The organism is Pantoea sp. JV6 (assembly GCF_025910055.1).
Lineage (GTDB): Bacteria > Pseudomonadota > Gammaproteobacteria > Enterobacterales > Enterobacteriaceae > Pantoea > Pantoea agglomerans.
Genome location: NZ_JAPCIM010000002.1, coordinates 287,678 through 345,348, shown reverse-complemented (window position 1 = coordinate 345,348; position 57,671 = coordinate 287,678). Strand labels below are relative to the sequence as shown.

The 57,671-nt window shown below is 54.5% G+C and carries 41 protein-coding genes (2 of these 41 running past the window's edge); 19 read left to right on the top strand and 22 right to left on the bottom strand.

Features of this window, described 5'->3' with window-relative positions; all coding sequences use genetic code 11:
* The 3 genes in view from OK412_RS02165 to OK412_RS02155 are tightly spaced (at most 2 nt apart) and all read right to left on the bottom strand, a layout consistent with a single transcriptional unit that may run on beyond the window.
* Window positions 1-1,295: the 5' portion of a glycosyltransferase family 4 protein gene (locus tag OK412_RS02165; protein ID WP_033758396.1), read on the bottom strand. It extends 349 nt beyond the left edge of the window; 1,295 of the gene's 1,644 nt are visible here — the first part of the coding sequence; it begins with the start codon at window positions 1,293-1,295; its stop codon lies off the left edge, out of view.
* Between the two features lie 2 nt (window positions 1,296-1,297).
* Window positions 1,298-2,053, bottom strand: coding sequence for a glycosyltransferase family 2 protein (locus tag OK412_RS02160; protein ID WP_264352629.1), 756 nt, complete (start codon window positions 2,051-2,053; stop codon window positions 1,298-1,300).
* 1 nt (window position 2,054) lies between these two features.
* Entirely contained in the window at window positions 2,055-2,381 is a 327-nt protein-coding gene (locus OK412_RS02155; RefSeq protein ID WP_033758738.1) for a hypothetical protein, read from the bottom strand.
* A 546-nt stretch (window positions 2,382-2,927) separates the two neighbouring features.
* Between OK412_RS02155 and rfbB the strand changes: the two genes are divergently transcribed.
* From rfbB to OK412_RS02140, 3 genes are read left to right on the top strand one after another with little or no spacing between them, the layout of a single operon-like run.
* Complete coding sequence (gene rfbB, locus OK412_RS02150; RefSeq protein WP_033758739.1) at window positions 2,928-4,010, top strand: dTDP-glucose 4,6-dehydratase; 1,083 nt, start codon at window positions 2,928-2,930, stop codon at window positions 4,008-4,010.
* On the top strand, window positions 4,010-4,873 hold the full coding sequence (gene rfbA, locus OK412_RS02145) for a glucose-1-phosphate thymidylyltransferase RfbA (RefSeq protein WP_264352628.1): 864 nt from the start codon (window positions 4,010-4,012) through the stop codon (window positions 4,871-4,873). The genes rfbB and rfbA overlap by 1 nt, the downstream gene beginning before the upstream one ends.
* A gap of 42 nt (window positions 4,874-4,915) precedes the next feature.
* Complete coding sequence (locus OK412_RS02140; protein WP_264352627.1) at window positions 4,916-6,073, top strand: acyltransferase family protein; 1,158 nt, start codon at window positions 4,916-4,918, stop codon at window positions 6,071-6,073.
* A gap of 83 nt (window positions 6,074-6,156) precedes the next feature.
* Here OK412_RS02140 and galE read toward each other — a convergent pair whose 3' ends face one another.
* The 14 genes from galE to wbaP form a co-directional block, all read right to left on the bottom strand.
* Window positions 6,157-7,170, bottom strand: coding sequence for a UDP-glucose 4-epimerase GalE (galE, locus tag OK412_RS02135; RefSeq protein ID WP_010670976.1), 1,014 nt, complete (start codon window positions 7,168-7,170; stop codon window positions 6,157-6,159).
* A gap of 42 nt (window positions 7,171-7,212) precedes the next feature.
* Window positions 7,213-8,115 (bottom strand): UTP--glucose-1-phosphate uridylyltransferase GalF, encoded by a 903-nt coding sequence (gene galF / locus OK412_RS02130; protein WP_010248118.1) that lies wholly within the window; start codon window positions 8,113-8,115, stop codon window positions 7,213-7,215.
* A 278-nt stretch (window positions 8,116-8,393) separates the two neighbouring features.
* Window positions 8,394-9,734 carry a lipopolysaccharide biosynthesis protein gene (locus tag OK412_RS02125; RefSeq protein ID WP_010248120.1) on the bottom strand — a complete coding sequence of 447 codons (1,341 nt, stop codon included), beginning with the start codon at window positions 9,732-9,734 and terminating at the stop codon, window positions 8,394-8,396.
* Entirely contained in the window at window positions 9,731-10,954 is a 1,224-nt protein-coding gene (locus tag OK412_RS02120; protein ID WP_010248122.1) for a glycosyltransferase, read from the bottom strand. Before OK412_RS02120 ends, OK412_RS02125 begins: the two co-directional genes overlap by 4 nt.
* A gap of 4 nt (window positions 10,955-10,958) precedes the next feature.
* A complete protein-coding gene (gene wcaK / locus OK412_RS02115) occupies window positions 10,959-12,221 on the bottom strand; it encodes a colanic acid biosynthesis pyruvyl transferase WcaK (RefSeq protein ID WP_264352626.1) in 1,263 nt (420 codons plus the stop codon).
* 159 nt (window positions 12,222-12,380) lie between these two features.
* The gene (locus OK412_RS02110) at window positions 12,381-14,597 is read right to left on the bottom strand and encodes a phage tailspike protein (protein ID WP_010248126.1); all 2,217 of its coding nucleotides are present in this window, start codon (window positions 14,595-14,597) and stop codon (window positions 12,381-12,383) included.
* An 82-nt stretch (window positions 14,598-14,679) separates the two neighbouring features.
* The gene (locus OK412_RS02105; protein WP_264352625.1) at window positions 14,680-15,714 is read right to left on the bottom strand and encodes a glycosyltransferase; all 1,035 of its coding nucleotides are present in this window, start codon (window positions 15,712-15,714) and stop codon (window positions 14,680-14,682) included.
* A 46-nt stretch (window positions 15,715-15,760) separates the two neighbouring features.
* Window positions 15,761-16,513 (bottom strand): glycosyltransferase family 2 protein, encoded by a 753-nt coding sequence (locus OK412_RS02100; RefSeq protein ID WP_010670978.1) that lies wholly within the window; start codon window positions 16,511-16,513, stop codon window positions 15,761-15,763.
* 69 nt (window positions 16,514-16,582) lie between these two features.
* Window positions 16,583-17,500: a glycosyltransferase family 2 protein gene (locus tag OK412_RS02095; RefSeq protein ID WP_031591361.1), complete on the bottom strand. Its 918-nt coding sequence runs from the start codon at window positions 17,498-17,500 to the stop codon at window positions 16,583-16,585.
* A 128-nt stretch (window positions 17,501-17,628) separates the two neighbouring features.
* Window positions 17,629-18,765 (bottom strand): EpsG family protein, encoded by a 1,137-nt coding sequence (locus tag OK412_RS02090; RefSeq protein WP_010248137.1) that lies wholly within the window; start codon window positions 18,763-18,765, stop codon window positions 17,629-17,631.
* A 277-nt stretch (window positions 18,766-19,042) separates the two neighbouring features.
* A complete protein-coding gene (gene wzc / locus OK412_RS02085; protein ID WP_010248139.1) occupies window positions 19,043-21,220 on the bottom strand; it encodes a tyrosine-protein kinase Wzc in 2,178 nt (725 codons plus the stop codon).
* A gap of 12 nt (window positions 21,221-21,232) precedes the next feature.
* Complete coding sequence (locus OK412_RS02080) at window positions 21,233-21,667, bottom strand: protein-tyrosine-phosphatase (RefSeq protein WP_010248142.1); 435 nt, start codon at window positions 21,665-21,667, stop codon at window positions 21,233-21,235.
* Between the two features lie 9 nt (window positions 21,668-21,676).
* On the bottom strand, window positions 21,677-22,816 hold the full coding sequence (locus OK412_RS02075; RefSeq protein ID WP_010248145.1) for a polysaccharide export protein: 1,140 nt from the start codon (window positions 22,814-22,816) through the stop codon (window positions 21,677-21,679).
* A gap of 287 nt (window positions 22,817-23,103) precedes the next feature.
* The gene (wbaP, locus tag OK412_RS02070) at window positions 23,104-24,537 is read right to left on the bottom strand and encodes an undecaprenyl-phosphate galactose phosphotransferase WbaP (protein ID WP_010248148.1); all 1,434 of its coding nucleotides are present in this window, start codon (window positions 24,535-24,537) and stop codon (window positions 23,104-23,106) included.
* Window positions 24,538-25,332: 795 nt separating this feature from the next.
* On the opposite strand from wbaP, the gene OK412_RS02065 reads away from it, so the two are divergent.
* Complete coding sequence (locus OK412_RS02065; protein WP_033767812.1) at window positions 25,333-26,904, top strand: TerC family protein; 1,572 nt, start codon at window positions 25,333-25,335, stop codon at window positions 26,902-26,904.
* 30 nt (window positions 26,905-26,934) lie between these two features.
* On the opposite strand, the gene asmA is transcribed toward OK412_RS02065, so the two are convergent.
* The 3 genes from asmA to udk form a co-directional block, all read right to left on the bottom strand.
* A complete protein-coding gene (gene asmA, locus OK412_RS02060) occupies window positions 26,935-28,758 on the bottom strand; it encodes an outer membrane assembly protein AsmA (RefSeq protein ID WP_264352624.1) in 1,824 nt (607 codons plus the stop codon).
* 12 nt (window positions 28,759-28,770) lie between these two features.
* Window positions 28,771-29,352, bottom strand: coding sequence for a dCTP deaminase (dcd, locus tag OK412_RS02055; protein WP_004571280.1), 582 nt, complete (start codon window positions 29,350-29,352; stop codon window positions 28,771-28,773).
* Window positions 29,353-29,433: 81 nt separating this feature from the next.
* Window positions 29,434-30,075, bottom strand: coding sequence for a uridine kinase (udk, locus tag OK412_RS02050; protein WP_010670982.1), 642 nt, complete (start codon window positions 30,073-30,075; stop codon window positions 29,434-29,436).
* 283 nt (window positions 30,076-30,358) lie between these two features.
* Between udk and OK412_RS02045 the strand changes: the two genes are divergently transcribed.
* The 3 genes from OK412_RS02045 (at window position 30,359) to yegD (ending at window position 35,900) form a co-directional block, all read left to right on the top strand.
* Window positions 30,359-30,973 carry a phosphatase PAP2 family protein gene (locus OK412_RS02045; RefSeq protein WP_010248160.1) on the top strand — a complete coding sequence of 205 codons (615 nt, stop codon included), beginning with the start codon at window positions 30,359-30,361 and terminating at the stop codon, window positions 30,971-30,973.
* Between the two features lie 163 nt (window positions 30,974-31,136).
* On the top strand, window positions 31,137-34,472 hold the full coding sequence (locus OK412_RS02040) for a diguanylate cyclase (protein ID WP_264352623.1): 3,336 nt from the start codon (window positions 31,137-31,139) through the stop codon (window positions 34,470-34,472).
* 75 nt (window positions 34,473-34,547) lie between these two features.
* Window positions 34,548-35,900, top strand: coding sequence for a molecular chaperone (gene yegD, locus OK412_RS02035; protein ID WP_010248167.1), 1,353 nt, complete (start codon window positions 34,548-34,550; stop codon window positions 35,898-35,900).
* 402 nt (window positions 35,901-36,302) lie between these two features.
* Here the strand turns inward: yegD and OK412_RS02030 are convergent, their stop codons facing one another.
* Together OK412_RS02030 and OK412_RS02025 are read right to left on the bottom strand one after the other, a co-directional pair.
* The gene (locus OK412_RS02030; protein WP_033778772.1) at window positions 36,303-37,646 is read right to left on the bottom strand and encodes a carbohydrate porin; all 1,344 of its coding nucleotides are present in this window, start codon (window positions 37,644-37,646) and stop codon (window positions 36,303-36,305) included.
* A gap of 209 nt (window positions 37,647-37,855) precedes the next feature.
* Window positions 37,856-38,815, bottom strand: coding sequence for an aldo/keto reductase (locus OK412_RS02025; protein WP_033778771.1), 960 nt, complete (start codon window positions 38,813-38,815; stop codon window positions 37,856-37,858).
* A 240-nt stretch (window positions 38,816-39,055) separates the two neighbouring features.
* On the opposite strand from OK412_RS02025, the gene OK412_RS02020 reads away from it, so the two are divergent.
* The 12 genes from OK412_RS02020 to OK412_RS01965 all read left to right on the top strand — a co-directional run.
* On the top strand, window positions 39,056-40,294 hold the full coding sequence (locus OK412_RS02020; protein ID WP_033772217.1) for an MdtA/MuxA family multidrug efflux RND transporter periplasmic adaptor subunit: 1,239 nt from the start codon (window positions 39,056-39,058) through the stop codon (window positions 40,292-40,294).
* Window positions 40,294-43,416 carry an MdtB/MuxB family multidrug efflux RND transporter permease subunit gene (locus OK412_RS02015; protein WP_033788263.1) on the top strand — a complete coding sequence of 1,041 codons (3,123 nt, stop codon included), beginning with the start codon at window positions 40,294-40,296 and terminating at the stop codon, window positions 43,414-43,416. Before OK412_RS02020 ends, OK412_RS02015 begins: the two co-directional genes overlap by 1 nt.
* Window positions 43,413-46,487 carry a multidrug efflux RND transporter permease subunit MdtC gene (gene mdtC, locus OK412_RS02010; protein ID WP_264352622.1) on the top strand — a complete coding sequence of 1,025 codons (3,075 nt, stop codon included), beginning with the start codon at window positions 43,413-43,415 and terminating at the stop codon, window positions 46,485-46,487. The genes OK412_RS02015 and mdtC overlap by 4 nt, the downstream gene beginning before the upstream one ends.
* Window positions 46,488-46,539: 52 nt before the next feature.
* Window positions 46,540-47,946 carry an MFS transporter gene (locus OK412_RS02005; protein WP_264352621.1) on the top strand — a complete coding sequence of 469 codons (1,407 nt, stop codon included), beginning with the start codon at window positions 46,540-46,542 and terminating at the stop codon, window positions 47,944-47,946.
* Window positions 47,943-49,331, top strand: a complete 1,389-nt coding sequence (baeS, locus tag OK412_RS02000) for a two-component system sensor histidine kinase BaeS (protein WP_010670989.1) — start codon at window positions 47,943-47,945, stop codon at window positions 49,329-49,331. The genes OK412_RS02005 and baeS overlap by 4 nt, the downstream gene beginning before the upstream one ends.
* A gap of 6 nt (window positions 49,332-49,337) precedes the next feature.
* Window positions 49,338-50,045, top strand: coding sequence for a two-component system response regulator BaeR (baeR, locus tag OK412_RS01995; protein ID WP_010248188.1), 708 nt, complete (start codon window positions 49,338-49,340; stop codon window positions 50,043-50,045).
* 120 nt (window positions 50,046-50,165) lie between these two features.
* Window positions 50,166-51,548, top strand: coding sequence for a tRNA 5-hydroxyuridine modification protein YegQ (yegQ, locus tag OK412_RS01990; RefSeq protein ID WP_264352713.1), 1,383 nt, complete (start codon window positions 50,166-50,168; stop codon window positions 51,546-51,548).
* 220 nt (window positions 51,549-51,768) lie between these two features.
* Entirely contained in the window at window positions 51,769-52,668 is a 900-nt protein-coding gene (gene yegS, locus OK412_RS01985; RefSeq protein WP_264352620.1) for a lipid kinase YegS, read from the top strand.
* Window positions 52,669-52,888: 220 nt separating this feature from the next.
* On the top strand, window positions 52,889-54,103 hold the full coding sequence (gene manD / locus OK412_RS01980) for a D-mannonate dehydratase ManD (protein WP_010670990.1): 1,215 nt from the start codon (window positions 52,889-52,891) through the stop codon (window positions 54,101-54,103).
* Window positions 54,104-54,113: 10 nt separating this feature from the next.
* Entirely contained in the window at window positions 54,114-55,124 is a 1,011-nt protein-coding gene (locus tag OK412_RS01975) for a Zn-dependent oxidoreductase (protein ID WP_264352619.1), read from the top strand.
* 82 nt (window positions 55,125-55,206) lie between these two features.
* The gene (locus OK412_RS01970; protein WP_010248200.1) at window positions 55,207-56,490 is read left to right on the top strand and encodes an MFS transporter; all 1,284 of its coding nucleotides are present in this window, start codon (window positions 55,207-55,209) and stop codon (window positions 56,488-56,490) included.
* Window positions 56,491-56,557: 67 nt separating this feature from the next.
* Window positions 56,558-57,671: the 5' portion of a mannitol dehydrogenase family protein gene (locus tag OK412_RS01965; RefSeq protein ID WP_033758422.1), read on the top strand. 347 nt of this gene lie beyond the right edge of the window; the window shows 1,114 of its 1,461 coding nt (coding positions 1-1,114); the start codon lies at window positions 56,558-56,560; the stop codon falls past the right edge of the window.

Below are 57,671 nucleotides of genomic sequence, written 5' to 3'. Positions count from 1 at the left end.
ATCAATTGATAAGCCTCATTACTATCAATATGAATCTTCTTATCACCCAACAACAGATATTCAAGACGTGCATCATCTCTCATAGTAACGAAAAGACATTTTTCACGGAGAGGACGGACAAGAGTAGATTTCATTTCAATACTTTCGTACTGATTCACTCTGTTGACAATAGCACTCTCAAAGCTGACCAGCGTTTTGAGTGATTCACGCTGAACTTTTCTGATCTCTTCTTTTTCGTCACGACTCATACTGCTAAAACCCGTCAACACCTTCTTGATAGAATCAACGGAGTTTTTCTCGAAACAGAGTTTTTCGGCTGCGGATCCGCTCATATCAGCTATCCCACTGGTTTTACTGCCGGCCACAATCAGGCCATAGTTGATGGCTTCTAACGCAGTATTAGGGAAGTTCTCATAAGGAGATGGAATGACGAACAGATCATAGTTTTTATATTGCTTTTGTAATTCCTTATAGGGAATAAAGTCATAAAAACTAAATTTATTTTTTAGTTCCAGCGGAATAAGCCCATAGCATGTATCCATATAATCACGGCGATCATAAAAATCATCTCCGCTGTTTCCAATTAATGTTACATGCAGGTCATAACCTTCGACCATTAATTCGCAGGCAGCCAGTATCAGCAGTTCCTGTTTTTTTCTGAGTTCAAACCGACCCAGCGAAAGAATCTCAATAGTTCCGCTGTTATCTCTGACTGGCGGGATAGCTTGTTCAGCAAGAGGATAATAAGATGGACAGGTATGAACTTTAGTATCGTGTAAAGTGCTGAGGTAATTTGCAAGAAAGTTGGAAGTCGAGAAATTAGCATCGCTCAGAATTGATTGTGCTCTCTCATACTGATACATCTCGATCATCCACGGCGGAGCACACTCCATAAAATCAAGTGCTGTTCCCCACTCCCACACCTCACGAATGCCCGTATGATTGTTAGTGATAAAACGACAGGAATAATCCAGCCCCTCGAGCGCACGCTTTGCAAGCGTATAACTCGCAAGACCGATAAAGTCGGTAACTTCAACAAAGTCTGGTTTTATTTGCGACAGTACTTCGTCAATAGCTTTTGAATTTTTGAAAATGCTGTAGTTATCTTTTATTTTCCAGCATGTTATTTCTGGATCATCCAGATCGCTGCCGTGCAAAAAAATCGTATGGACTTCATATCCTAACTTACTAAATCCTTTTGCTGTATGTTCTATATAGGTGGCAATACCACCTTGTCCTTTATAATAGCCGCACTCATGACCAATGAGGCATATTTTTTTCTTGGCATTTGTCATACTTAAAAGTCCAGTGCCTTCTTTGCAACGTCGAGTGATAAAAATAATTTCAAATCAGAAGGGATGCCTAAACCATACATTCCGTTGGCTTCAGCACCAATGTTATAAACACCAATGTTTGCGTTATCATCTTGGTACATCCATGTATAAACAGGTGCCACATAAAACTCGCCATTGGTGCGTTCGTCAAGATCAATCATTTTTTGAGCGTTGCGACAAAAATCAGCTCCATGTTTGAAATTATAGATACCTACAGTTGCTTCTTCCGATACAACTTCTTTTTCTACAACACGAATAACTTTTCCATCTTCATTTAATTCAGCATATGACCATTTGGGATCATTTGCAGACATAGTCATTATTAAACCTGAAAGTTTTTCATGATCCATATAATTTAAATAATCGTTTATATCAATATCAATCCACTGATCAGAATTTGCTATCATTAATGGCTGATCGTTATCTATTAAATGCTGTGCGCACAAGACAGTGCAAGCGGCGCCATCTGTGACGCCATTAATACCAACAATTTCGCACCCTGGCGCCCATTCATTGAGCTTTGTTGATAAATCATATTTTTCAATATGTTCTTGCTGGCAAATAAAGATAAACTTATGCGGCTGATTAGGTTTTAAATTATTTATTACAACTTCAATCATGCGTTTATCATTAATTGGAATTAAAGGTTTTGGATCAGTGTAACCTTCTTTCGCGAACCGACTGCCTCGACCTGCCATAGGGACAACGATATTTAACATTTTACTCTGCCTTAAGATATTTATCATTTAATGCGCCGGGAACTTTTACCACTGTTGTTACAGTGTCTTCGATTGCTTCAAAATCTGTGTACTCACCGGGAGAGATTTTGACTACCTCTCCTGCGTTGATGAGTTTACCGTTCATTAATGCTTTACCACTGACGATTACAGTGATTTCTGTAGCGATTTTGTGGCAATGGCTGGCCTCTTTATCACCTGCTTTGAAGTGCTGTACAGCGACTTCCACATCGGTTGTTTTATAAAGAGTAGGCTCAAAACCGCCAACAAACCAACCACGCACGAACTGGTCTACCTTGTTAATTTCCATAAGATTAACCCTAAAAATACCTATCCACATAGCAGTTATTTCTTAACGAGGATAAGTCGAGTACACAGGAAAATATGATGAAAATGACCACGCTACCGCCCTTAGCTGTAGCGACTAAAATGCTCATTAACTCTTCATCAATGTAGATCAAAAAACTTAAGTTTCTGATATGTTTACTTTTTCCAACTTTTCCCGGTAAAAAAAAGACGATCCAGGCGCTGTCAGTCCTTGGAAAAAACCTCTCAATTCTAACACGGTAGCACCTTTCTTCGAAATATGGCGGAGGGATTGTGAAGTGATCTTCTGCATAAATAATTGATGAATGGTATAGATCTCTTAATTAAATAAACCAAGTTATTATATGCAAACTACTAATAACTAATACAGCAGTCACCTTGATAACAATGACTGAATTTAGCCATGACGTGGTGTGCTGAACTGGTCAAGGCTGGATTAACTCGTCATAATGATGAGTTATTGACATCAGTTTCGTACGGCATGAGATAATCCAGCCGTGCAAGAAAAATGCTAATCTTCGGGAAAAGTATGAAAATTTTAGTTACTGGCGGTGCGGGTTTTATCGGGTCAGCTGTAGTGAGACTTCTCGTTACTGACCAGGATAATGAAGTATTGGTTGTCGATGCTTTAACTTACGCGGGTAATCTTGACTCACTAAAAACGATTGAAAATTCACCCGGATTTTCTTTTGTTGAAGCTGACATCTGCGATTATGATGCAATGAAATCAGTTATCAACTCTTTCAAACCTAATGCAATCATGCACTTAGCAGCTGAAAGTCATGTTGATCGCTCTATTGATGGACCCGGAGCTTTTATCCAGACAAACATCATTGGCACCTATAATCTGCTGGAAGCTTCACGCCTGTTTTACAACCAGTTGAGTGATACCGATAAAGCGGGCTTTCGTTTTCACCACATCTCAACTGATGAAGTGTACGGTGATTTGCATAACACTTCTGATTTGTTCACAGAGACTACGCCCTACTCGCCAAGCAGCCCCTATTCTGCGTCAAAAGCGAGCAGCGACCATCTTGTACGAGCATGGCATCGGACCTATAACCTGCCCGTTCTGGTGACAAATTGCTCTAATAATTATGGTCCTTATCATTTCCCAGAAAAATTGATACCACTGACCATTCTTAATGCTCTCCATGGTAAACCTCTACCGGTCTACGGCAATGGGAGCCAGATTCGTGACTGGTTATATGTTGAAGATCACGCCAGAGCACTTCAGGAAGTCGTTAAAAAAGGTGTGATTGGCCAGACTTACAATATTGGTGGTCACAATGAGCAGACGAACCTTACGGTTGTCCAGACTATCTGTGACATTCTTGATGAACTTTCTCCGTCAAACATGCCAAACCTTAGCAGCTACCGAGAGCTGATTACTTTCGTCAAGGATCGGCCAGGGCATGATCTTCGTTACGCTATTGATGCTTCAAAGATTGAACGTGAATTAGGCTGGGTCCCACAGGAGTCTTTCGCAACCGGTTTGCGCAAGACTGTTGAGTGGTATCTCGAAAACGAATGGTGGTGGAAACGCGTTCAGGACGGTTCTTATCAGGGTCAGCGACTGGGTTTGGAAAATAATTTAGGTGAGGAATTATAATGAAAGGTATCGTTCTTGCCGGTGGTTCTGGCACTCGGTTATACCCAATCACGAAAGGTGTTTCTAAGCAGCTGCTGCCTGTATATGACAAACCTATGATTTACTATCCGGTTTCTGTGCTCATGCTGGCGGGGATAAGGGATATCCTGATCATTACAACACCTGATGATCATGCTTCCTTTGTCAGGCTGATGGGCGACGGTAGCCAGTTCGGTATTAACCTGAGTTATGCTATTCAGGCGAGTCCGGATGGCCTTGCTCAGGCTTTTATTATTGGTGAAAAATTCATCAACAATGAAAGTTGTGCGTTAGTCCTTGGAGATAATATCTTCTTTGGTCAAGGCTTTGCCCCGGTTCTGGCACGCACGTCTGCGAATACCGCCGGCGCTACAGTGTTCGGTTATCAGGTTAAAGATCCTGAGCGTTTTGGCGTTGTCGAGTTTGATGAAAACTTTAAGGCCTTATCGCTGGAAGAAAAGCCTTCCAAACCAAAATCCAACTGGGCTATTACAGGTTTATATTTTTACGATAACAATGTCACAGATTATGCGCGTACATTAAAACCATCTCACCGTGGTGAGCTTGAAATCACCGATCTCAACCGTCTCTACTTAGAGCAGAATACGCTGAATGTAGAACTTTTAGGTCGTGGTTTTGCATGGCTTGATACTGGAACGCATGACAGTTTGATCGAAGCTTCTCAGTTCATTCATACGATTGAAAAAAGGCAGGGATTCAAAGTGGCCTGCCTTGAAGAAATCGCCTTCAAAAATGGCTGGCTTTCAAGCCAGGATGTTTATAACGAAGGTCAGAAATTGTCTAAGACAGAATACGGTCAGTACCTTATGGGATTGGTAAAATAATCTTCAGGCGGGGCTTCCCGCCATAATCCCTTGGAAGTGGTGATGAGTATGGTAAAAAAAGGCAAACTCAATATCGAAATTGAGTACCTGAGATTTTTTGCAATAGTTGCTGTTCTTCTTGAACATTTGCCCACCCTGTATATCTGGAGCAAGCATCAATTACTTCAAAATATCAACAAGTACGTTGAGTTCTGGCCTGGGGTAGATCTTTTCTTTGCTATTTCGGGCTACCTGATTGCAACGAATCTGCTCACTCATCGGGATAGTAAACAATCACCTTCACAAATTTTCAGGCACACTATTATTCCTTTTTTTGTTAAAAGAATATACAGGTTGCTTCCAGCGTCATGGTTCTGGATGTTTGTCGTCTTGTTTTTTTCAGCTTTTTATAATGTTACTAACGCATTTGGAGAATTCAGGCACAACGTTATTTATTGCATTACCATTATTACTTTTTCATTCAATATTTTTTCCGGCTATCTTCTTGAGCAAGGTTATCTGCCAACTTACGGCCCCTACTGGTCTTTATCGCTAGAAGAGCAGTTTTATTTTGTAGCGCCTTTCATTCTTCTCTTCATGAGAACGGGCTGGAAAGTGACCACGCTCTCGCTACTGGCTGTTTTCCTGCTCTACATTGTACAGCAAGGTGACTGGAGTCCTAACTTCCGCTATCACGGCCTTATTTTTGGTGTTCTCTTAGCCATGTTAAAGCTGTCGCTAGGTAGTAAAATTAAACCCCGTATACTAGAACGATGGTACCTCCGCTATCTGGTGAATATTTTTCTACTGTTTTCGCTTTTCGCCATCCCGGCAGCATTAAAAGGTTCTGTTTATCTCTTTGGCTCTTTAGCAATGATTTCAACATTGCTGGTCTATATAGCTTCATGGGACAGTGGCTTTTTTATGTCGCCCGGAAGTGAAGGGATCGTTTCTCGATCAATGAGCTGGATTGCATCCCGATCATACAGTATCTATCTGGCACATATGCCAGTGATTTATTTCGTTCAGGAATCAACAGTGCGCATTATGGTCCATTACGGTTTTGCTGCTGGAGACTCGTACATGAGATCACTGTGGATGACAATAGCTGCATTAGGCCTGATTTTTGTTTCATCTGAATTGAGCTATCGCTACCTGGAAGTGCCTTTACGAAATAAAGGCCGGAATGTAGCCCGTAAATATGAAGTCACGGCCGGATGATTCCCGAGCAGTGCAATCCGTTGCAGTAGCCCTAACGAATTTATGGCGTAAAAAAGGCGAACCTGAGTTCGCCTTTTTCTCAACTACCGAAACCCATCCGGGTTCTTGCTCTGCCAGTTCCACGTATCGCGCATCATCTCATCGATGCCGCGCGTCACGCGCCAGTCGAGCGTGGTGTTTGCCAGTGACGCATCGGCCCAGAACGCAGGCAGGTCGCCATCGCGACGTGGCTTGATCTCAAACGGGATCGCCTTGCCGGACGCCTTCTCAAACGCTTTGATCATCTCCAGCACCGAGAAGCCTTTGCCGCCGCCCAGGTTAAAGGCGGTGTAGCCCTCAACTTTGCTCAGATAATCCAGCGCTTTCAGATGCCCTTCCGCCAGGTCAACAACGTGGATATAGTCACGCAGACAGGTACCGTCTGGCGTATCGTAATCACCGCCAAACACGCCCAGCTTCTCCAGACGGCCAATCGCAACCTGTGCGATGTACGGCAGCAGGTTGTTTGGGATGCCCGCCGGATCTTCACCGATTTCGCCTGACTCATGCGCGCCAACCGGATTGAAGTAACGCAGCGCAATCGCCTTGAACTTCGGCTCCGCTTTGGCGAAGTCGCGCATCACAAATTCGGTCATCAGCTTAGAGGTGCCGTATGGACTGGTGGTGCCGCCAATCGGTGTGGTTTCAACGTAAGGAACCGGGGCATCTGCGCCATAAACGGTTGCAGATGAGCTGAAGATGAAGTTCCAGACGCCGGCATCACGCATCTCTTCCAGCAGCACCACGGTGCCCGCGACGTTGTTCTCGTAGTACTCCAGCGGCATACGCGTAGATTCACCGACTGCTTTAAGCGCAGCGAAGTGGATTACGGCTGAAATGCTGTTGGATGCAAACAGGTCACGCAGACAGGCGCGATCACGGATATCGCCTTCAACGAAGGTCGCTTTTTTGCCTGCCAGTTTCTCAACGCGGTTAATCGCTTCGCGTGAGGCATTGCAGAGGTTATCCAGAACCACAACATCATCACCGCGCTGCAACAGCGCCAGTACCGTATGGGAGCCGATATATCCTGCTCCGCCCGTGACTAAAATTGCCATGTGAGCTCCTTTCAATCTGCCGCGCAGGACGCGGCAAATAAATTACTGTTGTTTTGCGAGGATGGTCTGGATAGCTTCGCGGAAATCGCGACCCTGCGCGTTGCTGCGCAGGCCGTAAGAGACAAACGCCTGCATGTAACCGAGCTTACGACCGCAGTCAAAACTGTGACCGGTCAGCAGCGAAACATCAACGGTTTTATGTTTGCTCAGGCTGGCGATGGCATCGGTCAGCTGGATACGGCCCCACGCGCCTGGCTCAGTGCGCTCCAGTTCGGCCCAGATATCAGCAGAGAGGACATAGCGGCCTACCGCAGCCAGGTCAGAGTTCAGTCCGGCGGTATCTTCAGGCTTCTCAACGAAATCGGTAATGGTGCTGATGTCGCCAGGGTGATCAATCGGCTCAGCAGTGGTGATTACCGAGTACTCAGTGAGATTGGACGCGGGCATATGCTGCGCCAGGACCTGGCTGTGGCCGGTCTCTTCAAAACGGGCAACCATCGCCGCAAGGTTATAACGCATGTGGTCAGCGGTAGAATCATCCAGCAGCACGTCAGGCAGCACGACCACGAACGGATTATCACCGATCATCGGACGGGCACAGAGAATCGAGTGGCCCAGACCCAGCGGCTGCGCCTGGCGCACGTTCATGATAGTCACGCCTGGCGGGCAGATAGACTGCACTTCGCTCAGCAGCTGACGCTTCACGCGCGCTTCCAGCAGCGCTTCGAGCTCATAGGTAGTGTCAAAGTGGTTTTCTACGGCATTTTTCGATGCATGCGTGACCAGCACAATCTCTTTAATACCCGCGGCAACACACTCGTCAATGATGTACTGGATCATCGGTTTGTCGACGACAGGCAGCATCTCTTTCGGAATGGCTTTAGTCGCAGGGAGCATATGCATACCGAGGCCCGCAACCGGGATTACTGCTTTAAGCTTGGTCATATTTATTCCGTTTAATAAAATGAAGATGTGGGTCGATTATGCAGGATCGGCCGGAAGAGCAAGTATAATCTTTATCTGAAAATCGGACAGTAACTCTCTGTCATAACTTGGAAATTCGGCATTTTGCCCATTGCCAGCAACGGCATAAACTGAATAAAGACAATCAGTAATCGAATATCGCCTCTGTTATTTCCACCCCTGGTCGCCGCGCGGCTGAGACCAGCCATAAATGAAAACGGGCGACCCTGAGGCCGCCCGTTGATATAACGTAATTGTGATTACAACCAGCCTTCAAACCACTCTGGCATCACAAACAGATTAAAGTGATTCACCAGCAACATTATGCCGACAAATACCACCGACACCGCCACCCACTGTCGGGCATAAGGGATAAACCGAATGCCAATCACCGGCTTGATAAAGAATGGATGAGCCAGTGCCGAGATCAGAATCTGCGAGATGGAAAGCGTCAGCGCCACATAGAGCACGTTCGGCCAGATAAAGGTGGTTGCCAGCACCGCCAGAACCACAATACTCGCCACGATGTTCCAGTAGAACTCAACGTTGGTCCGTCCGTTGGCCTGGGAAATTGCCCCGGTCAGTCCGCCCATCGGCCGCAGCATACCAAACAGCAGCATCAGCGGAATCAGATGATAGACCTGCTCGTGGGATGCGCCGTAGAGCACACGAACGATAACCGGCGAGAAGATGCCAATCACCAGGTACATCGCGCTGCTGAACAGCATGATCCCCAGCGTGCCTTTGAGGAACAGCTTCTTCAGCTGCTCGGCATCGTGCTGCTTCTCTGCAAAGCGCGGCAGTGCCAGTCGGTTAATCACCGGCGTCACCAGCTTCAGCGGTTGCAGCACCAGCTCTTTCGCCAGCGAGTAAACACCCAGCATCTCGGCACCCATCACTTTACCGACCACCAGCGCATCGGCCTGGGTTCGCAGCTGGTTAATGGTCTGCGAGCCGAGCTGATAGCTGCCGTAGCGAATCGCACCGATAAAGGTCGCTTTGTCGAACTCCCAGGTCGGACGCCACGACTTCTCACCCAGCGCAATCATGCAGAGGATGCGGGTAAAGGCGTTGATAAACAGACCGAGAATCGCCGCCGCTACGGTGAGCGAGGTGAACTCCAGCATCGCCACCACACAGAGGAAGGCAAACAGCTTGGTGCCCATCTCAATCTTCGCCAGCGAAACCATCCGCTTGGTTTTGATGTAGTGCGCCTGATACTGCGACAGATGCCCCAGCACCAGGAAGTTGAGGCTGGTGAGCATGATCAGACCCACCAGCTCCGGCAGGTGATAGAACCAGGAGACCGGGAAGGCGATCAGCAGCATGATCAGGCCAGTACACAAGCTGAGTGAGACGTTCACCCAGTAGATGGTGCTCTGCTCACGACGGGTAATGTTCTGGCGATGCACCAGATAACTGCTCATCCCCATATCCTGCAGCACACCCGCCACCGCCAGGATGGCGTTGATGATGGCTAACAGACCCAGCTCGTGGGTTTCCAGTTTGCGGGCGAGAAAGCTTAGCTGTGCAACCTGCAGCACTGCCGAGAAGCAGGTGCTGCCGAACAGCCAAATCGCCTGTGACTTAAATCCACTCACACCAGTCGCTCCAGAATCTGTGCCAGTTCGCCGTAGGCGATATGCTGATTAAATTCAGTCTCAACTTTGTGACGGGCGGCCGCGACCACGGGCGCCACATCCACTTCACCCTGAGAGAGCTTCAGCAGCGTCTCCGCCAGCGCCTCAGGATCGTCCTCTTCCACCAGCCAGCCAGAAACGTTGTTTTCGATCAGCTCCGGAATGCCGCTGTGGAAGGTTGAGACCACCGGCAGGCCGACCGCCATCGCCTCCATCAGTGCAACCGGAATACCTTCCATATCGCCATCTGCGGCGGTTTTGGAGGGCAGCAGGAAGATGTCAGCCTCACTCAGCGCGCGACGGATCTCCTCCTGCGGTTTAAAGCCCGGCATGCTGACGCAATCTTCCATCCCCTCGCGGGCGATGAAATCACGCATCATCTCATCCTGATCGCCGTTACCGATAATGGTGTACTGAAACTGACCGCCACGCTGCTTCAGGATGGCGCTGGCTTTGACCGCCACATCCAGCCCTTTCTTCTCGGTCAGACGAGCCACCGAAACGATACGCAGCGGCGTCTGAAACGCCTGGCGCGGCTGGAAGTTAAACTTCTCCGGCTCAATGCCCATACGCGTAACGTGAATTTTTTCCGGCGGGCAGCCCATCTCAATCAGCTTGTTCTTCCACAGATTGCTGATAGGCAGCATCAGCTCACTCTGGCGGAACAGATTCACATAGTCGAGTTTGTGCTCTTCCAGAATGTGACGACGGGAAATATCGGCGCCGTGAAACACGGTCGCCTGTTTACCCTTGAGCACGCCCAGCTCACGCAGCTTGTTCGCCAGGGCACCGGCATAGCCGAAATGCACCAGGAACACATCTGCGGTGAAGGTCTGTTTAGCATTCGCCACAATCGACGGCAGCAGCAGTTTGCTGGACTGCGCGCCATAACGGCGCACATTCAGCGAACGCAGCAGCGACGGCTTCGTCACTTTTGGCAGCACCAGCTTGATGCGCTGGTTCAGCTTATCGACAATCGAGATCTTCTCTTCCGGCAGCAGATAATGCGTCTTCGCCGCCAGACCATACTCATCAAAAGCGGCATGCCGGTTCACTAAATCGCCGGGAAAGACTGAAATAATCTCCACCTCGTAACCGGCATCAATAAAGTGGGTTACCTGATTTAATACGAATGTCTCAGAGGCAACCGGGAAACGCATGGTGAAAAAAGTCAGTTTCATCACATTACCCTAATACTTTGAGAATCTCTTCAGTGATCCGGTTGCCAATTTCCCTTTCATTCGCAACGGCCGTGTCGACCTTGAGCTTGATGTTGTCGTAATCGGCAAGCACAGTTTTCACCTTGTCGATTAGCGAGCCATCCATCAGGCTTTTCACATCGGTTGCCATCTGCGGCAGACCAAGCTGGTTCATCACACCCATCGACTTGTGCTCGTAGTTGATCGCCACAGCTGGGGTGCTAAAGTTCATGGAGATAATCGCCGAGTGCAGGCGGGTACCAATGGTCAGATGGCAATGATTCAGCAGGATGCCCAGTTCCAGGTCATTAAACTCATCCATAATGACATGGTAATGTTCAGGCTGCGTCACGTGGTCACGCAGGGTCAGTGCAACCATGCGGTCATCTTTGGCATAGCTGTCGATGCCGGTACAGGTTGAGAACGCCACAACCTGATAGCCTTCAGCAATCATGGCATTGATCACCCGGCCAAATGCCGCTTCATACTCTTTCTGCGTCACACCCAGACGTTTATCAAACGGTGCCAGTTCACGCACGGTGATCGCGATGGTTTTACGGCCATCGATAATGCCCTGCCAGTAGAGCAGGTTATGGCTCGGATTTTCGACTTCGCGTGCGCGCACCAGGAAAGCGGTATCAACGCCAGACGCGACTTTAGAGCTGGTCACGCCATCGCGCTTCATCAGGTCAAGACTGACCGATTCACGCAGCACCAGGCTGTCGACCCGATCAAAGACAAAGTTTGCCAGCGCATTGACGCGCGGGTTCTGGAACGGCCCCACCGAGTGACCGATCAGGTAGATCGGCTTTTTCGCCATCAGTGCACAGAGGGCATGGTCAAACTGGGTCACACCATAGAGGTCAACGAAGAACGATCCGCCAACCTGAATAATCGCATCATATTTTGCCAGACTGTCAGTAAACGCTTTCAGGTGCGGGGGTACAGCGAACGACTTAAAGATCCCGCCCTTGCCCAGATGCGCCATCATGATATCAGGCATCAGGCGGTTCGCGACTTTACGCTTGAACGAACCGACCAGACCTTTGCCTGATTTGCTGTTGTGCAGATACAGCGCATCCTGCTTAATATCCTGCTGAAGCAGATAACCGGAGCTGGTTGGATAACGGCTTATAACATCAATTTCTAAATCACTGCGTGCAGACTTCATTGAATCAATCAGTCCACGAAGAATCGCGCCATCCCCGCGATTTCCACACGTATGGTTACCCACCAATAAAATTTTCATAACAACTCCGAATGAATTTTTTTAATTCTGTAAGCCGCCCAGATCCGCAATGGGCAAAATGAACTCTGTTTAAAGTAATGCTTTACGGGATAACGCACCCAAAGGTAGTGCTCCTGTTAAAACCGGCCGCCTCCGTTGTGGCGGCCGTGATGCAAGGTGTTACGACTTAATGGCGAAGTAAGGCAGTGCGACCTGTTTGCCGTTGATCACGACGGAAACAAAGCCTTCCGGCTTGCTGGTATCGACCTGATCGGCGGAGAGCGGACGGGAAGCCATCAGCAGATCGCCCTGCTCGTTGGCACCCACGCCCGCTTTGCCGTTGTGCAGGCTGAAGCGCTGCGGCGCGCGTTTAGTCGCGTCGCCCGCCGGAGGATTGCCCTTCTCCATCTTCGCGTTAACGCGCGCACAGCGACCGGTGACAAAGCGATCTTTACCGGTGGTTTTCACCAGCACGGCCACCGACGGCGTCCAGCCCGCCAGTTTGACGAAGATGCGGACATCGGTGTCATGCTCAGCCACATAGCGCACATCGACAATCGGGCTGCTGCCTTCGGCCGACCAGCTCGCTTCAGAGCGATCTTTTTTGCGCTGTACATGGATCATCGCGCGGCCACCGGTGGTCTTGTCACCGATCAGGTCCATCAGCGGCTTATCGCCACTGCCGTTGCTGAACTGCGACTGACCAAAAATTTCGATCTCCCACGAATCACCCACGGTCGGGGAGTAGAGGCTGCCGAGATCAAACCAGGTTTCCTGATTCGTGTTGTTCTCTAAACGCCAGCGCGAGGTGATGTAGTTGTACTTCAGACTGCCATCGAGCGCGACGCCATAGGACTCCACGCGCGTCGATCCCATCTCCCAGATGCTGAGCAGACGATCACCCTGCATGGAGTTGTCGATCCAGCTGCCCGACTGCAGGCTGGTCTGGCGCATATTCAGGCGCGTGTTATGCGCGATCAGCGGATTCTTACAATCCTCCAGGCTCAGCGCATCGACAATCCACTGACCGTTGGAGAGATCGCCCGGGTTATCACAGTGCTCAATCCAGCCATTATGGATAATCGACTGGCCGCAGCGCGGCAGATTGAGGACTTTGCCACCACGACAGTACTGCGCATTAAAGTTCGACAGCTCAATCGCGGTGCTGTGGTCCCATTTGCCCTGCTTCTGACCTGACCAGCCCGATTTGATCACATCGCCGCTGCAGCGTGAGGCGTACCACTGGTCGATTTTACAATCGAGGGTATCCTGCAGGCTGATGGCGGTGCCGCCGACTGCGTTAAAGCGCAGGCAGGCACCACGGAAATATTGTCCGCCAGGGCAGTTGTTATGGAAAAAGCCCTGCTTGTTGGGGCTTTTATCGCTGTTGCCGTTAAAATTCAGGTTGGAAAGCTCAACCCGACGGGCATTCATCTCAAAGACGAACTCTGACTTACCATCCGAGACAATCGTGGTCGCCGGGAAGTAGCCGAAGTTTACCATCGCACCGGACATGCGGAAGAAGTTGAGATACTTATCGCCAAGGTTACAGGCTGAGACCATGAAGGTACCGGCCGGGAACTGGACACAGATCTGCTGGTTTGCCTGCTGTGACCACTGGAACATCGCCATAATGGCGGGTGCCGTATCGGTTTTGCCATCGGCAATCGCACCGAAATCAAACAGGGTCAGGCGGTTAAAATCGTCTACCACGCGACGCCAGGAAAAGCCCTCACCGGCAAAGTTTACGCCGCCATCATTCTGAGCAGGCTGGAAGCTGCCGACAAACTCGCCGCCGCCGACTTCCCGTCCTTCATGCCAGCTTTTCAGCTTAACCTTGGCCCCTTCAAACAGCGGACGGGTTTTGCGTAACTCCGCTACGGACGGGATCTCACCAATCAGCTGATAACCCGCTGGCTGCGCCAGACGCTGGCTGAAATCTGCAGCGCCCGGACGGCTGACATCCGCGATGTTGAACAGCGTCTGACCGCTGCTGTCCTCGACTGCCATTGAATGCGACGGATTGGCAATCAGCGCAGCATTGTCCTGAATAAACTGGGCAAAGTTACCTTTGTTCAGCGCGATAGGCTGAGCAATCTCCGACACTTTGCCGCTGGCATCACGCAGGAAGACCGGGATCTGGTTGCCCGGTTTGCTGGCATCTGCACCTGCTTTACCAATCCAGAGTTTGCCTTCAAAACCCTGCCAGAACTGCGGTGGCATGGCGTAGACATTTTCCGGGGTCAGAATTGGCACGTCGCCTTTAGGCACGTCAGTGGCATCAACCGGCTTCAGGGCGATACCGTTACTTTTTGCAGCGTAGCTGGAAAAGGTGCTCACGGAGAGAGCCCCCACCAGAGCGGAGGCGGCGGTCTGTAAAACTTCTCTTCTTTTCATGCATCAATTCCCGTAGTCAATAAGGCCATTGGCCATGGCGGTGTCCCTGAGGCACGTCGCAAGTGAGCTTTTCCAGCTCCGGTTAAACCAATGACAGCCAGCTTTGCTTAATCTGATTACCGTCGAATTTCAGCGCGGTCTGTTTCGTTTTTTCGCTCATGGCATAGAACAGCGCGTCATCGCTGGCGAGCTGCTCCATTCGGGCCAGAAACGTGGCTTTGTCGTTCATCGGAACCAGGAAACCATCTTCACCGTGATTGATGATCTCCTGTGGACCGGTCGGGCAGTCATATGCCACTACCGGCAGCGACCAGGATTTTGCTTCCAGCAGCACCAGTGGCAATCCTTCGTAGCGCGAGGTCATCAGCGCCATATCGCTGTCGCGATAGTAGTCGTTGATATTGCTGACCTTGCCGACAAACTTCACGCTGTCGGTGATGCCCAGCACCGCCGCCTGGTCATGCAACTGTTGACGCAGTTCACCGTCACCGGCAATCACCAGCGTCCAGTCAGGATGGCTGCGGGCGAAGTCGCGCCAGATATCCAGCATCAGGTCAAAGCCCTTCTGGTTATCCAGTCGGCCAACTGCCAGCGCCTGGCGATGACGGGTCTGGCGCTGATAGTCTTTGTAAACCACCGGGTTGGGGATTTGCTTGCTGGGAATGCGCCAGCGGCTGAACACCTGATGATCTTTTTCGGTCAGAACAATCACGCGGTCGTAGTAGCGCAACAGCAGAAACTTGAGGAACTTAATCGGTTTGCTGAAGGAGTTAATGGCGATGTGTTCGCAGGCGTAGGCTTTGCCCCGCTTCTTCTTCATCGCCAGCAGATTCCAGAAAGCGAACATCACGCTCAGGCGGCCCATGCTGATCAGGAAGACGGTATCGAAACCCTCTTCGTGAATCCGGGCAACCGCGCTTTTGATCGGATTGCTCTGCCCTTCAAAGCTGACGATCTGTTTGACGTGCTCAAACGGGTAAAAGGTTTTTCCACTGCCTTCCAGCGAGTAGATGGTGACTTCATGGGTCTCGCCAAGACACTCTGACATGAAGTTACAGATGTTCTCGGTGCCCGCATACGAATAAGCATCTTTGATCACCAGGACAATTTTTTTCATGAAACGCTATCCACCTCAAATTTTAAAGACAATCCTGCCGACAGGCTTAACGATGCTTAAGGGTAAACAGCACACCATTCACCATATACCAGGCGTAATAGTAATAGATTTTTAAAGGATTGTTTTTATAGATAATTCTTAATAATTCAAGGTGCCACTGGGCCGCTTTGTTCTTATTACGGGAAAGGGAATCGCCTAATTCGTAATAGTTGACCAGAATCGTCTGAATTACGCGCGCCTGCTTATAGCGGGTGAATAATTCATACAAAAACAGGAAATCTTCGTGGCCTTTGCGCTGGAAGAAAAGCCCCTGCGGCGGACGGCGGAAACAGACGGAGGAGAAGCAGACGCGATACTGCTTCTTCACAAAGTTTTCCTGCTGCAAATAAGGTTTGCCGTAGGTAATGTCGTGCTCAGCCTTGCGGGTTTTATAGTGATATTCGGTAATCACAAAATCATCGCCGGCCGCGATGGCAGCGACCTGCTGGGTCAGTTTATCCGCATGCCACTCATCGTCGCTGTCGAGAAAGGCAATAATCTCTTCAGTGGCCGCGCGCAGCCCGACGTTTCGGGTCTCTGCTGCGCCCATGTTGACCGCGTTATCCAGAATGGTAATGCGCGGATCCTGACAATGCTCACGCACAAATTCCAGCGAGTCATCGGTCGATTTATCGTTGACCAGATAGAGATGCCAGTCGGTATAGTGCTGATTGATAACCGATTGCACCGCGCGTAACACCGTCTGACGTGCATTATACATAGGCATGACGATGCCAACGGTTCCAACAGAAGTATTCATCTTCAACCCTGAATTAATCGTAAAAAGAGTCGCTCCTGGCATCAGGAGCAGAGCGAGGCGCGGCGCGCGTCAGGAGATCGCTTTCTCACCGCCGAAACGTGCTCTGACCTTGTCTTTAACCCGGTTCATGAAATAAGCACGGTTGTCTTTGTTGGTGAGGAAGAAGTAGCGCGCGAAGCTCAGGCTCGCCATCAGCGACTTACCATCCATCTTGTAGCGCAGCGGCAGCTTAAAAGCTTTGTAGGTGTGGATATCACGCGGGGTAAGATGCGGCTTCATGCTATCGAGCCAGAACATCGAGTAGTTCACCGATTCGCCTTTGTGTTTCGAGCCAAACTTAGTGACCAGGTGGTAGTTCGCCAGCGGTGCGGCGATCATCACAAAGTCATAGCCCATGCGGTCGGCACGAATGCAGAAATCATAGTCCTGATGACGGATGTAGCGGGTATCGAACTGAATTTTTGCCGCGTCTTCCCGCTTCAGCACAATGGTGCTGGTCTGGATAAAGCCGTAGCAGCCGAACAGATACTCCGCAACCGTTTCATTTTTGCCTGGCGGCTGCATCGGCATCACTTTCAGGAACGTGCCATCCTGATAGATATTCACCTGGCTGAAAATGACGAAATTCTTTTTGCCCTGCGCGTCCAGCTGAGCAATTTTTTCGCTCACCTGCTGCAGTTTGTCCGCGGCCCACTCATCATCGGCGTCAAGGAAGCTGACGTAGTCACCGGTCGCCAGCTCAATGCCTTTGTTACGCGCACCAGCGCCGTTGAGTTTGACCTCGGAGAGCACCAGATTGATATCGAGATCCCGGTAGCGTTCGCTGCGCACCACATCCGCCAGCGCGGCGGCATCCGCAGATTTATCATCAACGATGATGACTTCGAAATTGCGATACGTTTGTGCTTTAACGCAATCCAGCGTCGTGACAATCGATTCTGACGCGTTATAAGCCGGAATTACGATGGAGAAACGAATGTCCTTCATTGCCAGCACCTCATTAAAGTAGTTCAAAAATAAACAGTTCATTCGACAACGGTCGATGAAAAACCTGTGTTCTGACCGACGACCGCCCCTGGGTGAAACTCGTCACCCAGAGGCGGTCGTCAGATTGATTAGTGGATCAGCCAAAACTCCCGCGCCACTTCATAACCGGTAACGGCCTGTTTGGTTGAAATGGTGTTGTAGTAGAGGTAATAGAGCAGGAAGAACACCAGCATGGCATACAGCGCTGGCTTCCAGGATCGCCTTGCCTGATAAATCAGCGAGGTCAGGATGATCGGCTCGACCTGCTGCAGATAGTTGGACAGGCGCGAACCTGACGGGAAGTTATACAGGAAGATCCTGATCGCTCCGCCGATGGCAAAACTTAAAATCAGCAGATAGTTAAGGCGATACTGGGCGTAATTCTCGCGCTTCAGCTTATCGGTCAGCATGAAATAGAAGAAGACAAACACCAGCATGATGTTTTTCAGGTTCGATACGGCCAGGATGCTGCCACCCATTGCATAGGAGGGGTCATTGTTATAGCCCGATGCCCTCTCTCCCAGCGATCCCAGATGACCGGCAATCAGGGCAATAAAGCCCGAGCCGCCCACAACCGATAGCGGCAGACTGGCAACGATGATAATGACCGGCCACCAGCGCCAGTCCCGGATAAACAGGAACGGCACAAGCGTCACCACCATGACACCGGTGTTATGGCTCGTGAACGACAGAATAAAGAAGGCAAATGCCCACCAGTAGCGCTTGAGATAGATCGACCAGAGAACGCCAAGGAACAGCGCAGAACTCAGGCCAAAGCGAATCTGGTTAATGTCTTTGTTGATAAAGATGTGCGCCGAATAGAGCACCAGCGCCAGCACCGGATACGGAGACATCTTCCTGAAAAACCAGGTATTGATGGAAACGGCAATGGCGCAGAAGACAAACAGGAAGATGCTGGCATTGTGCGAAAACAGGCTGGTGAGCCAGGCCATCGCAAAAATCAGCGGTTCGTAACGGAAAAACGCAACGGTATTAAAGAAGCCATTAATCTCAATACGTCTTACAAAGTCTTCGAAGAAGCTCCGGTACTGAAAGTCATCCATGCCGGTACCAAGACCGCGTATTCCCCCGAAAATAATCAAAGTCACGGCGGCAAAACAGAGTAGCCAGGTCAGAATATAATTTGTGCGTTCGTCTTTTTTTAGCGCTATTTCAAACAGCGAAAGCAGCAGTAAAAAGCCTGATACATACCAATATGGAGCCATGGTGTGATTCCTTAATTCCACAAGTTCTCATGCCAGCAATAATCACGCTTCGCCTTCCCGACTGGCTTTACAGCGAGTCTGATTGCACGGTCACAAATTGCGTGCGGGCGATGCCTGCTGGTGATGAATTCTGTTGAGTGACGCTCGCCATGCGATTTATAGATGTATCGCTTTTGTGGGTTTGGACAGAATAACCTGTGTAAATTGATGCGTGTCGTCATTCAAAGGGACGATAAAAAGGGGCGGTCAGACCGCCCCCTGTTTTATTGCTCAATGATCAGCTTTTGTTCGTCTTGCCGTAGTCATAGGCGTAGTAGTCATACCCATAGCCATACGCATTAGCGGCTTTACGCACCACGGCGTTGAGGATCACACCTTTAATCTCAATACCGTTCTGGGCAAAGCGTTTGAAGCTGACGTCCACTTCTTTGGTGGTGTTGGCTTCGAAACGCGCCACCATCAGTGAGGTGCCGGCCAGCTTACCGATGATAGAGGCATCGGTGACGGCCAGGATTGGCGGCGTATCGATTAACACCAGGTCGTAGTTCTTGCTCGCCCACTCCAGCAGCTCACCCATGCGACGATGCATCAGCAGCTCAGACGGGTTCGGCGGAACCTGACCACGTGGCAGGAAGTCGAAACCGTACACGCCCTGCTGAATCAGCGCCGGGCTGAACTCAGTTTTACCGGACAGCACGTTGGACAGACCTGATTTGTTATCTGCGCCCAGCAGTTCGTGGGTGTAACCACGACGCATGTCGCCATCGATAAACAGAACACGCTGACCCGCTTTCGCGACCAGGGTCGCCAGGTTGGCACAGATAAAGGTTTTACCAATACCCGGGCTGGCACCGGTGATCATCAGGATATTGTTTTTCGCTTCCATCATCGCGAAGTGCAGGCTGGTACGCAGGCTACGAATAGCTTCGATGGAGAGGTCAGTCGGGTTACCCAGCGCCAGCAGCGTTTCGTGCGGATCGGTTTTCACCTTGCTGCCACGACGCGCCAGGGCTTCGGTATCCTTCTTACGCTGCCAGTCTGACAGTGGAACGCTGGCATAGACATTCATGCCCAGCTCTTCCAGCTGATCCGGGTTCTCGATGCCGTGATGCAGCAGCGCTTTCAGCAGAACCAGACCCACTGACACAAATAGACCGAAAATCAGGCTCGCGGCGATGATCAGCAGCTTCTTCGGTGCAACAGGCGAGTTAGCGGTCTGCGCGCCATCGATGATGCGGACATCACCCACGGTGCTCGCTTTACTGATACCCAGCTCCTGCTGACGGTTCAGCAGCTGCATGTAGATCTCCTGACCAGACTGAACGTCACGGGTCAGACGCAGGATTTCCTGCTGAGTCTGTGGCATGCCAGCAATTTTCTTATTCAGCTGAGCCTGCTCACCTTCCAGCGTTTTGCGTTTTTCAAGCAGCGCGCGATACGTCGGGTGATCTTTGGTAAACAGCTGAGAGACTTCAGCTTCACGGAAGGTCAGTTCGTTCAGCTGACTCTGCACGCTGACAGAGGAGTCCAGAGCGGATTTCGCTTCCAGTGACAGGTCAACAGATTCGTTCTGACGACGGAAGGTGTTCAGCTTGTCTTCCGCTTCATCCAGCTTGCTGCGCACGGCAGGCAGCTGAGTGCGTAAGAACTCCAGGCTTTTCTCTGCCTGCGCTGACTTGCGCTCAACGTTCTGCAACAGATAGTTATTCACAATCTGGTTCAGCACTTTACTGATCTGCTCTGGATCTTCACCCAGATACTCCAGACCCAGCACGCCGGTATCTTTACCTTTGTCTGCCACGGTCAGGTTAGAGAGCACTGAACGGATCGCCTGCAGGTTATTCAACTTGGTCACGGTGAAGCTGGTGCCTTCATCAGCGTGAATCTCGCTGACCAGCATGCTGATGTCGCCGTGCGACTCCAGCTGGCCGACTTTACCTTTGAACAGCTCATCGCCATCTTTTGAGACGGTGTAGCTATCCGGACCGGTCACTTCCAGTTCAACGTTACGTTTGTCGATAGTGCGTGGGATTTCCAGGCGCGAAATCGCGATACTGGCGGGTTTGTTGCCCATCAGGCGCGACAGACCTTTACCGATAACCGGGAAATAGTTCTGCTCAACGACGGTATCCAGACCCAGATCGTCAACGGTTTTGCCGATGACCATACGGGATTCCAGAATCTCGATTTCCGTATCAGAGGCTGGTGTCGGTGGCAGAATGCTGTCAATTTCGTTCAGAACGGTGCTGGCATTCTTCTGCTCAACCTGAACTAACGCATCTGCGCTATAAATGGGTGTTGCAAACAGTGTGTAGAGTGTTCCCGCCAGCATGAAAAAAGCGGTAACGGCAACAATGATCCAGCGATGATCAATTAGCTGTCCCACAAGATGCGCCAGATCCCATCCATTCGAATCCTCTCCCGGCGCGGTTCTGACCTTATTTTTTATATTCATGGATAATCCCAACTATCGGCTTAATACGTTCACCCACTTCTGGGTAGCGTTTTCCAGTAATCCGTAAATCTCTTCAAAGGCCTCACGGCTTTTTCTGTACGGATCCGCAATTTCTTTCTGATTGAGCCAGTGCCCAAGCAGCATGGTTTTGCCACGCGCGGCTGGGTCGATGCGATTCACCTGTTCAATATGTCGCTTTTCCATCACCAGAATCAGGTCAACGTTGCGGCACATCTCTGCCGTCAACTGTTGCGCCTCATGTCCTTCCAGCGACAGACCCTGCGCAGCAGCGACTTCAGACGCCGTCTTGTCGGCCGGGTGGCCGACCAGCGCCCCCAGGCCGGCAGAGCGAACGTCTAAATCAGGCAGCGCACGTTTAAACAGGCGCTCTCCGGTAGGAGAGCGGCAGATGTTGCCAACGCAAACGACTAACACGGACTTAATCATGATGGGACCTTAATTACCCCAGGTACGGATACGCGATGCGGCCTGTGTTGCATCGTTGATACCTGCGATGGTCGGTATCAACTGCCCAATCACACGGTTCCAGCGCGTCAGCGGCGTAGAGGTGACATAAACGATGTCGTAAGGCTGGAGCTGGAAATCGGTTCCCATCACCATGGATGCCGCATCTTTGGTGTTCAACTGATAGATGTTGGCAATCTTGTTGCGATCGGTGCCGTGCAGTGGACGGATAACGAATACACCGGTGGCGTCAGAGGTGGTTTGATCCATCCCGGCCGCATTGCCCAGTGCTTCCGCCAGCGTCATGCCGCTACGGTCCATTTTCAGGGTGGTCTGCTGCTTCACTTCACCCATCACGAAGATTTTCAGATCATCGTTACGCGGAACGTAAAGAATATCGCCTGGATAGAGGAGGTGGTTCTGGCTCAGGTCACCATTCTGCATCAGTGCCTGCAGAGAGATGCGCTGTTCACGACCGTTGTGCGTCAGCACCACGTTGCGCCAGTCAGCATCAGCGGCCAGGCCGCCAGCGGCGTTGATCGCATCCAGCACCGTCAACGGAACGTTGGTGATGGGCTGCTGACCAGAAGTGGTCACTGAACCCGTCACATAAGTTTTCTGTGATTTGAACGAGGCGATGCTGACATCAACCTGTGGGCTTTCGATGTACTGAGCCAGACGACGTGACACTTCGTCACGTACTTCGCCGACGGTACGGCCCGCTACACGCACACGACCGATGTAGGGATAGAAAATGGTGCCGTCAGAATGCACCCAGTTACCGGTGTCGCTGGCGCTACGGTACTGACCCGCTGGGGTGGTCAGTTCCGGGTGATCCCAGACCGTTACGGTCAGAACATCGCCCACACCGATACGGTATTCGTAGTTCTGAATTTCGTTCTGCAGGGCAGGATTCGTCTGAGCCACCAGTGGCTTCGGACGCATCCTTTCAACCAGTGAAGGCGTTAACGGGAAGACGTTGACATATTTATCGATGTCAAAGTTGCTATCCTGCTGTTCAACAACATCTTTTCCTGATGTAGAAAGGTGAGAACCTGGTTCGATCGTACACCCGCTAAGGAATGTGGCGGATACCAGCAAGGGTATCAATTTCATTTTGATTGTAATCATTTAGATCTTCGCTATCAGTTATTTATTGATAGAGGCGAAACCGCCGCTGTGTAAGCGTCCAACAAAAAGTAAATCCTACCTGACTTAAGCACTGAACCTGTCGTTCATTATCCTTGCTCCACTTGTTATAAGTAGCGGCCATCTACCAGGGTGTACCCTGAACGCCACGCATCATAGCGGACTATGGATGCACAGCGATATCCCTGATGATGGCCACTATCAACGACACGCCTGACAACGGCAAAACACCTCTGAGCGCGCATTAACGCGCTCATTCCGACTCACGATTAATAGGCACCATCGCGTTTCAACACCACGCCCACTGTTTTAAACAGAATCGCGATGTCGTTCCACAGTGACCAGTTTTTCACGTACCACGAGTCGAAATAGACGCGGGTTTCATAGTCAACATCATTACGACCGCTGACCTGCCACAATCCCGTCATGCCTGGCTTTGCCATCAGGTAATAATCAACATCACCGGCATAACGACAGAGTTCATCTTCAATGACCGGACGCGGTCCGACCAGACTCATATCACCGCGCACCACGTTCCAGAGCTGAGGGAGCTCATCGAGGCTTGTTTTACGGATGAAGTGGCCCACTTTAGTAATACGTGGATCATTTTTGAGTTTGAAATCTTTATCCCATTCCGCACGGGCAATCGGATCAGTACGAAGTACCTCTTCCAGCACTTCTTTTGAATTAATGACCATCGAGCGGAATTTCAGACATTTGAATTTACGGCCATTCATTCCCACACGCTCGTGACCATAAATCGGTGGTCCACCGTCACGACCCACCAGGAAGCCCAGTACCAGCAGTGCTGGCATCAGCATCAGGATAATCGAGAGCGCACCCACGATATCGAATGCCCGCTTCAGGAAGCGCGACGTGCGTTTAGCCAGGTTGTTCTGAACCCGCAGGATCATCACTTCATGGCTGAAGATATAGGCCATGTCGGTACCGTAGAGCGGTACACCACGCAGGGTTGGGATCACTGACACTGAACGGCAGTTGTGCATCGCCAGCGATTTAAGCCAGACATCACGGTACTGACTCTGCTCATACTCAACCGCAACGATAAACTGCGTTTCGCTGTTGGTGAGGCTCCAGAGCTCCTGCTCGTCGCGCAGCACCGGCACGCCGTTCATGATCTCCTGCGGACAGGTTCCATCAACGTCATAGAAGGCGATAACGTCAAAACCCATGACTTCTTCGCTTTGCAGTGCCTGCCAGGCTTCGTGCGCATTTTTGCTGCTGCCGATAATAATGGTCTGTTTTTTCCACAAGCCATTTTTATTCAGCAGACGTTTAGAAAGCGCGCGGCAGGTCGGAATTAAAATCAGCGCCAGGATCCAGGTCAGTAACCAGACGAAACGCGACATCTGCCACTGCGACAGGGCGGTAATCGACAGGTCGATAACAGAAAATATAAGAATGGTACGAAAAACTTCTTTTAATTCGAACCAGAAAGGTTTGCGGTAAGTGTAGTGACGCAGCCTTACCCAGAACCAGCCAATACAAATTACCGACAGACAAATGTGTGTGGCAATTTTTAAATTCATTTCTTTTTCAGAAATATCTGCCAGCGGCGAATCTGACTGCAAATTAATTAGCATCATCGCCAAAAAGAACGCTGCGTTGAAACAAATTAAGTCTGAACATGCCAGCATTAATTTGGTAATAAGACTTTTAAACGTAAATTCTGTATCGCGCATATTTAACTCTTTATTTTATTTCCTTAAACCCGCAACGGCTATCGCCTGTTTAATCATTAAGCGACGAAACCTCTCCAGAGTGAGCCGTTTCTAAGGGGAGCTCCTGCGGCGTTTACGCCAATGATCTTAACCATGAAACCAATAATATCGTGATGAATACCAACAGATTACTCTGACTTAACCACCGCCAGCGCTGCTCACTTTATCAACAAAAACGCGATTCGGGCACGCTACCGCCCTTGGCTGTCGCTGCCAATATCGCTGTCATCATTCATAATGCTCCCCGTAATGTGTTAGCGTTACCGCAACGCATCATACAGACGTTCACAGGCGAATTACTCATTCGTGACATTGCGATTAATGTCGAATAGGTACGCAGATTACGACTCTGGGGCAGAGTTTGCTAACTTGTTGCTATACTAGTTATTACTGGCTTGTTTACAAGCAGGTCCCGCCATCCCTGGACTATTTTAGGAAAAAGACTACCAGCAATTAGTATTGAGGCCTGACGGGCAGTGCAATCCTTTCTTCACAATTCGGATTAATGCCATACTCCCGATGAGATAAATCGCATAAGCCCGACAGGTGAATATCTCTTTCCTGTCAGCCAATGACTAAGAATTATCTCTACTGCGCTCTGTGAAGTTAATCAAAGCGTCACACTATTATGTTCATATTTTGCACGATATAGCGTGGTTATCTGGGAACATGCCCCCTGCCCTGCCATTTGTACGTGGCTTCGCACTCCACTATCATCAGAGAAAACTCAATTTAAGACATTCAGGTGAACAAGGCATGCTGGAGGTAATTGCAGATCCCTCGCTATGGGCGGGATTAGTAACGCTAATCGTTCTGGAACTGGTTTTAGGCATCGACAATCTGATCTTCATCGCCATCCTGGTGGAGAAGCTTCCAGGGCCGCTTCGCGACCGCGCGCGCGTGATTGGACTACTGCTGGCGTTATTGTGCCGATTATTGCTGCTGGCATCGCTTTCCTGGCTGGTTACGCTGAAAGAACCCTGGATTACGCTTGCGGGCCACCCCTTCAGTGCGCGCGATTTACTGCTGCTGACAGGGGGGATTTTCCTGCTATTTAAAGCCACCACAGAGTTGAATGAGCGTCTTGAAGGGGGTGATGAGGCCTCCGGTCAACAAAAAGGCGGCGCTAAATTCTGGCCGGTGGTGGCGCAAATCGTGGTGCTGGATGCCATCTTCTCGCTGGATGCGGTGATTACTGCCGTCGGCATGGTTAATGACTTACCGGTCATGATGATTGCGGTCACCATCGCCATTCTGCTGATGCTGCTCGCCAGCAAGCCGTTAACCCGCTTCGTGAACAACCATCCTACGATTGTGATCCTCTGCTTAAGCTTTCTGCTGATGATCGGCTTCAGCCTGGTGGCGGAAGGCTTTGGCTTTGTGATCCCCAAAGGCTACCTCTATGCGGCAATCGGCTTCTCGGTGGTCATTGAGGCACTGAACCAGCTGGCGCACTTTAATCGTCGTCGGGTGCTTTCGGCCGGTCGTCCGCTACGCCAGCGCACGGCGGAAGCGGTGTTACGGCTGCTGCGCGGCGCGGCAGAACCGGCGGAGCTGGATGCGAAAACTTCGTCACTGATTGCTGACAGCGATGACAGCATGCTGTTTAACCGGCAGGAACGGGTGATGATTGCCCGCGTACTGGGCATGGGTCAGCGCCACATTAACAGCATCATGACCTCGCGCCACGACGTCGAACATATCGATCTCAGTGATGATCCGGCAGAGATTATGTCGCGCCTCGACCGCAACCAGCACACGCGAATACTGATAACGGATCACTCCAGCGAACCGCTGGGCGTGGTTCATGTTATCGATCTGCTGCACCAGTCACTGCACCACAATTCCCTGGATTTACGCGCCCTGATTCGACAGCCGCTGGTCTTTCCTGAACGGCTGACGGTGCTGCAGGCGCTGGAACAGTTTCGTCAGGCCCATACTCACTTCGCGTTTGTTGTCGATGAGTTTGGTTCGGTGGAAGGCGTGGTGACGCTGAGCGATGTAATGGAGACCATCGCCGGCAATCTGCCGAATGAGGCGGGTGAAATCGATGCTCGCTACGATATTCAGATTCAGGATGAAGGTCACTGGATTGCTAACGGTCATATGCCGCTGGAAGATCTGGCGCTCTATGTGAAATTGCCGCTCGATGAGCAGGGTGACTATCATACGCTGGCGGGATTACTGATGGATAAGCTGCAACACATCCCTCAGGAAGGCGAAGTGTTGCAACTGGGTGACTATCTGCTGCGAACGCTGCAGGTCGAAAATCATCGGGTGCAGAAAGTCGAGATCCTGCTGCAGCCCGATATCAGTTACGAGGTCTGAGCAATTAGCTGGCTGAAGGAAATGCGCCCGCTACGGGCGCATGATTTTCTTCAGGTTCTCTTTGTTCTCGCCCTCTTTCTGGCGATCGATCCACTGATTCAGCCGTGATTTCGCCTCACTCTGCAGCCGGTTACGCAGAACGTCATCCACCGGCAGAGAGTATTGCAGGCTGTCCCAGCGACCATACATGCGCAGCGGAACCGGCTGACTGGAGAGCGCCTTCACCAGCGCATCATCGCCACGCCAGCCGCTGATTTTCAGCCCCAGGGTCATATCCAGCTGTTGCTGCACCATGTCAACTTTGCCCGCACCCTGCAGGCCCAGATTCTGTCCGTTGCCATTGATATCGCTGAAGCTGAGTACGCCCTTATTCAGCGCCACCTGTGCGCTAATCGACTCAATCCCCTCATCCACCGCCTGATCGCTGCTGACCTTATCGCTGACCCGCGCCACGGCACGCTGCACCATCTGCTGCAGATTCAGCTGTGCCAGCTTCAGGTTGCTGGCGCTGATGGTCGCCCTGCCCTGCCAGCGACGTTTGGCTGCTTCGACCGTCAGCGTATCGCCCGACAGCTCGCCATCCAGACTCAGGTTCCCCTGCACACTTTCCGGCAGTTCAAACGCTTTAAGCAGCGGCTGAATCGCAATTAACCGGAGTTGGGGTTTAAGGCTGACCCGCGTCTCTGGCTGGCGGATATCGATACTGCCGGGAATTGAGAAGCTGCCATTGCCCAGCTTGCCGCTGAGCGTCTTCAGCGTCATCACTCCCTGCTGATTGCTGGCGTTCACCGAAAGACTGGTCAGAGAGAGTCCGCGCCATACCGCATTGTCAGCCTGTAACTTCAGCGCCAGATCCAGGTCATTCAGCGGAGAGTCGGCGTTGCTGCGTTCCCGCGGCGCAGCAATCACCGGCGAACGGGCTACGGTGGCGTGCTGCACGCCAGGTGCGTCAGAGACGGGCGCACTGGTGAGTAAATTATCTAAGTTAAGGTTGCTGGCTTTCAGATCCAGCGCCAGCTGCTGCGGTGGCGCAATATGGCCACTGCCCTGCCCGGTCAGGGTGCTGTCATTGGCGGTGAGCTGCAGATTACTGAAGGAGAGCTGCTGGCTGTCGCCATCCCACTCGCCCTGCAGGCTCAGCGAGCCTTTGATCCCCTGTGCCGGAATATCGGCGCCGGACAAGGTGTAATCAAGCTGCTGCAACTGGCCGCTGAGGCGATGGGGATATTGCGCGGCATCCAGCTGGCCTTTGAGATTCAGTGTGGCGTTGCGCTGGTTGCGCATCAGCGTGGTGCTCAGCGACAGGGTCGCCAGCTTGTTCGCGTCCTGTTCCATATTAATGTTGAGGTCGCGGAAATTATACTCGTCGCCGCCTGGCTGCTGCCAGATCAACAGACTGTCTGCTACCCGCAGTTTAGCGATATCGAATGACCAGCCGCTGGAAGGCGAAGCCGGCTCCGCATCACGCGGACCCTGGGGCGCATTTCTGGCACGCTGCGCGCGGCTATCTGGCGTCACCCGCACTATCGCATTTTTCAGCATCACCTGGCTGACGCTGAGCTGATGGGATAACAGTGGCCAGAGATCAACATCCAGCCGCATGTTTTCCGCCGAGACCATCGGCTGGCTGGCGCCCGGCGCGGTCAGGCTCATCCGGCCGGCCAGAATGCTGAGCTGAGGCCAGACGTGCCAGCGCAGATCGCTGCTGACCTCAAGGCGATAACCACTGCGTTGTTCGACCTGCTGCACCATATAGGCACGAAAGTCGTTGGGATTGACCAGCAGCACCAGCGCGCTCATTCCCGTTACGACCACCACTAACAGGATGGCCAGCGTGGTTATCACTCTTTTCATTACATCCTCAGATCAGTCTTTGTCGATACGGCTGGCATCAGCGCCCTGCTGACCGCGATATTTCGCATCTTCACGCCGGTTGTAGGGACGCGCAGCCGGGCCTGAAAGCGGTTCAAAACTCAGCGCGCCGATCAACATGCCGGGACGCAGAGCCAGCGGCAGTTTACCTGAATTGTAGAACTCCAGCACGATACGGCCCTGCCAGCCAGGATCGATGCGGTGAGCCGTAACGTGTACCATCAACCCAAGTCGCGCCAGCGATGAACGGCCATCCAGCCAGCCGACCAGATCGTCAGGCAGCGTCACGGACTCCAGCGTCACCGCCAGCGCCAGCTCTCCCGGATGGAGGAAAAAGGCTTCGCCATCAGGCAATACGATCTCATCGCTCATGACCCGATCCAGTGCCGCGCTCACTTCCTGTTTCGGGCCGCTCAGATCGATAAAGGCCGCGGTATGACCGCTGAAGGTGCGGAACTGATTACCCAGACGCACATCGACGGTGGCCCCGTTAATGCGCTCGACCGGCGGCCGTGGCTCAATGGCCAGTTTGCCATTGTCCAGCCAGGCTTCAATATCGCGATCGCATAATCTCATTGCGGTAACTCCATGGCATTAGTGTAGCAAACCGGCATGCGTGCCTGCCGCCGGTCTGCATCACGTCCGGACGGACGTGCGTTATTCAAAAAACTGGTTGATTTTCGCCTTGAGGATATCGATGGCGATACGGTTTTTTCCGCCGCGCGGCACAATGATATCGGCGTACTGTTTTGATGGCTCGATAAACTGCAGGAACATCGGACGCACGGTCTTCTGATACTGACTCATTACCGAATCCATTGAGCGGCCACGCTCATTGACGTCACGTTTCATACGACGCATCAGACAGATGTCGAGCGGCGTGTCCACGAAGATAGAGAAGTTGAGTTCCTGGCGCAGACGGGCATCGGTTAACAGCAGAATGCCTTCAAGGATGATGACCTTTTTTGCGCTCAGATGATGCGTTTGCTGGGTGCGGGTGTGCTCAACGTAGCTGTAGACCGGCAGCTCAATATCCTGACCAGCTTTAACCGCCTGCAGATGCTGCAACAGCAAATCATGATCCATCGCGCTCGGATGGTCATAATTGGTTTTAACCCTCTCTTCCATGGTGAGGTGACTTTGATCTTTGTAATAAGCATCTTCCGGGATGACCCCGATGTGCTCGCCACCTACCTGATCACGGATTTCACGATAGAGCGTGCTGGCAATTAAACTTTTACCGGATGCGGAAGCGCCGGCAATGCCTACAATCACGCACTGATGAGACTTGTCAGTCATACTTTTTTAAGACCTGATAACTGGAGCCTGCCACTGGTCACACATTACGCGGGCAGCGGACGGGCCGAAATGGAGAGGGTGTGTTCGCGCTAAGTATAGGGATTTCGGCCTTTTGATGCCAGAGAAATGGCGTCGGCGACTTTTCAGACTTTCTCCTTTGGACGCCACTCATTTCACCGATAAACTAGCGGCACACCATACTATAAAAAAAATGGCCTGCGCGGCGCGCTGTTCAGACAACGCGTGTCGCTAACGTGACGACCGAAGATGCATCAGGAGTGGTATGCACTGGAAGACTTTGACCTATTTTGGCGACAGCATGCTGTTGATTCCAACAGCCGTGATTATTGCGCTGATTTTGCCGTGGAAGAGTGATAATCGTCATACGGTCTTTTACTGGATTGTGGCATTTGGCCTGGCTGGCCTGACCGTCAGCATCTCTAAAATTCTGTTTCTGGGGTTTGGCATCGGCAGCGCCCGCTTTAATTTTACCGGTTTCAGCGGCCACAGCGCCATGTCCGCCACGCTGTGGCCGGTCATGCTATGGCTGATTTCCGGGCGCTGGTCCGCGATGTGGCGCATTGCGGCGATTGGGGTTGGTTATCTGATTCCCCTGATGGTCGGTTTCTCCCGCCTGGTCATTCACGCACACTCAAAAAGTGAGGTGGTCACCGGGCTGCTGCTGGGCTTCACGCTGAGCACGGCGTTTCTGATCTCCCAGCGTCGCACCTCGCTCAAAGGCTTCAGCTGGCCGCAGGTCGGTGCTGCGCTGTTAGTGCCGTTTGTATTGATGAGTCACGGTCGTGTTGCCACCACGCAGCAGTTCCTGGAGCGTTTCGCCGCCAGCCTTGCGGGCATGGAGAAACCCTATACCCGCGCCGATCTTTTCCGCCAGTAATCAACGTGCTGGCAATCAATCTTACCGTGCCCGTCAATTCGCCGAATAACGGGCAATATTGATTTCACCCCTTTTTTCTTTGCCGGATGTGCTAGCATGCAGTGAGAGAATGACTGGTGCCTGATTCGCCATTGTGGAGCGTTGCACCCTGCCGGAAGTCCGCATGACGATAGAGATCCTGTCCCCGCAAAATAGCACGCCAAACCGCTGGCTCTCGGCGCTGCTCCTTGGCTGCGTGGTGTTTGTCCTGACACTCTTCTGTCTGGAACTGATCGTCGTCAGCGGCAAAATCTCCCCGCTCTGGTTTCCGACTACGTTAATGACCGTCGTGGTTTTCCGCTGCCCGTCACGCCAGCTCCCGCTGCTGCTGACAGCCTGCGTGCTTGGCACCGCCGGGGCTAATGCCATCATCATCGGGCCTGCCCTCTCGAACATTAAATTCGCCCTGCTCAATCTTATCCAGGCCGGTGTGGGTGGCATGCTGCTGCGCGCCCTGCTGGATCGGCGCGCGCCGCTGGATTCGCTGCATGACTGGGCTCGGATGGTACTGTCGGTGGGCATCGTGACGCCGGTGCTCGGCGGCCTGCTGGCACTCTGGACGCTACAGGTCACCGGCCACGCCTCGTTTCCCTTCTTTTATACCTGGGTGATCTCCGAAATCATCGGCATGCTGGTGTTAGGCCCGATGCTGTTACTGCTGCCGTGGCCGCTGCGTCGCACGGGGTTCAGCAATCTGCGCCTTGCCGAAGCTCTGCTGACGCTTCTTCTCACCCTCGGGGCCAGTTATCTGGCGCTGCGCTTTTTGCCGTGGCCCTTTACCTTTATCGTGGTGATCCTGTTCTGGTGCGCGGTCCGCCTGCCCAAGCTGCAGGCGTTCGTGCTGTTCTTCCTGAACGCCAGTTTTATCTCGATACTGCTCGCCTTTGATCTGGTCACCGTGGTGAACAACAACAGCGCGCTGGGCCCGGTCTCCAGCTGGCTGCCGTTCCTGCTGGTGCTAATCCCCAGTCACATTATGTCGCTGGTGATGGATGCGTTCCGGCGCGAAAAGCTCCATATCACTGACAGTGAAACCCGCTTCCGTCACGCCATGGAGTACTCCGCCATTGGGATGGCGCTGGTGGCGCCCCACGGCAGCTGGTTGCAGGTCAACCGCTCGCTGTGCCAGATCCTGGGCTATCCGGCTGAGGAGCTGAAGCGGCTGACCTTTCAGCAGATCACCCATCCCGACGATCTCAGCCTGGATTTGCAACATGCGAACCGACTGCTGGCGGGTGAGATTGATACCTACACCTTTGAGAAGCGCTATTTCCGCAAAGATGGCGAGATTGTCTGGGCGCGGCTGACGGTATCGCTGGTGCGCGATGGTAACCAGGAACCGCTCTACTTTATTGCGCAGATTATCGATATCTCTGAGCTGAAGCAGAGCGAGCAGGTGAATCGCCGGCTGATGGAGCGTATTACGCTGGCCAACGAAGCGGGTGGCATTGGCGTATGGGAGTGGAACCTGCTGACCGGCGAGATGTTATGGGACAAGCGCATGTACGCGCTGTTTGGTCTTGCCCCGCATGAGTCACCCAGCTATGACCTCTGGATCCATCTGCTGCATCCCGCCGATCGCGAGTATGCCGCACTGACGGTGCAACAGGCGATTGAGCTTCGCAGCGCGTTTCACATGGAGTACCGCGTGGTCGATGACCAGGGACATCGCTGGGTGCGCACTCAGGCCAACCGGCTGCTGAGTAAAGAAGGCCGCATTGAGCGTATGCTGGGCATCTGTCAGGACATCACGCCGCTACGCAATCTTAATGAGGCGCTGTTTCAGGAGAAAGAGCGCATGGCGATCACCCTGGATTCGATCGGCGAAGCGGTCATCAGCACCGATAAAGAGATGCGCGTTGCCTTTATGAACCCGGTGGCGGAGAAAATGAGTGGCTGGTCGCAGGAGCAGGCCGCCGGTCAGCCGCTGAGTGAGCTGCTGCATATCACGCAGGGACGTAACGGCCCTGAGGTAGAGAGTTTGCTGTTATGCCAGCTGCCGCCGGAAAAAGTCACCCCCGGTCTCGCTGAAGATCTGGTGCTGCATACCCCGGACGGCGGCCATATCGATATTCACTACAGCATCACGCCGCTGCGTTCGGAAGCGGGTCTGGAACAGGGGGCGGTGATGGTCATTCAGGATGTGAGTGAGTCACGCAAACTGATGAAGCGCCTGAGCTACAGCGCGCTGCATGACACCCTGACCCGCCTGCCTAACCGCGCCAGCTTCGAACTTCAGCTTAAGCGTCTGCTGTTTGATGCCGCTGAACATCAGCATCAGCATGTGCTGGTGTTTATCGACCTTGATAAGTTTAAAGCGGTCAATGACAGCGCCGGGCATGCTGCAGGCGATGCGTTACTGCGCGAACTCTCCGATCTGATGCAGCACCCTCTGCGCAGCAGCGATTTCCTTGCGCGACTGGGCGGTGATGAGTTTGCACTACTGATGCCCGATTGCGATATCGCACAGGCACATGATGTGGTGCAGCGCATTGTCGCCGCGGTAAATGATTACCGGTTCCAGTGGCTGGGACGCCTCTATCAGGTCGGTGCCAGCGCGGGCGTGACGCAGATTTCAGCAGAAAACTGTCAGAGCAGCGACGTGCTTTCGCAGGCGGACATCGCCTGTTACAACGCCAAACGCAGCGGGCGTGGACGGCTGGTGGTCTACGAACAGCATCGCTTACCGCTGTCGGGCAACCATCAGGGCATGGATGCGGCGATGATTGATGCGCTGCAGATCGAACTGCCCGCCTGGGCCGTTGCCCCGCCAAAAACGCCGCAGGCTGCCTTTATCTGGCTGCTTGAAGTGCAGCTGTTAACCGCTGACGGGTTGCTGCTGGATGAGACACTGTTACGCAATAACCTGCCTGATGAAACGCTGCGTCGCCGGCTGGATAATAATACTCTTGAGGCTTTTTTCCGCCACGACGTGCAGCGGCTCAATAACAAAGGCATTCCGGTGATTCTGCCGCTTAATGCCCAGGTGCTGAGTGATGCCGCCTTTGTGCAGCAACTCTGCCAGCGCTTTGTTGCCGCCGGTCTCTCCAGCAGCGGCTGTGGTTTTGCTTTCCCTGCCGCCAGCGTGCTGAGCCAGGGCGATCAGCTCTATGCCGCGCTGCTGCAACTGCGCCAGTGCGGCTGCCGCATCGTATTGCAGCATTTTGGCCGTAATCTGGATGCCTTCAATCTGCTGAGTGACGAGGTGGTCGATTATCTGGTGCTGGCACCTGAACTGGTTGCCAACGTTCATAATAATCTGATGGATGAGATGCTGCTGACCATCATTCAGGGCCAGGCAACACAGCGCAATATCTCGGTGCTGGCCGGTCCGGTTTCGGTACCGGCCCTGCTCAGCACCCTGGCTAACCTTGATGTTAACGGCGTCTGGGGCAGTGCCGTGGCGGAGCGCCAGCCGTTGCGTTCACTGGCTGAAGATCACATCTTCGCTATTCGTTAATTCCGGCGCTGACCGCTTGCCACCCTGCTGAAGCTGCGCTAAAGTCGCCCCCTTTTTTCCGGCATGGGGGCGAAAATGTTCATAGGATTCGATTACGGCACGGCTAACTGCTCTATTGCAGTCAGCGAAAATGGCACGCCACGTCTGTTAACGCTGGAAAATGATCAGCGCCTGCTGCCGTCGATGATCTGTGCACCGACCCGCGAGTCGATCAGCGAATGGCTCTATCGTCATCATCAGGTCGCGACACCTGACAGCGAAACCACGGCGCTGCTGCAGCGCGCGCTGCGATATAACCGCGAAGAAGATATCGACGTCCAGCCCAATAGCGTGCAGTTTGGCCTCACCGCGCTGCAGCACTATATGGTCGATCCCGAAGATGTCTGGTTCGTTAAATCCCCCAAATCATTCCTCGGTGCTACTGGCCTGAAGCCACAGCAGATTGCCCTGTTTGAAGATCTGGTCTGCGCCATGATGCTGCACATCCGCAAGCAGGGTGAAAGCCAGCTTGATCAGGCTATCGATCAGGCGGTAATCGGCCGACCGGTCAACTTCCAGGGTTTAGGCAGTGAAGAGTCTAACCAGCAGGCTGAAGGTATTCTGCTGCGCGCCGCCCACCGCGCCGGTTTCCGCGACGTGGAGTTTCAGTTCGAACCGGTGGCGGCCGGACTCGATTTCGAAGCCACGCTGCAGCAGGAGACGCGGGTACTGGTGGTGGATATTGGCGGTGGTACTACCGACTGCTCAATGTTGCTGATGGGGCCGAAGTGGCGTGATAAAGCTGACCGCCGTGAAAGCCTGCTGGGCCACAGCGGTTGCCGTGTCGGCGGTAACGACCTGGACATCATGCTGACGTTTAAGACCCTGATGCCGCTACTCGGTCTGGGAGGTAACACTCAGAAAGGCACCGCCCTGCCTGCGCTGCCGTGGTGGAATGCGATCGCCATCAATGATGTTCCGGCACAAAGTGACTTTTACAGTCCCGCCTGCGGAAAGTGGCTGCGGGATTTAGTGCGTGATGCGGAACAGGGTGACGTGGTGGCTCGCCTGCTGAAAGTGTGGCAGCAGAAGCTCAGTTATCGCCTGGTGCGCGCAGCGGAAGAGAGCAAGATTGCGCTGTCAGCCAGCCCGGCGCATACCGCTTCCCTGGACTTTATTGCCGCCGCATTAGAGACAGAGATTGGCGTGGATCAGCTGCAGGACGCCATCAGTCAGCCGCTGGAGAAAATTCTGGAACAGGTGCAGCTGGCATTAGCCACCAGCCAGATTAAGCCTGATGTGATTTACCTGACCGGCGGCAGTGCGCGTTCGCCGTTGCTGCGCGCGGCGCTGCAGCAGACGCTGCCGGATACACCGATTGCGGGCGGCGATGATTTCGCCTCCGTCACCGCAGGGCTGGCCCGCTGGGCGGAAGTGATGTTCCGCTAATTCTGCTTTACGCTGCGCTGCAATAAAAAACAGCACCTGAGGGTGTAATGCCAGTCAGTTAAGCGACAGGTGATAACGCAGTCTGGTGCCGGGCAGGGGCTGGCGGTCCTCGCGCCGCTGCGCGGTTCCTTCACTTCATTCCTCTGCCTGACGGACCGCCGGGGATGGCACATCCTGTGCCGCCCCGCCTTTCGCCCGCGTCCTGCGGGCTCTCCTGGCAGACTCATTCTGTTCAGCGCTGCGGATTGCCTGCCCCTGCCCGGCATCAGCCTGCTCTGAAACTTCAGTGTGTATTGTTAAAAAGGGCACGAGAGTGGAGGCCTGAGCGCCTCTGCTGCTGAAAGGGCTATCCGCAGCAGCAGAGGTGCTCTGGCCCGCACTGCGGCTCGCTCGCCCGGAAAATCAGAAGGCAATATTCGCGCTGATACCGCCGATAAACGCATCTTTCACTTCACTGACTGCGCCCGGTGCAACCACATACTGCAGGTTAGGTCGCAGTGACATCCAGTTAGTTACTTTAGCGTTGTAGTAAACCTCATAGTTGTACTCTGAACCTTCCTGAATCGGCAGATAGGTCGGGCTGTCAAAGCGGCTCTCGCCATTAGCCTGATTCTGCTGACGCAGTGAGCGGGTATAGTCGCTGTTCACATGAATCCGTGACGCGCCCACGCCGATCTCATCCTGAGGACGGGCATCAAACGGTCCTGTCCAGGTAAACGCAATAGACTGATAGTTGTCGGTCTTTGAGGTCTTGTGATCGTTCATCACCGCCTGCACCCGCACGCCCAGACCGCGATTCACATCGCCATCCTGCGCGGTCAGCTGTTGCTGTAACAGCAGATAGCCGCCATAGGAATGGGCCTGATCCTGATAGCCGCCGTTGCGCCAGCTGCCATAAACATCGCCATCCACCGAGGAATAGTAATAGCCGATGCGGTAGTTACCCGGTAATTTCTCCGGCCCGAAGGTTGGCTTCCAGCCCAGTTCGACCGGCACCAGATTCCCTTCTGAATTGCTGGTATCCAGGCGGAAACCATCACCGCGATCGTAGTTAGCGCGGTTCTGATTATAGAAACCGACCTGGAAGAAAACGTCCGGCGTGATATTGAATTTCACCCGGCCGCCCCACTGCGAGACCGGCCAGTTAAACCAGCGATCGCCGCGCCAGTTACCCGCCTGCCCGCTGCCCAGCGCCAGGTTCTGGAAAAGATTGCCATCGAAGTTATCGAAGTCTTCCCCTACCGTCACCCGCCCGGCTTTCACATCGACCACATCGTTAAACAATCCTTTGCGTAACCAGAACTGGGTCAGACGCCAGGTCTGGCCGCGACCGTAAACCTCCTGCACCGAGGAGAGCATACCGGTGCGTTGATCCGCGACCTGTTCAGAAAGATTCTGTCCGTTACGACTGGTCACGGTCATCTGGAACTCGGCATCCTGCCAGTCCAGCAACTTCTGCAGATCGAAATTGGTGCCAAACGACCACTGATCGCTGTAGCGCATGGTGGTATTGGTATCTGCCCCGCCGCCTAAATTCGCGGCGCTTTCCATGGTGTAGTTAACGTCAAACTTAATGCCGTCGTCCTGCAGCTGCGTTCGGTACCCGCCCCAGTCACCAAACATCCATTCGGAGTCCGGGCTCAGGGCGTCAGCGGCCAACGCCTGCGCGGAAAACATGGCCAGGATCAGGGTGCCGGTTGCCACACGGCGCAGCGGGAAACGCTGCTCTGCTTTTCTGTTTTTCATCTTGCTTATTCTTATGTAAGTTACGGAAAATGACGCGCAGAGGATAGTGCTGGATAACCTCTGTTTTTTGTAAATACGTGCGCATAATTACCCGTAACATCCGTTTATTAACGCATTTGTGATCGGGATCTCTGATTGGTTATTCTCTGGGCGGGGTGCGTATTTTATGACAGATACAGCGTAAAAAGGGGCGCTATCGCCCCTTGTGTTTACTGGCTTGCCTGATTCAGTTGTTCAATCTGCGCCGGTGTCAGCGTCAGCTGCATCGCGCCAGTCAGATCGTCGAGCTGTTTCAGCGAGGTGGCACTGACAATCGGTGCGGTGATACCGGGACGGGCGATCAGCCAGGCCAGCGCCACCTGCGTCGGCGTCACCTGATGCGCTTCGCTGATAGCGTCCAGTGCGTCGAGGATCCGCAAACCGCGCGGGTTAAGGTATTTATCTACGACACCCTGACCGCGCGCGCTTTTACCCGCATCTGCCGCCTCGCGGTATTTGCCACTGAGAAAGCCGCTGGCGAGTGAATAGTAGTTAATCACGCCCAGCCCCTGCGCCATCACCACCGGCTCCAGCTCCGATTCATAGGGCTGGCGGTCATAAAGGTTGTATTCAGGTTGCAGGGTTTCATAGCGCGCCAGCCCCTGCGTTTCACTGACCTGCAACGCCTCCTGCAGCCGTGCCGCGCTGTAATTGGAAGCACCAATCGCCCGCACTTTGCCCTCTCTGATCAGGCTGTCGAAGGCGCTCAGGGTTTCTGCCAGCGGCGTATCCTGATCGTCGCGGTGCGCCTGGTAGAGATCGATATAGTCGGTCTGCAACCGGCGCAGTGAATCTTCAACTGCCTGACGGATATATTGCGGTTTCAGCCCGGTTTTCTCCGGCGACAATTCCATGCCAACCTTGGTTGCCAGCACGATCTGGTCGCGTTTGCCGCTTTTTTTCAGCCATTCACCAATAATGGTTTCCGATTCACCGCCTTTATTGCCCGGTGCCCAGCGGGAATAGACGTCGGCGGTATCGATAAACCACAGGCCTCGGTCCACCAGCGCATCCAGCAGAGAAAAGGAGGTGGTTTGATCCACTGTCCAGCCAAACACGTTGCCGCCAAACGTCAGCAACGGCACCGCGATACCACTGTCACCCAACTGCCGGGTTTGATTCTGACTCATTTCCTGCTCCTTATTTGCCTGAAAAAACCGTCTGTCTTTCAGCATAGCAAAGTGATTTCACGGCTTTATGACGATTGTGATGCGATTAATGAAAGAACAGGCATAATTACCCCGCCCTGACAGATATCCTTATTTCCTTCAACTTCTGCCCGTCAGAGGCGGCTACACTCTGTCGTTTGCAGGCTACCCATTTGATGCCTGCGCCTGGGACTACGTCACTGCTGGAGAGCACCAACAATCATGAGCACCCGACATCCTGTTATGAAGAAAACCCTTATCGTGCTGGCCCTGATCGCCGTGGCCGCTGGCGGCTATTATGCCTGGCAGCGCCATGCCCAGCCGCAGAGCAGCAGTCAGAGTGACGCACCTGCGCCACGTGGCGGCAAAGGCGGCGGTGACGGTGCCCGTCGTCCCCTCGCGCCGGTTCAGGCCGCTACGGCCACCAGCCAGAGCGTGCCGCACTATCTGAGCGGACTGGGTACGGTGACCGCGGCTAACACGGCCACGGTGCGCAGCCGGGTCAATGGCGATCTGCTGGCAATCCACTTCACCGAAGGCCAGCAGGTGAAAGCGGGCGAGCTACTGGCAGAAGTTGACCCGCGGCCTTATCAGGTGGCGTTAACGCAGGCGCAGGGCCAGCTGGCGAAAGATCAGGCGACGCTGGCCAACGCCCGTCGTGACCTGGCGCGCTTCGAGAAGCTGGCAAAAACCTCGCTGGTGTCGCAACAGGAGCTGGATACCCAGCGCTCACTGGTCAGTGAAACGCTCGGCACGCTGAAAGCGGATGAGGGAAGCGTCGCCAGTGCGCAGCTCAATCTTACCTACAGCCGGATCACCGCGCCGATTGCCGGCCGGGTCGGGCTGAAACAGGTGGACGTCGGCAACTACGTCACCAGCGGCGACACCACCGGTATCGTGGTGATCACCCAGACGCACCCGATTGATGTGGTCTTTACCCTGGCTGAGAACAGCATCAGTTCCATTCTCAAGGCGCAGAAAAGCGGTGAATCGCTGCTGGTGGAGGCCTGGGATCGCAGTAATCAGAATCTGATCGCCAGCGGCAAACTGCTAAGCCTTGATAACCAGATTGATGTCACCACCGGCACCATCAAAATTAAAGCGCGTTTTGATAATCAGGACGACACGCTGTTCCCCAATCAGTTCGTGAATGTGAGGCTGAAGGTCAACACCCTGCAGGATGCGATTGTTATCCCACCTGCCGCGCTGCAGATGGGCAACGAAGGCAACTTTGTCTGGGTGGTTAACAGTGACAACAAGGTCAGCAAGAAAAGCGTGATTGCCGGCTTGCAGGATAGCGAGAAAGTGGTGGTCAGCGCCGGTCTGGAGGCGGGCGAACGCGTCGTGACCGATGGGCTGGATCGCCTCACGGAAGGCGCAAAAGTCGAGGTGGTCGCGCCGCAGAGCAACGCACCGCGCGCTACCCGCGCCACCCTTCCGTCAAAAGGAGAGCGTGAGTAATGCAGGTCATGCCTCCCGATCACAGTGGCGGACCGTCACGCCAGTTTATCCTGCGGCCGGTCGCCACTACGCTGTTGATGATTGCGATCCTGCTGGCCGGGGTTCTGGGCTACCGCTTCCTGCCGGTCTCGGCGCTGCCGGAAGTCGACTATCCGACGATCCAGGTCGTCACGCTTTATCCGGGTGCCAGCCCGGATGTGGTCACCTCCTCCATCACCGCGCCGCTTGAGCGCCAGTTTGGTCAGATGTCTGGCCTGAAACAGATGGCGTCACAAAGCTCCGGCGGTGCCTCGGTGGTGACGCTGCAGTTCCAGCTGACGCTACCGCTGGATGTCGCAGAGCAGGAGGTGCAGGCTGCCATTAACTCCGCCACTAACCTGCTGCCCAACGACCTGCCTAATCCGCCGGTCTACAGCAAAGTGAATCCTGCCGATCCACCGATCATGACGCTTGCCGTCACCACGCGCAGCATGCCGCTGACGCAGGTGCAGGACATGGTGGAAACGCGGGTGGCGCAGAAAATCTCTCAGGTCAGCGGCGTCGGACTGGTGACGCTATCGGGCGGTCAGCGTCCGGCGGTGCGGGTGAAAATGAATGCGCAGGCGCTGGCTGCGCTGGGTCTGACCAGCGAAACGGTGCGGACCGCTATCAGCAATGCCAACGTTAACTCCGCCAAAGGCAGCCTGGATGGTCCGACCCGCTCAGTTACCCTGTCAGCCAATGACCAGATGAAATCAGCGGAGGATTATCGCCAGCTGATTATCAGCTACAAAAACGGCGCACCGGTGCGTCTTGGCGACGTGGCGACTATAGAACAGGGAGCAGAAAACAGCTGGCTTGGCGCCTGGGCCAACCGCGATGCGGCGATTGTGCTCAACGTTCAGCGTCAGCCTGGTGCCAATATCATTGCCACAGCAGATAATATCCGTGCCATGTTGCCCGCCCTGACCGCAGCCCTGCCGAAGTCGGTGGAGGTTAAACTGCTCACCGACCGCACCACCAATATTCGTGCTTCGGTCAACGACACGCAGTATGAGCTGATGCTGGCGATGGCGCTGGTGGTGATGATCATCTATCTGTTTCTGCGCAACGTGCCCGCCACGCTGATCCCGGCGGTTGCGGTGCCTCTGTCACTGATCGGCACCTTCGCGGCGATGTACTTCCTCGGCTTTTCAATTAACAACCTGACGCTGATGGCGCTGACCATCGCCACCGGCTTTGTGGTCGATGATGCCATCGTGGTGATTGAGAACATCTCACGCTATATCGAGAAAGGGGAAAAGCCGCTCACCGCCGCGCTGAAAGGTGCCGGCGAGATCGGCTTTACCATCATCTCCCTCACCTTCTCGCTGATTGCGGTCCTGATCCCGCTGCTGTTTATGGGCGACGTGATCGGCCGTCTGTTCCGCGAATTTGCCGTGACGCTGGCGGTGGCGATTCTGATTTCAGCGGTGGTCTCACTGACCCTGACGCCGATGATGTGCGCCAGGATGCTGAGCGCGGAGTCGCTGCGCAAACAGAACCGCTTTTCGCGGGCCAGCGAAGCGATGTTTGATCGTATCGTGGCCGCCTATGGCCGCGGCCTGAAACGGGTACTTAATCATCCCTGGCTCACGCTGTCGGTGGCGCTTGGCACCCTGGTGCTGACGCTGTTGCTGTGGATGATCATCCCGAAAGGCTTTTTCCCGCAGCAGGACAACAGCATTATTCAGGGCACGCTGCAGGCACCGCAGTCGGTCTCCTATGCCAGCATGGCGCAGCGCACCCGCGACGTCGCCTCCATCATCATGAAAGATCCGGCAGTGGAGAGCATGACTTCGTTTGTCGGCGTGGATGGCACCAATGCCTCGCTGAACAGCGCGCGTCTGCAGATCAACCTCAAACCGCTGGATCAACGCGACGACCGCATTCCTGCCATTCAGCAGCGCCTGCAACAGCAGGTCAGTGAGGTACCGGGCGTGCAGCTGTGGCTGCAGGCGGTGCAGGATCTCACCATCGATACCCAGGCGAGCCGCACGCCCTATCAGTTCACGCTGCAATCGGGTTCACTGTCTTCACTCAGCACCTGGGTTCCGGCGCTGCTGACCCGGCTCAGCACCCTGCCACAGCTGCGCGATGTCAGCAGTGACTGGCAGGATCAGGGACTGGAAGCCTATGTCAAAGTGGACCGCGACAGCGCCAGCCGCCTCGGCATCAGCATGGCGGATGTCGATAACGCGCTGTACAACGCCTTCGGTCAGCGGCTCATCTCCACCATTTATACCCAGGCGAACCAGTATCGGGTGGTGCTGGAGCAGGACAATAGTGCCACTCCAGGCATGGAGAGCCTGGAGGCGATTCGCCTTAACAGCAGCGACGGCGGCAGCGTACCGCTGAGCGCCATTGCCCGCATTGAACAGCGCAACACGCCGCTCAGCATTAATCATCTCGACCAGTTCCCGTCGGCGACCTTCTCCTTCAACGTGGCTGACGGCTATTCGCTGGAAGATGCGGTGAAAGCGGTGTCGCAGGCTGAAGCCGAGCTTGGCATGCCCGCAGAGCTGATGACGCAGTTCCAGGGCAGCACGCTGGCCTTTGAAGCGGCGCTGAGCAGCACTGTCTGGTTGATTGTGGCGGCCATTGTGGCGATGTACATCGTGCTGGGCGTGCTTTATGAGAGCTTTATTCACCCCATCACAATTCTCTCAACGCTGCCTACGGCGGGTGTCGGCGCGCTGCTGGCGCTGATGCTCAGCGGCAATGAACTGGATATCGTGGCGATAATCGGCATCATCCTGCTGATCGGCATCGTGAAAAAGAACGCCATCATGATGATCGACTTTGCGCTGGCGGCCGAACGTGAACAGGGTATGAAACCTGTTGATGCCATCTATCAGGCCTGCCTGCTGCGCTTCCGCCCGATTCTGATGACCACGCTGGCCGCCCTGCTCGGCGCGCTGCCGCTGATGCTCAGCACCGGCGTCGGTGCCGAACTGCGTCATCCGCTGGGGATTGCCATGGTCGGCGGGCTGATTCTGAGCCAGGTGCTGACCCTGTTTACCACCCCGGTGATCTACCTGCTGTTTGATCGACTGGCGCACGCCACCCGCCGCCGCTTTGCCCGCACGGAGGCCGCAGAGTGAAGTTCTTTGCCCTGTTCATCAACCGGCCCGTCGCCACCACGCTGCTGACGCTGGCCATCGCACTGGCGGGGATGCTGGGTTTCCGGCTGCTGCCGGTGGCGCCGCTGCCGCAGGTTGATTTTCCGGTGATCGTTATCTCGGCTTCGCTGCCGGGTGCCGCACCGGAGATCATGGCGTCGTCGGTGGCCACGCCGCTGGAGCGCTCGCTGGGACGCATCGCGGGCGTCAGTGAAATGACCTCCACCAGTTCGCTGGGCAGCACCCGCATCATTCTGGTGTTTGATTTTGATCGCGACATCAACGGAGCCGCGCGCGATGTTCAGGCCGCGATTAACGCGGCGCAAAGCCTGCTGCCTACCGGGATGCCGTCGCGCCCGACCTATCGCAAAGTGAACCCTTCAGATGCGCCGATTATGATCATGACGCTGACTTCGGATACCTATAATCCGGGTCAGCTCTACGATTACGCCTCGACCCAGCTGGCGCAGAAACTGTCACAGATTGAGGGCGTGGGCGACGTCACCGTGGGCGGCAGCTCGCTGCCTGCGGTCCGCGTGGCCCTGAATCCACAGGCGCTGTTTAATCAGGGCGTCTCGCTGGATGCGGTGCGCACCGCCATTTCCAACGCCAATCAGCGACGGCCGCAGGGCGCACTGGATGATTCGCAGCAGCGCTGGCAGTTGCGTACCAATGACGCGCTGCAAACCGCCAGTGAGTATCAGCCGCTGATAGTGCATTACAACAACGGCGCGGCGGTCAGGCTGTCGGATGTGGCGACAGTCGAAGATTCAGTGCAGGACGTACGCAACGCAGGGATGTCGCGCGGTAAACCGGCGGTGCTGCTGCTGATCCGCAAAACGCCTGAAGCCAACGTCATCGATACGGTGGACCGCATCCGCGCCGAAATGCCGCTGCTGCATGAGGTGATCCCGGCCGCCATCGATCTGCAGATCGCTCAGGATCGCTCACCCACCATTCGCGCCTCGCTGCATGAGGTGGAGCAGTCGCTGGTGATCGCCGTGGCGCTGGTGATTCTGGTGGTGTTTGTTTTCCTGCGTTCAGGCCGCGCCACGCTGATCCCCGCCGTCGCCGTGCCGGTTTCGCTGATCGGCACCTTTGCCGCGATGTACCTGTGCGGCTTCAGCCTCAACAACCTGTCGCTGATGGCGCTGACCATCGCCACTGGCTTTGTGGTGGATGATGCGATTGTAGTGCTGGAGAACATTGCCCGACACGTGGAAGCGGGCATGAAGCCGCTGGCCGCCGCGCTGAAAGGGGTGCGGGAAGTCGGTTTTACCGTGTTGTCGATGAGCCTGTCACTAATTGCCGTGTTCCTGCCGCTGCTGATGATTGGCGGACTGATTGGCCGCTTCTTCTCAGAATTTGCCATTACGCTGTCGGTGGCTATCGTCATCTCGCTGTTTATCTCGGTCACCCTGACGCCGGTGATGTGTGCCTATCTGCTGAAGCCGCACGCGCCGCGCAGCCAGCCGCGTCAGCGCGGCGCGGGCCGGTTGCTGATGGCGATCCAGCAGGGCTATGGCCGCTCGCTTAGCGTGGTACTGAACCATGCGCGCTGGGTGATGGTACTGTTTTTCGCCACCATCGTCCTGACCGGCTGGCTGTTTGTTCATATTCCGAAAACCTTTATGCCGGAGCAGGATACCGGACGACTTTCCGGTTTCATCTCTGCCGACCAGAGCATTTCGTTTCAGGCGATGCGCAGTAAGCTGCAGGATTTTATGGAGATTGTCGGGGCCGATCCGGCGGTAGAGAGCGTGGTGGGCTTCACCGGCGGGATGCGTACCAACAGCGGCTCCATGTTTATTTCGCTGAAGCCGCTGTCGGAGCGGAAAGGGAGTGCAGTGGAGATTATCGCCCGCCTGCGCAATAAGCTGGCGAAAGAACCCGGGGCGAGTCTCTATCTGAATGCGGTGCAGGATCTGCGCGTCGGCGGTCGGGAATCGAATGCCGGTTATCAATATTCCCTGCTGTCGGACGACCTTAACGCCCTGCGTGAGTGGGAGCCAAAAATCCGTCAGGCGTTCTCCGCCCTGCCGCAGCTGGCGGATGTGAACTCCGATCAGCAGGATAAAGGCAGCGAGATGGCGCTGACCTATGACCGGGAAAGCATGGCGCGGCTTGGCATCGATGTCTCTCAGGCCAATGCCCTGCTGAATAACGCCTTTGGTCAGCGTCAGATCTCCACCATCTATCAGCCGCTTAACCAGTACAAAGTGGTGATGGAGGTCGATCCGCGCTACACCCAGGATATCAGCGCCCTGTCACAGATGTTTGTGATAAACAGCGAAGGTAAAGCAATTCCGCTGTCGTGGTTCGCCCACTGGCAGCCCGCGAATGCGCCGCTCTCGGTCAATCATGAAGGGCTGTCTGCCGCCTCGACCATCTCATTTAACCTGCCGGAAGGGGTGTCGCTGTCGCAGGCGTCGGAGGCGATTGAACGCACCATGACTGCGATTGGCGTGCCCTCCAGCGTGCGCGGCAGCTTTGCCGGTACGGCGCAGGTGTTTCAGCAGTCGCAAAGCAATCAGCTCTGGCTGATGCTGGCGGCGATTGCAGCGGTCTATATCGTGCTGGGGATCCTCTATGAGAGCTATGTCCATCCGCTGACGATCCTCTCTACCCTGCCCTCGGCGGGTGTCGGTGCACTGCTGGCGCTGGAGCTGTTCGATACGCCCTTCAGCCTGATTGCGCTGATCGGTATTCTGCTGCTGATCGGTATCGTGAAAAAGAACGCCATCATGATGGTCGATTTTGCGCTGGAGGCAGAGCGCAACGGCCAGCTCAGCGCGCGGGAAGCGATTTTCCAGGCGTGCCTGTTGCGCTTCCGGCCGATTATGATGACGACGCTGGCGGCGCTGTTTGGCGCGCTGCCGCTGGTGCTGACCAGCGGCGACGGCGCAGAGCTGCGTCAGCCGCTGGGGATTACCATTGCCGGCGGGCTGGTGATGAGCCAGTTGCTGACGCTCTACACCACGCCGGTGGTCTATTTAATGATGGATAAATTGCGCCGTAAAAAACGCCCGCTGGCCGCCGCGCAGCAGCCGTAACAGGTATGGCGGCAGCAGGCATCGGACGTGACGCCTTTATCGGGGGGGATCGATGAGTACGCAAAGCACTAACGTCCGCTGGCAACTGTGGATTGTTGCCATCGGCTTCTTTATGCAGACGCTGGATACCACCATCGTGAATACCGCGATCCCATCGATGGCGCACGATCTGGGTGTCAGCCCGCTGCACATGCACTCGGTCATCGTCTATTACGTGCTGACGGTCGCCGTCATGCTGCCGGTCAGCGGCTGGCTGGCCGATCGTTTTGGCGTGCGCAACATTTTCTTCTGCGCGATTGTACTGTTCAGCCTGGGATCACTGCTGTGCGCCCTCTCCGGCACCCTCGATCAACTGGTGCTGTCGAGAGTGGTTCAGGGGATTGGCGGGGCAATGATGGTGCCAGTGGGTCGCCTGACGGTGATGAAAATCGTGCCGCGCGAGCAGTATATGTCCGCCATGACGTTTGTCACTCTGCCCGGCCAGATTGGCCCGCTGCTGGGTCCGGCGCTGGGCGGTGTGCTGGTGGAGTACGCCAGCTGGCACTGGATCTTTCTGATCAATATCCCGGTCGGCATTGCAGGCGCTATTGCCACCCTGATGCTGATGCCCAACTACAGCATGCAGACGCGGCGCTTTGATTTCGGCGGTTTTATCCTGCTGGCCGCCGGAATGGCAACCCTGACACTGGCGCTGGATGGTCAGCGCAGCAGTGGCGGCTCTCCGCTGCTGCTGGGTGCCATGATCCTCATTGGCATGTTCTCTCTGCTGTTCTACCTGATGCATGCGCGCGGCAATGATAATGCGCTGTTCAGCCTGAAGCTGTTTGATAATCGCATCTACTCTATCGGCCTGCTCGGCAGTTTTACCGGCCGCATCGGCAGCGGCATGCTGCCCTTTATGACGCCTATCTTTCTGCAGCTCGGCATGGGTTACAGCCCGTTTCACGCCGGTCTGATGATGATTCCGATGGTGCTGGGGAATATGGGGATGAAACGCATTGTGGTGCGCATCGTCAATCTCTTTGGCTACCGCAACGTGCTGGTGATGTCGACCGTGGCGCTGGCGCTGGTGGTCCTGCTGTTCCCGCTGGTGGCAATTCTGGGCTGGGTCTGGCTGCTGCCGCTGGTGCTGTTTCTGCAGGGCATGGTCAACGCCATCCGCTTCTCTTCAATGAATACCCTGACGCTGAAGGAGCTGCCTGATGAGCTGGCGTCCAGCGGCAACAGCATGCTGTCGATGATTATGCAGTTGTCGATGAGTATTGGCGTTACCGTGGCCGGGCTGCTGCTGGGGGCATTTGCTCAGGAGAGCGCAGCGAACAGCACGGCGGAACATCAGATGTTTATTTATACCTACCTTTGCATGTCGCTGATTATCATCCTGCCCGCGCTGGTGTTCTGGCGCGTGCCGCCACAGGTGAGTACCAACGTTGATTTGCGACGCCGGAGAAAAAAATGAGAGATAACCTGCGCCTGGGCATCGGTGCCAAACTGTTTATGGCGATTTTCGCCACCTGCATGCTGGTGCTGATTACCATGCACTGGGGGGTTCGCCTCAGTTTCGAGCATGGCTTTGTCGACTACATTAAGCGCGGCAACGAGCAGCGGTTAAATCTGCTCAGCGATGCCCTGGCCGATCAGTATGAGCAGCACGGCAACTGGGATTTTTTGCGCCACAACGATCGGCTGGTGTTCACCATGCTGCGCTCGCTGGAGCAGAATCCCGACAGTAACAGTCAGCTGCCGCCGCACGGCTGGCGCACCCAGTTCTGGATCCTCGATCAGCAATATAAAGTGCTGGCCGGGCCAAAATCGCCGGTGCCGCCCGAAGGCACGCGACGCAATATCACCACCAGCAATAATAAAGTGGTCGGCTGGGTCATCGGCTCGCCGCCGGAGCGGCTGACGCGCAGCACCGACATTAACTTTGATCAGCAGCAGCGGCGCACCAGCTGGATTATCGTCGGGCTGTCCACGCTGCTGGCGGCGCTGGCAACCTGGCTGATGGCGCGCGGTCTGCTGGCTCCGGTCAAACGACTGGTTGACGGCACCCATCATCTGGCGGCCGGTAATTTTGCTACCCGCGTTGAGGTCAGCAGCCGGGATGAGCTGGGCCAGCTGGCCAGGGACTTTAACCTCCTTGCCAGCTCACTGGAGAAAAATGAGAGCATGCGCCGCGCCTTTATGGCCGATATCTCCCATGAGTTACGCACACCACTGGCGATCCTGCGCGGTGAACTGGAAGCGATGCAGGATGGGGTGCGCAAACTGACGCCGGAAGCGATCGCCTCGCTACAGAGCGAAGTGGTGGTGCTGACCAAGCTGGTCGACGATCTGCACCAGCTGTCACTGTCCGATGAGGGCGCCCTTGCCTACCGCAAACAGGCAACCGATCTGGTGCAGCTGCTGGAAGTGACGGCAGGCAGCTTTGCCGAACGCTATCGTGCACACGGGCTGACGCTGAAACTCAATCTGCCCGATAACGCCCCCTTCTTTGGCGATCCCGACCGCCTGATGCAGTTGTTCACTAATCTGCTGGAGAACAGCCTGCGCTACACCGACAGCGGGGGCCGGGTTGAAGTGACGCTGAACTATGAGGCACCCAACTGGCGCATCGAGTTTGATGACAGCGCACCGGGCGTGGATGGGGAACATCAGGCCCAGATTTTTGAGCGCTTCTTCCGCACCGAAGGCTCGCGCAATCGCGCCAGCGGTGGCTCGGGCCTGGGCCTGGCCATCTGTAAAAATATCGCTGACGCGCATGGCGGCGATATTCATGCGGCGCACTCTGATTTAGGTGGACTGAAAATCGCGCTACACTTGCGCTATGTTCCCCTTGTGTAGACGCTTATGAGCCTGGAAAACCACGACCCGCTGATTCTGGTGGTCGAAGATGAGCCGAAACTGGCGCAGCTGATGATCGATTATCTGCATGCCTCGAACTACCGTACCCATCACATCGCCGACGGTAACGCGGTGCTGGAGTATGTGCGCCAGACGCCACCCGACCTGATGCTGCTGGATTTGATGCTGCCAGGCACCGACGGTTTAACGCTGTGCCGTGAAATCCGTCGTCATTCCGAACTGCCGATTATTATGGTCACCGCCCGCACCGAGGAGATCGATCGGCTGCTGGGGCTGGAGCTGGGCGCGGATGACTACATCTGTAAACCCTTCAGCCCGCGTGAAGTCGTGGCGCGAGTTAAAACGATTCTGCGCCGGGTAAAACGGTCGGCAGAAGAGCCGCAAAGCGCCTCGTTACTTCGCGTCGATGAGAGCCGCTTCTTCGCCAGCTGGCGCGACAAGCCGCTGGATCTCACGCCGGCGGAGTTCCGTCTGCTGAAAACGCTGTCGCTGGAGCCGGGCAAGGTCTTTTCACGCGAACAGCTGCTTAACCATCTCTATGATGACTACCGCGTGGTCACGGACCGCACCATCGACAGCCATATAAAGAACCTGCGGCGCAAGCTGGAGACTCTCGATAGCGAGCAACCTTTTATCCGCGCCGTCTACGGCATGGGCTATCGCTGGGAAGCCGATGCCTGTCATTTGATCTAGTTTGATCCCGATCAATTTACTTCCCTTTTCTCACTGCCTACAATTCCGCACCTTTTGCAGGGCTTAACTGCCCTGCACCTGCCGCCTGAGGCGACATGCTGACCTGACATCAGTGAGAAAATCATGAAACCCGAACTGCTTTCCCCCGCTGGCACCCTGAAGAACATGCGTTACGCGTTTGCTTATGGTGCCGATGCCGTCTATGCCGGCCAGCCGCGCTACAGCCTGCGGGTGCGCAACAACGAATTCACCCACGAAAACCTCGCACTGGGCATCAGTGAAGCGCACGCGCTGGGTAAAAAATTCTACGTGGTGGTGAACATTGCGCCGCACAACGCCAAGCTGAAAACCTTTATTCGTGACTTAGCGCCGGTAGTGGCGATGCAGCCCGACGCGCTGATCATGTCCGATCCCGGCCTAATCATGCTGGTGCGCGACGCTTTCCCGACGATGCCGGTTCATCTGTCGGTGCAGGCCAATGCGGTCAACTGGGCCACGGTAAAGTTCTGGCAGCAGATGGGCCTGAGCCGGGTGATTCTGTCACGTGAGCTGTCGCTGGAGGAGATCGCCGAGATCCGCCAGCAGGTCCCGGAGATGGAGCTGGAAGTCTTTGTCCATGGCGCACTCTGCATGGCCTACTCCGGTCGCTGCCTGCTCTCCGGCTATATGAACAAACGCGATCCGAATCAGGGAACCTGCACCAACGCCTGCCGCTGGGAGTATAAAGTGGCGGAGGGTCAGCAGGATGAGGTGGGGAATATCGTCGGTATCCACCAGCCTGTCGCCGTACAGGATGTGACGCCAACGCTGGGCGTTGGTCAGCCCACCGACAAGGTGTTTCTGCTGGAAGAGAAGATGAAGCCCGGCGAGGTGATGAGCGCGTTCGAAGATGAGCACGGCACCTACATCATGAACTCGCGGGATCTGCGCGCGGTTGCGCACGTGGAGCGGCTCAGTGAGATGGGCGTTCATTCGCTGAAGATTGAGGGACGCACCAAGTCCTACTACTACTGCGCCCGCACCGCTCAGGTTTATCGCCGGGCGATTGATGATGCCGCTGCCGGTAAGCCGTTTGATCCCTCACTGCTGTTAACCCTGGAAGGCCTGGCACATCGTGGCTATACCGAAGGCTTCCTGCGCCGCCACACTCACGACAGCTACCAGAATTATCAGCAGGGCTTTTCGGTGTCCGACCGCCAGCAGTTTGTCGGCGAATTCACCGGCGAACGCCGGGGCGAATGGGCTGAAGTGGCGGTGAAGAATAAGTTTATGCTGCACGACAGCGTGGAGATCATGACGCCTCAGGGGAACCTGAATTGCCAGCTGGACGCGCTGCAGAATGCGCGCGGCGAACCCACTGAAGTTGCGCCGGGCGATGGCCATCGCGTCTGGCTGCGGGTGCCAGAGGAGGTAGATCTGAGTTTTGCACTTCTGCTGCGCAACTTCGATCACGGTGAAGATACCCGGGACCCTCATAATCGTTTACCAACGGAAACATTTTGAGGAAATCAGAACAGGATCACAGACCCCTGCGCGGCGCTGCTTTATAGTCCCGCCTGCTGCTAACGAGTAACAACAAACGGCAGATTTACCAGGAACCACCTCATTTACCCGCCCGGCTCCCCCGTGCGGGTTTTCTTTTTTCTCTCTTTCGCCAATAATTTACTGCTGGCAGCTGTGTTATAAATCCCTTCTTACTCTGTAGATCTTCAAGGAACGCAAAATGGATAATAAACCGCTTACGCTGCTCATCCTGAATGGGAAAGGCGCGGGTAATGATGATCTGCGCGAAGCTATTACGACCCTGCGTGAAGAAGGCTTCGACATTGCGGTGCGTGTCACGTTTGAAAAAGGTGACGGCGATCGGTACGTCAAAGAGGCCATTGCGCTGCAGGCCGCGACCGTGGTGGCCGGTGGCGGCGATGGCACCATCAATGAAATTGCGACAGCGCTGGCTTCTTCTGAAGCGGATCATCGCCCGGTGCTGGGCATCCTGCCGCTGGGTACCGCCAACGATTTTGCCACCAGCGTCGGCATCCCGGAAGAGATGGAACCGGCACTGCGACTGGCTATTCAGGGCAAAGCCAGTGCCATCGATCTGGCCAGGGTAAACCAGAGCCACTACTTCATCAATATGGCGACCGGCGGGTTTGGCACCCGTATCACGACTGAAACGCCGGAAAAGCTGAAGTCGGCGCTGGGCGGCGTCTCCTACTTTATTCACGGCCTGATGCGCATGGATACGCTGAAACCGGATACCTGCGAGATCAGCGGCCCCGATTTTGCCTGGCAGGGTGATGCGCTGGTGATCGGTATCGGTAATGGTCGTCAGGCGGGCGGCGGTCAGCGGTTATGCCCTTCTGCCCTGATCAACGATGGCCGACTTGACGTCAGTGTTGTCACCGCGCAGGAGTTGCTGCCTACCCTGCTGCACTCGCTGACCGGCGACGATGACAATCCCGGCATCGTGACCACGCAACTGGAGTCACTGACGATCCGTTCGCCGCATGAGATGACCTTTAACCTCGATGGCGAGCCGCTTTCCGGGCGCGAATTCGTGATTGAGGTGATGGCGGGCGCGCTGAGCTGCCGCCTGCCGCCGAAGTGCGCGCTGCTTGCCTGAATCGACATCAGGGGCGAAAGCCCCTTTTTCTTCTGCTGCCATTAGCGCCCATTTTCTCCGTAACATTCCTCCTGCTGCCTCGCTTTATCACGCCTTAACGGGCGTTTTCAGGCTATGTAAACACTCTGTGATTCCGTTCACAACTCTGCCACCCTAACTTGTATGGTAGTATTAAAGAGCGTACTTTTTCATCATTGAACGCTGACTTAAGGCAACCAGGATGAAAATTGTTAAGGCAGAAGTATTTGTAACCTGCGCAGGCAGAAACTTTGTCACCGTAAAGATCACCACCGATCAGGGTCTGACCGGCATTGGCGACGCAACGCTGAATGGCCGTGAATTACCGGTCGCCTCCTACCTGAAAGATCACGTCTGCCCGCAGCTGATTGGCCGCGATGCGCATCAGATCGAAGACATCTGGCAATATTTCTACAAGGGCGCTTACTGGCGTCGTGGCCCGGTCACCATGTCCGCTATCTCGGCCGTCGATATGGCACTGTGGGATATCAAAGGCAAAGCCGCCAATATGCCGGTGTATCAGCTGCTGGGTGGCGCATCACGCACCGGCGTGATGGTCTATTGCCACACCACCGGCCACTCCATTGATGAAGTGATGGATGACTACGCGAAGCACAAAGAGCTGGGCTTCAAAGCGATTCGCGCGCAGTGCGGCGTTCCGGGCATGAAAACCACTTACGGCATGGCGAAAGGCAAAGGTCTGGCCTATGAGCCTGCAACCAAAGGTAACTGGCCGGAAGAGCAGCTCTGGTCAACCGAGAAATACCTCGATTTCACCCCGAAACTGTTCGCCGCCATCCGTGACAAGTTTGGTTTCGACGAGCACTTGCTGCATGACATGCACCATCGCCTGACACCGATTGAAGCGGCGCGTTTTGGCAAGAGCGTGGAAGATTATCGCCTGTTCTGGATGGAAGATCCGACGCCTGCTGAGAATCAGGAGTGCTTCCGCCTGATCCGCCAGCATACCGTTACGCCGATTGCCGTGGGTGAGGTATTCAACAGCATCTGGGATTGTAAGCAGCTGATTGAAGAACAGCTGATCGACTACATCCGCACCACCATTACGCATGCGGGCGGCATCACCGGTATGCGGCGTATTGCTGATTTTGCATCGCTCTATCAGGTGCGCACCGGCTCGCACGGTCCTTCTGATCTCTCCCCTGTTTGCATGGCGGCTGCACTGCACTTTGACCTCTGGGTGCCGAACTTCGGTGTGCAGGAGTACATGGGCTTCTCTGAACAGATGATGGAGCTGTTTGATGCAAACTGGACCTTTGACCAGGGCTACATGCATCCAGGCGACAAACCCGGTCTCGGCATTGAATTCAACGAGAAACTGGCGTCGAAATATCCCTATGAACCTGCCTATCTCCCGGTCGCCCGTCTTGAAGATGGCACCCTGTGGAACTGGTAAGGAGAAGCTGATGAAAAGCGTTGTTATTGAACAGCCGGGTGAACTGGTGGTGGCTGAACGTCCGCTGCCACAACCTGCGGCGGGCGAAGTCCGGGTCAAAGTGGCTTATGCCAGTATCTGCGGCTCTGATGTGCATATCTGGCACGGGCATAACCCGTTCGCGAAATATCCACGGGTAATTGGTCACGAATTTTTCGGCGTCATTGACGCGGTGGGCGACGGTGTTGATCCGGCCCGGCTGGGCGACCGCGTGGCGGTGGATCCGGTGGTGAGCTGCGGCAGCTGCTATCCCTGCTCGGTAGGCCGTCCTAATGTCTGCACCACACTGCAGGTGATTGGCGTGCACCGTGACGGCGGCTTCAGCGAGTTTGCGCTGGCTCCGGCGAAAAATGCCTTTTCCCTGCCGGAGAGCATCCCCGATCGGCTCGCCAGTCTGGTTGAGCCTTTCACTATCGCCGCCAATATCACTGCGTTTCTCAAACCGCAGCCAGATGATGTCGCGCTGATTTACGGTGCCGGTCCGATGGGGCTCACTGCGATTCAGGTGCTGAAGGGCGTCTATAAGGTTAAAAAGGTGATGGTGGTGGATCGCCTGCCGGAAAGGCTGGCACTTGCAGAGCAGAGCGGTGCCGATCAACTGTTTGATAACAATGAAATCCCGCTGGCGGCACAGCTTGAGGGCGTGCAGCCTACGCTGATTATCGACGCGGCCTGCCATCCCACCATTCTGGCTGAAGCAGCTGCCCTCGCCTCACCGGCCGCACGCATTGGCCTGCTGGGCTTCTCCGGCGAGCCGTGCAGCATTACTCAGCAGAGCCTGACCAGCAAGGAGCTGTCGCTGTTTACCTCACGTCTTAACAGCAATCGTTTCCCACAGGTGATCGAATGGATGGAAAAAGGGTTAATCCAGCCAGAGAAACTGGTCACGCACTACTTCCCGCTGCAGGAGATTGAGCGTGCGATGACCCTGTTTGAAAAAGATCCGCGCACCTGCTGCAAAGTCATACTTCAGATGGGTTAATTATCCGCTGAACACCAGGTCTCCTCAGCCGGTGCGTACCCGCCGGCATGACTATAAAGATAAAACAGATCACGGAGTTTGTATGTTCAAGAATCTGCGCTGGACCCTCGTTTTGCTGCTGTTCCTGGTTTACATGATTAACTACCTCGATCGTGTCGCCCTGTCGCTGACGGTGCCGCTGGTGGAAAAAGATCTGGCGATCAATGCTGAGCAGTTTGGCATGATCTTCGGCAGCTTTTTCTTTGGCTATGCCCTGTTTAACTTCCTTGGCGGCCTTGCCACTGACCGCTATGGCCCTAAAATCGTGCTGGCCGTGGCGGTAGGTGCCTGGTCCATTTTCTGCGGCATGACCGCACTGGCCACCGGCTTCTGGTCACTGCTGATCCTGCGTGTGCTGTTCGGCATGGCTGAAGGCCCGATCTGCTCCTCGGCCAACAAAGCGATTAACGGCTGGTTCCCGAAAAAACAGGCCGCGACGGCCATGGGCTTACTGAGTGCCGGATCACCTTTAGGTGGTGCGGTCGCTGGCCCGATCATTGGTTATCTGGCGCTCGCCTATGGCTGGCGTCCGGCGTTCGTGATTGTCTGCTGCATCGGTCTGGTGTGGATGGCGTTCTGGCTCTTCTTCGCCGCTGACAATCCGGCGAAGAGCAAGCGCGTCAGCGAAGAGGAACGTCTGCTGATTGATCGCCTGAAAGCAACGAACCCGAATGATGAAGTTGATCTGTCGGAAACGTCACATCCGTTTGGCTACTACCTGCGCCAGCCGATTATCCTGGTCACCGCTTTTGCCTTCTTCTGCTACAACTACATTCTGTTCTTCTTCCTGAGCTGGTTCCCGGCCTACCTGGTGCAGGCGCACGGCCTGGATATCAAATCAATGAGCATCACCACCATGATCCCGTGGATCGTCGGTTTCGTTGGCCTGGCGCTGGGTGGCTGGATCTCCGATAAGATCTTTAACATCACCGGCAAGCTGTTGTTGTCCCGCAAAATTGTGCTGGTGGTCTCACTGCTGGCCGCCGCAATTTGTGTGGCGCTGGCGGGTACGATAAAAGATGTGGTGCCTGCGGTAATTATGATGTCGGTGTCGATTTTCTTTCTCTACATCACCGGCGCAATCTACTGGGCGATTATTCAGGATGTGGTGCACAAGAGCCGTATCGGCAGCATCAGCGGCTTTATCCATCTGGTGGGTAGCCTCTCCGGCATCATCGGGCCCATCGTCACCGGGTTTATTGTTCATCACACCGGTAAATTCGATAGCGCCTTTATCCTGGCGGGCTGTGTTGCCGCGCTGGGTGCCTTCCTGGTGTTATTTGTGATTCGCAGTCCGAAAACTCAGGATAAACCGGTTTCGGTCTGAGTGTTGTTTCGCTAACAGATGTATGATTTCGGGGCGCTTTGCGCCCCGTTTGCCATAAGGATGGACTATGTTACAGATTGATCGCCTGCCCGCTGAGGTCAAGCGCCCCGCTTACGACCGCAGCCAGTTAAAAACCCGCATGGTACATATCGGTTTTGGTGCATTTCACCGCGCCCATCAGGCGCTCTGCAGCGATAAGCTGGCTGAACAGGGCAGCGACTGGGGTTATTGTGAAGTGAACCTCAACAGCGGCGCGTTGATTGAGGCCCTGCGAGAGCAGCAGCTGCTTTATACCCTCACCGAGATGGCCGATGATTCATTGCATACCCGGGTGATTGGCGTCATTACTCAGGCACTGCACGGCAAAAGTGACGGTATTGAGGCGGTGATCAATGCCATGAGCCAGCCTGAGGTGGCGATTATCTCCATGACCGTCACCGAGAAAGGCTATTGCCACCAGCCTGCCAGTGGAAATTTAAATCCCGATCACCCTGACATCGTGCATGACCTGCAGAATCCGCATTCGCCGCGTTCGCTGCCCGGTCTGATTCTGGCCGCGATTCGCCGCCGACGGGATCAGGGCTTACCCGCCTTTAGCGTGATGTCCTGTGACAACATGCCGGAAAACGGTCACGTGACCCGCAACGTTGTTGTGCAACTGGCACAGCATCAGGATCCGGCACTGGCAGACTATATTCAGCAACACATTACCTTCCCCTCCACCATGGTGGATCGTATCGTTCCGGCCATGACCGATGCAGCGTTTGCGGCACTAGGCGCGCGTCTGGGTTCCGACGACCCGGTTGCGGTTGAAGCGGAGCCCTTCTTTCAGTGGGTGATTGAAGATAACTTCGTCAATGGCCGTCCGGCGTGGGAAAAAGCGGGCGCAGAACTGGTCAGTGACGTTCTGCCCTATGAAGAGATGAAACTGCGCATGCTGAATGGCAGCCACTCTTTCCTGGCCTATCTCGGCTTCCTGGCCGGTTATGAATACATCAGCGACTGCGTGGCCGATCCCCATTTCCGCGCCGCCGCCCGTTCACTGATGATCGATGAGCAGGCGCCGACGCTGCGTACCCAGGGCGTGGATCTCAACGCCTACGCCGATTCGCTGATCGCCCGTTACGAAAACCGTGCCATTAAACATCGCACATATCAAATCGCCACTGACGGATCGCAAA

Bases quoted from the DNA above. Each gene is read 5' to 3' on its own strand.
- OK412_RS02160 (WP_264352629.1), bottom strand. From the start codon at position 2,053: ATGTTAAATATCGTTGTCCCTATGGCAGGTCGAGGCAGTCGGTTCGCG.
- OK412_RS02155 (WP_033758738.1), bottom strand. From the start codon at position 2,381: ATGGAAATTAACAAGGTAGACCAGTTCGTGCGTGGTTGGTTTGTTGGC.
- rfbB (WP_033758739.1), top strand. From the start codon at position 2,928: ATGAAAATTTTAGTTACTGGCGGTGCGGGTTTTATCGGGTCAGCTGTA.
- rfbA (WP_264352628.1), top strand. From the start codon at position 4,010: ATGAAAGGTATCGTTCTTGCCGGTGGTTCTGGCACTCGGTTATACCCA.
- OK412_RS02140 (WP_264352627.1), top strand. From the start codon at position 4,916: ATGAGTATGGTAAAAAAAGGCAAACTCAATATCGAAATTGAGTACCTG.
- galE (WP_010670976.1), bottom strand. From the start codon at position 7,170: ATGGCAATTTTAGTCACGGGCGGAGCAGGATATATCGGCTCCCATACG.
- galF (WP_010248118.1), bottom strand. From the start codon at position 8,115: ATGACCAAGCTTAAAGCAGTAATCCCGGTTGCGGGCCTCGGTATGCAT.
- OK412_RS02120 (WP_010248122.1), bottom strand. From the start codon at position 10,954: ATGAAACTGACTTTTTTCACCATGCGTTTCCCGGTTGCCTCTGAGACA.
- wcaK (WP_264352626.1), bottom strand. From the start codon at position 12,221: ATGAAAATTTTATTGGTGGGTAACCATACGTGTGGAAATCGCGGGGAT.
- OK412_RS02110 (WP_010248126.1), bottom strand. From the start codon at position 14,597: ATGAAAAGAAGAGAAGTTTTACAGACCGCCGCCTCCGCTCTGGTGGGG.
- OK412_RS02105 (WP_264352625.1), bottom strand. From the start codon at position 15,714: ATGAAAAAAATTGTCCTGGTGATCAAAGATGCTTATTCGTATGCGGGC.
- OK412_RS02100 (WP_010670978.1), bottom strand. From the start codon at position 16,513: ATGAATACTTCTGTTGGAACCGTTGGCATCGTCATGCCTATGTATAAT.
- OK412_RS02095 (WP_031591361.1), bottom strand. From the start codon at position 17,500: ATGAAGGACATTCGTTTCTCCATCGTAATTCCGGCTTATAACGCGTCA.
- OK412_RS02090 (WP_010248137.1), bottom strand. From the start codon at position 18,765: ATGGCTCCATATTGGTATGTATCAGGCTTTTTACTGCTGCTTTCGCTG.
- wzc (WP_010248139.1), bottom strand. From the start codon at position 21,220: ATGAATATAAAAAATAAGGTCAGAACCGCGCCGGGAGAGGATTCGAAT.
- OK412_RS02080 (WP_010248142.1), bottom strand. From the start codon at position 21,667: ATGATTAAGTCCGTGTTAGTCGTTTGCGTTGGCAACATCTGCCGCTCT.
- OK412_RS02075 (WP_010248145.1), bottom strand. From the start codon at position 22,816: ATGATTACAATCAAAATGAAATTGATACCCTTGCTGGTATCCGCCACA.
- wbaP (WP_010248148.1), bottom strand. From the start codon at position 24,537: ATGCGCGATACAGAATTTACGTTTAAAAGTCTTATTACCAAATTAATG.
- OK412_RS02065 (WP_033767812.1), top strand. From the start codon at position 25,333: ATGCTGGAGGTAATTGCAGATCCCTCGCTATGGGCGGGATTAGTAACG.
- asmA (WP_264352624.1), bottom strand. From the start codon at position 28,758: ATGAAAAGAGTGATAACCACGCTGGCCATCCTGTTAGTGGTGGTCGTA.
- dcd (WP_004571280.1), bottom strand. From the start codon at position 29,352: ATGAGATTATGCGATCGCGATATTGAAGCCTGGCTGGACAATGGCAAA.
- udk (WP_010670982.1), bottom strand. From the start codon at position 30,075: ATGACTGACAAGTCTCATCAGTGCGTGATTGTAGGCATTGCCGGCGCT.
- OK412_RS02045 (WP_010248160.1), top strand. From the start codon at position 30,359: ATGCACTGGAAGACTTTGACCTATTTTGGCGACAGCATGCTGTTGATT.
- OK412_RS02040 (WP_264352623.1), top strand. From the start codon at position 31,137: ATGACGATAGAGATCCTGTCCCCGCAAAATAGCACGCCAAACCGCTGG.
- yegD (WP_010248167.1), top strand. From the start codon at position 34,548: ATGTTCATAGGATTCGATTACGGCACGGCTAACTGCTCTATTGCAGTC.
- OK412_RS02030 (WP_033778772.1), bottom strand. From the start codon at position 37,646: ATGAAAAACAGAAAAGCAGAGCAGCGTTTCCCGCTGCGCCGTGTGGCA.
- OK412_RS02025 (WP_033778771.1), bottom strand. From the start codon at position 38,815: ATGAGTCAGAATCAAACCCGGCAGTTGGGTGACAGTGGTATCGCGGTG.
- OK412_RS02020 (WP_033772217.1), top strand. From the start codon at position 39,056: ATGAGCACCCGACATCCTGTTATGAAGAAAACCCTTATCGTGCTGGCC.
- OK412_RS02015 (WP_033788263.1), top strand. From the start codon at position 40,294: ATGCAGGTCATGCCTCCCGATCACAGTGGCGGACCGTCACGCCAGTTT.
- OK412_RS02005 (WP_264352621.1), top strand. From the start codon at position 46,540: ATGAGTACGCAAAGCACTAACGTCCGCTGGCAACTGTGGATTGTTGCC.
- baeS (WP_010670989.1), top strand. From the start codon at position 47,943: ATGAGAGATAACCTGCGCCTGGGCATCGGTGCCAAACTGTTTATGGCG.
- baeR (WP_010248188.1), top strand. From the start codon at position 49,338: ATGAGCCTGGAAAACCACGACCCGCTGATTCTGGTGGTCGAAGATGAG.
- yegS (WP_264352620.1), top strand. From the start codon at position 51,769: ATGGATAATAAACCGCTTACGCTGCTCATCCTGAATGGGAAAGGCGCG.
- manD (WP_010670990.1), top strand. From the start codon at position 52,889: ATGAAAATTGTTAAGGCAGAAGTATTTGTAACCTGCGCAGGCAGAAAC.
- OK412_RS01975 (WP_264352619.1), top strand. From the start codon at position 54,114: ATGAAAAGCGTTGTTATTGAACAGCCGGGTGAACTGGTGGTGGCTGAA.
- OK412_RS01970 (WP_010248200.1), top strand. From the start codon at position 55,207: ATGTTCAAGAATCTGCGCTGGACCCTCGTTTTGCTGCTGTTCCTGGTT.